Source organism: Leucobacter albus (genome assembly GCF_039528015.1).
GTDB classification, from domain to species: Bacteria; Actinomycetota; Actinomycetes; order Actinomycetales; family Microbacteriaceae; genus Leucobacter; species Leucobacter albus.
In genome coordinates this window covers 1-57011 of the sequence record NZ_BAAAKZ010000016.1, presented here as the reverse complement: position 1 = coordinate 57011, position 57011 = coordinate 1, and the positions used below count along the sequence as shown (strand labels likewise).

Below are 57011 nucleotides of genomic sequence, written 5' to 3'. Positions count from 1 at the left end.
CTCGTGCTCGCGAGCGTGCTCGCTGGCGGTCACGTGCTGCTCGAAGACGTGCCGGGCACGGGTAAGACGGCGCTTGCGCGCGCGCTCGGCCAGGTCATTCAGGGCACGTCGACGCGCATTCAGTTCACGCCCGACCTGCTGCCCGGCGACGTCACCGGTGTGTCGGTGTTCGACCAGCGCGCCGGGGTGTTCGAGTTTCACGCCGGGCCGATCTTCGCGAACGTGGTGCTCGCCGACGAGATCAACCGCGCGAGCCCGAAGACGCAGTCGGCCCTGCTCGAGGTGATGGAAGAGGGGCACGTCACCGTCGACGGGCAGAGCCACGACGTCGGCTCGCCGTTTCTCGTGATCGCCACGCAGAACCCTGTCGAGCAGGCGGGCACCTACCGCCTCCCAGAGGCGCAGCTTGACCGCTTCATGATTAAGACCTCGATTGGGTACCCTGACGATGCTGCGATGGCGCGGATCCTGCTCGGCGAGCGCGGCCGCGCGACCGAACTGCAGCCGGTTGTCACCACCGAGATGATCGCGCAGGCGCAGGGCCTCGTGCACCGCGTGCACGTCAGCCCGCTCGTCGCCGACTACGCGGTGCGCATCGTCGAGGCGACGCGCCGCGCGAGCGACGTGCGGCTCGGCGCGAGTGTGCGCGGCGCGATCGCGCTCGTGCGGCTCGCGAGCGCGTGGGCCGCCGCGAACGGGCGCCACTACGTCATTCCCGACGATATTCGCGATCTCGCGCTCGCAACCCTCGCGCACCGCATCGTGCTCGAACCCGAGGCCGAGTTCGACGGCGTGACCGCCCTCGATGTCGTCGGCCGCGTGCTGCTCGATATTCCCGTGCCGCAGGAGAACGGCGCCGCGTGAGCCACGATACGTCGCGGGCCCCCGACTGGGGAACTGGCACCGCGAGCCGCACCTACGGCACGACGCGATGGGGTGACACCGGCACTGGCCGGGTGCGCACCCAGCGCACGCGTGCCCGCAGGTGGTGGCGGCGCAACCGCAAGCGGTTGCAGCGCACGTGGCGCAGGTGGTTTCAGACCGTCACCCCAACGGGCTGGAGCGTCGTCGCGATCATGGTGATCGCCGCGGTGCTCGGCGCGACCCTCGGCTGGGTGGAGGCGTGGTTTGTGGCGATCGCCGCCGCGGTGCTCGTGGTGATTGCGCTGCCGTTTCTCATCGGCAGCCGCGCCTACCTGATTCGCCTCGAGATCGACCGCAAGCGGGTCGTCGTTGGTGGCGCGGTGCACCTCGGCATCGATGTCGAGAACGCCGGTGTGCGCCCCGCGCTGCCCGCGACGGCCGAGCTGCCCGTTGGTGACGCGCTGCGCGAGATTCCCGTGCCGTTCATCGCGGGTCGCGGCCGCACCGTTATTCCGGTGCCCATCGCGGCGGATCAGCGGGGCGTCGTCGAGGTCGGCCCCATCACGCTCGCTAGGCGCGACCCGCTCAACCTGTTTCACCGCGAGGTGACCTGGCGCGACCGGCACCTCGTGTACGTGCACCCGAAGACCGTGCTGTTGCCGCCGGGCTCGGCGGGCCTCGTGCGCGACCTTGAGGGGGCGTCGTCGCGGCGTCTCACCGACTCCGATCTGTCGTTTCACGCGGTGCGAGACTACGTGCGGGGCGACGCGTTTCGGCACGTGCACTGGAAGTCGACGGCGAAGACCGGCACGCTCATGGTGCGCCAGTACGAGGAGTCGCAGACCGCGCGCGCCGCGGTGATTTTTGACGCGAACCGCGAGGAGTACGCGAGCGATGAGGAGTTCGAGCTGGGAGTGAGCGTCGCCGCGTCGATTGCGCTGCAGGCCGTGCGCGAGGGGCGCGAGCGTTTCATCGCGTCGGCCTGGGCGCCCGGCAAGCTGCGGCCGAGCATCGACGGGCTCGAAGAGCTGCCGTCGAACACCCCGCAGCAACTGCTCGACTCGTGGGCCGAGCTCGAGGCGGCCGAGGAGGCGCGCCCGATCGAGTGGCTGACGCGCGCGCTCGCCGAGTCGCGGCGGCCACTCTCGGTCGTGACGATCGTTACGGGCTCGGTGCCAGACCCGGCGCGGCTGCGGCGCGCGGCGGTGTCGTTTCCGCCTGACGTCGCGGTGGTCGCCGTGCGGTGCGAGCGGCTCGCAGACCCTGCGGCGCAGCTCGTTGACCGCAACTGGCTGCTCACCGTCGGCGAGCTTGGCGACCTGCCGCAACTGCTGCTTCGAGGGGGCCTCGTATGAGCGCGCGAACGCAAGCGCAGACCCAAGCGCGAACGCAAGCGCAGACCCAAGCGCAGTCGCGATCGCGAAGCCGCGAGGCCGCGAACGGCTGGTGGCGCGCGGCGCTCACGTCGGTCGTTGCGCCGGCGCTCACCGTCGCGCCCGTTCCCGTGCTCGCGGCGCTCGCCGCCTGGCCGATCTACGAAACGCCCACGCTGTGGCTCGTGACCGGCATCGCGGCGCTTGTCGCCTTTGCCACGGTGTGGCTCGGCGTGCGGCTGCGCTGGGGGGCGATGACGCTCGTCGCGCTCGCGCTCGGCTTCCTTGTACTGCTGCTGCCGCTCGGGGTGCCGGGCGCGCTCGCCGGTGGCCCGCTCGGCTGGCTGCGCGGCCTCGGCGACGGCATCGCCGCCGTGGCGCTCGGCTGGAAGCAACTGCTCACCCTCGCCCTGCCCGTCGGCACCTACCAGACGGTGCTCGTGCCCGTGCTGACGGTCGTGTTTGTTGCGGTTGCCGCGGCGACCGCGCTCGTGCTGCGCGGCGGCAGGTGGGCGCCCGTTGCCGGGGTCGCTTATGTGCTGCCGGTGCTGTTTGGCACGGTGTTTGGCTCGTCTGCGGTGAGCGCCCCGCTGCGGCTCGGCGGCATCACCGTGGCGGCCCCGCGCGAGCTCGCGCTGTGGCTCGCAGCGGTGGGCGCTGCGGTCGCCTGGGTGGCGTGGTCGTCGGGCCGCGCCAGGCGCCAGGCGCTGAAGCGTGGCCGCGAGGCAGACGCCGCGCTCGACGCCGCCGATGTGGCCGGTGCTGACCCGGCGGGCGCTGACGCGGCCGGGAGCGCGCGGCCAGTCACCGGGCGGCGCGCGGTGCGCCGCAACGCGGCGGTGCGCGGCCTAGTTGCCGCCGTCACGGTCGTCGCGGCGCTCGCCGCGGCCCTCGTTGTCGCCCCGCTGGTGACGCAGGGCGCGCGCACGGTGCCGCGCGACGCGATCGACCCCGAGCTGGTGATTCAGGATCGCGTGAGCCCCCTCGCTGCCTACCGCGCCTGGAAGCGCGACGACACGCTGCAGGCCGAACTGTTTTCGGTGACCGCAGACGGCGGCCGCCTGCCCGAGCGGCTCACCCTCGCCGTGCTGCCAGAGTACGACGGCGTCGACTTCACCGTCGGCCAGGGCGCGGCAGCCGGGCGCTTCGCCCGCTTCCCCAGCGGCGGCGCGATCGCCGACCCCGCCAGGGTGAGCGTCGAGATCTTGGGTGGTTACGCCGATGTGTGGGTGCCGATCTCGGCGCCGCTTGGCGAGCCGCCGAGCTTCACCGGCTCGCGCGCCGGGCAGCTCGAAGACAGCTTCTACCTCAACCGGGCGACCGGCAGCGCGGTGGCCGTGCCAACCGCGCGGGGGCTCGCCGCCGGCGACGGCTACCGCGTCGAGATGAGCGCGGCTTCGCCCGCGACGGTCGACTCGCGGCCGGCGAGCGAGCAGCCCCTCGTCGACACCGAGGCGCTGCCCGAGCTCGCGCGCTGGCTGAAGCTGCAGCAGCTGCCCGAAACCGGCGAGGGGCTCACCACCGCCATCGACAGGCTGCGCGAGCGCGGCTACCTCAGCCACTCGCTCACCGACGGCGCGGGCGAGGGGCTCTGGTTGCGCGATCTCGCCGCAGAGCAGGGGCTGCGCTTCGTCGCGAGCCCGGGCGGCCACTCGTGGTCGCGCGTCGAGCAGCTGTTCGGCCAGCTCACCGAGCAGCAGCTCGCCGCGGGCGAAGACAGCACGCAGGCTATGCTCGTGGCCGGCATCGGCGACGACGAGCAGTTCGCAGCGGCCGCCGCGCTCGTTGCCCGCGCGATGGGCTTCGACTCACGCGTGGTCGTCGGCGTGCGCCTCGGCGGCGAAGACGACGGTGTGCCCGGTATTCCGGCCTGCGCCACGGTCTGCACGGGCGAGCACCTCGCCGCCTGGGTTGAGGTTGCTGGCGCCGACGGGGTGTGGGCGCCGATCGATGTGTCGCCGCAGGTGGCGGTGCCGCCGACGATGCTGCAAAAGGGCGAGCAGCTGCCCGAGTTTCCGACGCAGCCCGAAGACAGAGATGCGAGCGAGAGCGACCCGCCCGTTGGCATGAGCGACCAAGAAAGCGGCAACGACGGCGAGAACGATGCGGCGGGGCTCAGCGCGCTGTGGCCGGTGCTCAGGCTCATCGGGCTCGCGCTGCTCGGCGTGCTGCTGATCGCCATGCTCGCGCTGTTCGTGCCGCTCGTGAAGCGGCTGCGCGGGCGCGCCAGGCGCTCGCAGCAGGTGCCCGAGCTGCGCGCGCTTGCTGCGTGGGACGAGCTGCTCGACACCTACCGCGACGGCGGCACGCGCGTGCCCCGCGGCAGCAGAACCGACACGATGCGCCAGCTCGGCGTCGACGGCGGCGAGTGGATCGCGTGGACAGTCGACCAGGCAGTGTACGCGCGTGAGGGCATCACCGACGAAACGGCCGATACGCTGTGGGAGATCGTAGATGCCCGAACGGCCGAGCAGTGGGATGATCGAAGCGTGTGGCAGCGCCTCATGGCGCGGTTCTCGTTTGCTTCGTTCGGGAGCTTTACGTGGGCGAGTGTGCGCGACGTGCTGCGCCGGGGGCGGCAGAAGGAGACGACGAAATGATGCGAGGCGTTGAACTCGATTTCGCCGTAGTGAGCGATGTCGGGCAGAAGCGGGCCGTGAACGAAGACTCGGCGCTCGCCAGCACCCCCGCGTTTCTTGTCGCCGATGGCATGGGCGGGCACGAGGCCGGCGACCTGGCGAGCCAGGCCGCTATCGGCGCGTTTGCCGAGCGCATCGAGCCGGGCCGGCCGTCGAGCGTGCCCGAGGTGTCGGCTGCGCTTGATGCTGCGCGCGCGGCGGTCGCGCAGGTGGCCGCCGGGCGCGAGAAGGGGGCGGGGTGCACGCTCACCGGTGCCGTGCTCGTGGAGAGCGAGGGTGAGCTCGCCTGGCTCGTGCTCAACGTCGGTGACTCGCGGGTCTACCTGCACCGCGGTGCCGAGCTGCAGCAGCTCACCGTCGACCACTCGCTGCGCGACGAGGTTGGCCCCGCCCACCTGGGTGCGCGGCCGCCGCGCAACATCATCACGCGCGCGCTCGGCTCGGCCGACACCACGGCAGATTCGTGGCTGCTGCCAGTCGAGACCGGCGCGCGGCTGCTCATCTGCTCTGACGGGCTCACCACCGAGCTCGCCGACGAAGAGCTGCGGGCGTCCCTCACCATGGGGGGCAGGGCCGAGGCCGTGGCCGAGGAGCTCGTGCGCCGCGCGAACGAGGCAGGCGGCCGCGACAACGTCACCGTGATTATCGTCGACACCGTCGGCGGCGGGCGCGCGTGGCACCTGCCTGCCGAGCACCCATCGGTCGGCGAAACCGACGGCGATGACACCCTCACCGCGACGGTGCCGCGCAGGCGCACCCCGGGAGAGGTGGCGCGATGAGCGGCGAGCCGAGGGCAGATGCGGGCGCCGCGGAGGGCGACGAGCTCGACGCCACGATCGCTGTGGCTGCGGTCGATGATGCCACGATCGCTGTGGCTGCGGTCGACGACGCCACGATCGCCGTTGCGCAGCCCGGTGCCGCGCACGCGCAGCCAGCTGAGCCGGCGGCGAAGCCCGGAGTGGTGGGCGCCCCTGTCGAGGAGCCGGAGGAGATTCCGCCGGAGCTCGCGAAGCTGCTGTTCAAGAACCCGCTCGACGCGAAGCGCCGGGCACCCGCTGCGCCGTTTGCGAAGGAGCAGTCTTCGCTGCCGCGGGGCGGCGTGCGCAGCGGCATTCCCGTCGTGTATGGCGCGCGCGGCGAGGGCTTCACCGCCACGACCGACGCGCTCGACCTGGAGCGCGTGATCGGCGCGCCGCCCGCGGGGTACGCGGTAGCGGTTGCCGAGCGCGAGTTGCTGCCGTCGGCGGCGCGGCTCAACCGAAAGTTCAGCGTCATCGCCTGGGCGGGGGCCGTCGCAGTGCCCATCGTCGCGGGCGTTGGGCTGTGGTGGGTGCTCACCCAGCTGCTGCGCCCCTAACCAAGAAACGAGGCACAGCGCGAAGCGCTACCCGCGGGGGCCGTAGGGGTGAGCTTCGTCGTCTTCCGGGGCCTCGGCGGCCTCGTCGTCTGCCCCGTTCGCTTCAGCGGCAGCGGCAGCGGCAGCGCCCGCGAGCTCAGCCCGGCGGCGCCTGAGCTGAGCTACAAGCGCGAGCACAATGATGAGCCCGCCAAGTGCGGCGGCCCCGATGATCGCCGGCGCCGGGTTCGACTCGGCGGTCTCGCTGCGTGCGATCTGCGTGTGAGGGCGCGCGACGGCCGAGCCGCTGGTGTCGGCGAAGGGGCTTGCCGGCCCCCGGGTGGTGCGGTCGGGCCGCAGGCTCAGCGCCGCGGCGGGCGAAATGCGGCCCCAGCCGATGAGATCGTCGCGACCGTCGGGGTTCGGGCGGTCGGCGGTTGCCTGCATGCGATACATCCACCCCTCGGGGCCCTCGTTCGGGTACGCCTCGGCGAGTAGCGCCGCGGTGCCAGCCGCGTAGGCGGTCGAGAAGCTCGACGAGGGCGCGTCGCCGGCGTAGACGCAGTCGCCCGCGCCGGTTGCGGTGGTGAGCACGTTCTGGCCGGGCGCGGCAACGTCGATGTGGCTGCCGTGAATCGAGTCGTCGGTGGGGCGCCCAGACAGCGTCACCGCGGTGACGGCGAGGGCACCGGGGTAGGCCGCTGGGTAGCGGGGGCTGTCGGTTGTGACCTCGGTGGTGCTGCGGTTACCGGCGCTCGCGACAACCAGCGAACCCCGCGCGTACGCGTTTTCGGTTGCCGCGCGCAGCGCGGGCGTGTCAAGGTCGTCGCTCATCGCCACGACGATGATCTTGGCGCCGAGGTCGGTGGCATCTCTGATGCCGGCGGCGAGCCGTTCGGCATCGGGGCCGGTGCCCGCACGCTTGGCCTGCTCGTCGGTGCTGCTGAACACCCGAATCGAGACGAGTTGCGCGTCGGGGGCGATGCCGGTCACGCCGGAGCCGCTCTCGGGCCTGGCGGCGATGATGCCGGCCACCGCGGTGCCGTGGCCGAAGGGGTCGCCGAGACCGTCTGGCCTGGCGTCGTCGCTGACGAGGGAGCGGCTCCCCGGGGCGAGCGCCGAGGCGAGCTGGGGGCGGGTGCCGTCGACGCCGGAGTCGACGACCGCGACGAGCACGCCCTTGCCCGTGTACGGCAGGGTGCCGGGTGCCGCGTTGAGGGCCTCGAGCACTGGTGGCGGCCCGGGAATGCGCGCCACCGCACCGGGCGAGCAGGCCTCGGGCGCGGCGGCATCGACTGCTAGCCCGGTGAGCCCGGCGCGCGCGGCAGTCGTTGGCGCTGGCTCAGTCGGTGCGGCGTGCGCGGCGAGCGGGCTGAGCAGGCCGAGCGCGAGCCCCGCGACGAGGGTCGTCACGGCGCCGAAGGCCGCCCCGCGTGCGGGCCGCGGGCGCGCGCCGCTACTCACGGGCTCTCCGGGGTCGCGCCGGCAGCCTCCGGGGTGAGCTCGGGGCCGGCGGGCAGCAGGCGCACCCAGCCGGCGGGCACCGTGGTGACGTGCTTCGCCGAGTAGCCGAGCTGTTTCGCATTCACGCCGACGCCGCCGGGCAGCTGGTAGGCCGTTCCCGTCGAGTCGATGAGCACGAGCGACCCGGTTCGACCGCCGCGCACGAGCGCGCCGACGTTCTCTGGGACGTGCACGGTCGCGCCGCCCGCGGCTGGCGCGGTTGGTGAGACGCTGCGCGATCCACCGGCGAGCGCGGTGCGCTGGTCGTTCGCTGGCCCGGCGAGCGTCGCGCAGGGTGCGCCGGCAACGGGCAGCGGTGTGAGCGTGTCTTCTGGCCAATCGGCGCCGCCGGCGCGCTCCACGGTGGGCAACTGCGCGATCGAGGCGGGGCTCACCTCGACGGGGTTGCCGAGGCCAGAGCCGCCGTCGGCGAGCAGATACAGCCGGTGCGCGAGCGGCGACAGGGGCGCGAGCGCGCCGTCTGCGGTGAGCAGGTAGCGCTCGGTTTCGGGGCTGCCAACGGGGTGGATCACGCTGCCAACGGGCAGCTCCTGCCCCGGGGCGGTCTGCCCGGCTCCCGGCACCGAGAGCGGGGTGAGGTCTGCGCCGGTGTCGAACAGCGCGAGCCAGTCGCCACGCACGGGCTTCGCGGCCGCGCTCTCGAGGCCGATCGCGCGCAGCACCGCTGTTTCTTGCCCCGCCGGCACGGCGTAGCTGATGCCGTCTCCGATGACGAAGGTGTCGCCGTCGCGGGTGACGACGGTGCCCGAGCCAGCTGGCGCGGCGGTGCGATCTTGCCCGCCGAGCCACACCTCGGTGTTTTCGTGTGTGCCGCACGACACCCAGTTGCGACCGTCGAGGTCGTTCGCCGCGGGCAGCGTGTCTGGCCCGCCGAGAATGCCGATCGTGCCGCCGATGGGAATGCCCGACAGCGACGACTGATTGACGCTCACGACGGCGAATTCGTCGGCGGGAATGAGCACGCGCGCGCTCACCGTGTTGATCACCGGGTGCAGCACGCCCTCGACGCTCACATAGCGAGCGCCCGTGTCGCGCGCGACCACGAGCCGGTTGTTCTCCCACCCACCGGGCAGGCCCGGCCTGAGCAGGCCGATGAACACGCCCGCGAGAATCACCATTGCGGTGAGGGCGATGCCGCCGAACACCGCACGCAGCGGCTTCGCCGGCTCGAGCTCTTTGCCGCCGGGGGCGCCGCCGATGAAGGCTGAGAGCAGCCGGTTGCGGCTGAACGCCTGCGCCTCGATGAGGTCTTTCTTCGTTGCCACGGCTACGCGATCCCGGCGGCGATGACGGCGAGTGGCAGCAGTAGCACGAGCAGAATGACCTCGATACCGTCGCCCAGGCGGGTGAGCCGCATGCGCACCCGGTCGCTGAGCAGCGTGAGGCCGGTGATGAGGCCGGTCGCGCTGAGCAACACGATGAGCAGCAGCGGCGCCTCGTCTGGGTGGGTGAGAATCGAGACGAGCCCGCTCACCGCCATGATTGCGGTGCCGCCGATGAGCAGCACGAGCACCGAGGCGCGGCGGGCAGACTGGCGCGATTGGAACATAAGCGTCGCGCCGGCGATGACGGTGAGCACCGTGCCCATCCAGTTGCCGGCGGCCACGACGGGTGTCGCCACGAGCACGGCGAGTGCAAACGCGACGCGAACCGCGACGAGCAGGCGGTGGCCTGCGTTGATGCGCGCCTTCACCCGATCGCCGTCGATGGGGGGCGGCGGCGCAAACATCTCGGTGTCGCTCGTCGGCGAGACGACGCGCACCCGTGTGCTGCTGAGCGTGAGCCACGGCAGCGCGCCGGCGACCGTCGCCGCGATGGCGACCATAATCGCGTAGGGCCCTGCCGGCGCGATGCCGGTCACGCCGACAACGCTCGCGGGGAGCGCGACGATCGCGCCGAACGCGATGGGCAGGGCGAGCATCTCGACGGGGCGCTGCACGGTGAGCATGGCGACGCCGCCCGCGACGATCGCGCCGGCGCCAGCCGCAGCGAGAGGGTAGCCCCAGAGATCAAGCTCGGCTGGGGTGAAGAGGTAGCCGCTGAGCGCGCCGAAGCCCGCGGCGGCGATGCCGAATGCGATGCCCGACTCGTGCTGCCGCAGCCGGCTGAGTGTCGCGGCCATTGCGAGCAGCACCACGGTGCCCGCCGCGGCCATCGCGGCAGGGGCGAAGCTTGTGTGCGGCTGCAGCGCGAGCAGAATCGCGCTGAGCGCGACGAGTGTGAGGCTCACCGCGGTCGCCGTGCGGGCGGCGTCGGCCGGCTGCCACGCCGCGTGGTGCGACGAGGTCGCATCGATGACGGCCTCGACGAGGTCGTCATATTGCTTCGGTGCCGCGATCAGCCCGCCGAGGCCGAGGGTGAGAATCTCGCCCTGGTCGATGCCCTGCGCGAGGGCGCCGCGGCGCGGATCGAGCGCCGAACCGTCGGCGCGGGTGAGCCGGTAGCCGCCGTGCAGCACCGTCGGGTCGAGTACGCCGAGCCCGCGCGCGATTCCGGGCAGCACCTCAACCAGGGGGAGGCGGCCGGGGAGCACGAGGTCGACGCGGCGCTCTGCGTGCACCACCGAGACGCGTACGATCGCGTCGAGTTCTGCGGGCGCTTGGGCGGTCACATCTTCTCCGAAGGGTTGCGAAACGGGCGAACGGTATCGATCCTATGCCCTGCATCACGCCATGCCCTAGTGGTTGTGAGCAGCGAATGTGTGCCCTATTCGCCCAGAATTCTTTGAAAGATGTCTCAAAATCGCTTTGTGCTTCGCCGAACCCTGCCGTAGGTTGGAACGTAGGCGGGCGTGGTCTCCTCGAAAATGCTTCGGGGTAGCGGGTTCGCCCTCTCAGAATATTCACCCACCGCGCGCCCGCAGGGTGCGTCATTCCGAAGGAGGCTGAGTTGGCTCAGACCATCTCCGCAGAAGAAGGAGCCCTACGCCGCGGTCAGCAGGCCGTCGCAGAGGCAAAGTCAGGCATCGACCAGCGCACCAAGCAGGTTCGCAGCGAGATCGAACAGCTCCGTGGTTTCTGGACCGGTTCGGCCGCCCTGTCGTTCACGCAGCTCATGGCTCGCTGGGACGCAGAGACCGTGAAGCTCAACAACGTGCTCATCGAGCTCGAGACCGCGCTTCGCGGCACCGAACAAGATCAGGCTGCCACCGAGCAGGAGCACCAGCAGGCAATTTCGGGCCTCGGGGCCATGATGGGCGGCAACTAGTCTCGGCTTGCCGTGACCGGTTGAAGAAAGGTTTTACACATGCAGTCAATGTCAGTACAGACCGCACAGGTCAGTGCATCAGCAGCCCAGCTCCGCTCGGGCTCGCAGGCCATTCGCGCCGAGATCGAGCGCCTCGAGTCTGAGGTCGGTCGCCTTCGCGCAGCCTGGAGCGGCGACGCTCAGAACTCGTACGATGCTGCGCAGCGCAAGTGGACGCAGTCGCTGAACGAGATGCAGTCGCTCCTTGAGCGCATCTCGGGCAGCACCGAGCAGATCGCTCAGACCTACAACCAGAGCGACGCGCGCAACGCGGGCCGCTTCTCGATGTAGCACCAAGCTATGGGGGTCACGGGGGTTTCCCGTGGCCCCCTTTGCTTCGCCACGGGTCTGCTCACGCCCGTGGACCACACTGAGCCCTGAGTAGTCAGGCAACGATTGGTGTTGCGGCAAGCGTTCCCGGCAGCACAACGACGAGGTCTAGGAGACCCCTGCGATGAGTAGCAAGATCAACTACGACTCCCCAGTCATGGAAAACGCGGCGGCCGGTGTCGCCGAGTGTGCCAAGGCGGCGCGCGAGATAGGCCGATACGCGCAGCAACACTGCTCGCTCGACGGCGCCTTCGGCGTTCTGCTGCAGCCCCTGCAGCCGATTCACAACGCGGCGCGCGACGCCGTTATGGACAACCTCACCGCGCTGAGCGAGGCCCTGTACGCAACGGGCATGAGCGTGCTCGCCGCTCGCGACGACATGGCTGAGGTTGAAGAGGCAGCCAAAGAAGTCTGCAAAGCGCTCGAGGCGGAAATGGATGGGCCAGTTAACACCGGCGGAGGCGGCGGTGACTTCGGCGGTGGCGGTGGCGGTGGCGGTGGCGATTTCGGCGGCGGAGGCCCAGCGCCCGTCGCAGAGCCGCCAGTCTCTGAACCCCCGGTGACGCCGCCGGTTGCTGTTGAGCCCGAGATCGAAGACCCAAAGCTGCCAGAGACGCCCGGTAGTGAAGATACCGATGGCGAAGACACTGATGGTGAAGACACTGATGGTGAAGACACTGATGGTGAAGACACCGACGGTGAAGACACCGACCCGACCAAGCCCGGCGACGAAGACGCCGATGGTGACGACACCGATGGTGAAGACACCGACGGTGAAGACACCGACGGCGAAGACGGCGAAGACGGTACCGAGGGCAACGGTCACCCGGTCGGGTGTCGCTGCGGTGAGTGCGACGCGCACCCCGCCGGTTGCCAGTGCAACGTCTGCCTCGGTGAACAGGTGCAGCAGGGCTGCCCGCCGCACTGCGGCCGCTGCCACGCTGGTACCGCGCACGCCCCCGATTGGGTGGTCGAGTGCGGGCTGCCGCCCGAGGTTGCCTCGAAGATTGGCACCTCTGAAGAGGTGTTCGCCGAGCGCTGGGCGCAGCGCGACCCGATCGTGGTGGTGCGCCCCAGCGAGGCCGGCGGCACCGTGACCATCGGCTTCACGCCAGCGGGCACCGGCACTACGACACAGGCGATGCCCGGAGCGATCGCCTTTAACTTTGATGATCTTGTGACCGCGGCATACGCCCGCGGTGAGAGGAGCGCACTGTGACCGGCAACGCTACCCCCTTTGACCTGAGCTCAGTGCTGGTTGCGCCGGTGGCGCCCAGCCAGGTCGACCAGGCGATTAATCGCATCACGTCGAACGCCATTCCCGGCCTCTCGCAAATTGACGCGGTCATTGGGCTTTTTCTAGAATTTAGCCCTCTCGAAGAGTTTGTATTTAAGCCGTTTGTCGGTGACTGGAACGCGCTCGAGCGCGCCGCCGTTGCCTGGCCGCAGTGCGGCGAAGCCGTGGCGCTAGTGAACCAGCGCGTGATTGGCATCGACGATATTGTCGGCGACGGTTGGCTCGGCGAGGCTGCTGACGAGTTCGCGCGCTGCCAGCGTACCCTCGGTCAGCTGCTCGCAGACCTGCCGCAGCAGTGTGAGCAGGCCGGGGTGATGGATGCTGAGCTCGCCGCGTTTGCGCGTGGCATCGTCGAATTCATCGGCGAGGTGCTCCAGGGCATCATTTCGTACGGCTTGGCCCTGGTTGGAGCGCTCGCCACGCCACCGGTTGGCACCGTCGCTATCGTCGGCCTCGTCGCCTCCGCAGTCGCAACGATCACGGGGTGGATGGCGAGCATCGCCGACCTGTTCAACCAGTTCGTCGGGTTCCAGGAGGCCGTTGCGGCCATTCACTCGGGCATCGTGGGCATGTACGCGTCGGTGCGACAGGCCGCGACGGCGCTCTCGCAGGCGGCGACGATCGTCTCTACCCTCGCCGGGCTCGTCGATTCTGGAGCTGGGATTGCCGGGAAGGTGACGAAGATTGCCGGCGCGGGGAACACGGCACTGGCTGGTGCCGGAAACACCGGCGGATTCACGAGAGGGCGTTGACATGTTGAGCGCAGAAGAGGCAATCGCGCAGCTGCGCGAGGCGACGAAGAAAGTCGCAGCACAGACCAGTGAGCTCCGCGAGGCCCGCGAGGCTCGCGAGCGCGAGCGCGCGGTTGCAGCGAAAGCGGCCGCCGAGGCCAGGCGGCGCGGTGACAGCGGCAAAGACTGGCAGGTGTTGCAGCAGCGCATCGACCTTGGGCAGACAACCGAGTTCGACATCATTCAGGGCTTCGACCTGTCGCCCGAGGCTCGGGCGGTGCGCAAGCAGATGGGCGAAGACATCGGCAAGATTGCCGACGAGCGCGCCAAGGAAGTTGGCGAGGGCGCAGAGCTGCCGCCGAACTTCGCGGCGGCGCAGGCTCAGCTCGCCGAAACCGTCGCGCGGCTGCGCGACCTCACGCCCTGAGCGCGTGCGCATGGCTGCACGCGATTGCTGCCACGCTCGTGCACACCGATCGCTAAGCTGACATCGTGACTTCTGCCCCGGCCCCGCTTCGACGCATTGCCGTGCACGCCGCGGGATCTCGTGTTGATCTCGTGGTGCCAGCCGGCGATGCGCTCGACCACGCGCTCGCGGTCGCGGGCGTGCGGCTCGGGCCGGGCGACCGCGTCTTCGGCCCAGGCGGCACCACGGTCGAGCCCGGCACGCAGGCCGCCGAGCTGCGTGAGGGCGGGCTGTACGCGATCGCGAGTGCGCGGGCCGCCATCGACGAAGATCGCCGGCGGCGCGGCGCGCGCTCGGGCGTGCGGCTGCTGCCCTGGGGGGTGGTCGCAGGGGCGCTCGCCGCCGCGGTGATCGCGGTTGCCTCTGACTCGGCGATGCAGCGCAACGCGACCGCTCTCATTGTCGGTGTTGCCGCGTTCGTGCTGGCGCTCGGCGTCGCTGCCAGCCCCGGAGCGGCACGGGTGGCTGCCGAGGCGAACCGGGCCGAGCCTGGCGAGAACGAGGCGGGCCCGCAGATCTTCCCGGCGCTGCTGCTCGGTGCGATCGCCGGGGTGCTCGCCGCACCGCGCGGCGCCGACGGCATACGCGGCCCGCTGTGGGATGCGATGCTCGCCTGCTCCCTGGGGTTTGCAGGCATCGCGCTCATCGCCGTGCTGCTCTCGGCTCTCGCACGCGCGCGCGTGGTGCGGGCCGGAGCGGCCACCGCCGCCCTCATCGCCACCGTCGCCGCGATTCTCGCCGCGGCGTGCCCGCTCATCGGGTGGGGCGCACGCGAGTTTTTCATCGTCGCAGCTGGGGCGAGTGTGCTCATGATTCGAGCGCTCCCCGCGCTACTCGTGAACGTCGAAGAGGGGTACTCGATCGACTACGGTCGCTACATGGCGCTGCGCTGGACGGTGCGGGGCAGGGTGCCGCGCTACATCGAACGCGTCGACGGCGACGAGGTGCTCGACATGGTTGCTGTGACCGAGTCGCGACTGCGCACGGCGACCGTGATGTTTGCGGTGCTCGCGGTGCCCGGCATTGCGCTCGCAGTTGAGCCGCTGTCGGCGGGCAACCTCGTCGAACGTATCGGCGCGGGCGTCTTCGTGTGCTTCGCGATTACTGCGCTGTTGCTCGTGTCGCGCCGCACGGTCGCCCCGATGCTGAAGCGGCCGCAGCGCGTCGCCGCCCTCGCCGGCGTGCTCGGGGCCGCGGTGATGTTCGCTGTGGCGCCCGGTGTGCCGGTGCAGTGGCTGCTGCCAGCGGCCGGCGTGCTGCTGTTCGCGGGCGTTGCGGTGGGCGCGGGAAGCGTCGCACTGCAGCGCGGCGCCCGCTCGCTGGGCTGGTCGCGCACTGGAGATATTGTGGAAGCGTTTGCGGTAGCGATGGTGTTGCCGGCAGGGCTGCTCGCCGCGGGGGCGATTGACGTGCTTCGAGGAGTGTTGTCGTAATGAGTCATTTTCAGCCGCAGGGCCCGCCGAACCACGCGGGGCCGCCGAGCGTGCCATCGCTGAGGCCGCAGCAGACACAATCGCAAACGCCGTCGCAGACACAGTCGCGCCGCGATCGCCGAGCCGCCTCGCGGCAGCGCACGCAGCGGCCGGTGGTGCGCCCGGGCGCTGCCCCGGCTGGCGCGGCACCACACGTGAACCCTGCCGCCCAGCAACGCGGTGTGTCGACGAGGCTCGCGCAGGCGCTCGCTGGCGCCAGGGCGTGGGCACGCCCGGCGACGACGGGCGCGCGCCTCGGCGCGTTTGCCATCGACCTCGTCGCGGTGTTGCTCGTCGGCGTGGCGGTCTGGTTGGGCTCGCGAAGCCTATGGCTCACGGGCATCGCGGTGCTCGAAGCGGCCGCCGTGCTCGCGTTTGTCGAGGCTCGCACCGGAGCGACGCTGGGAAATCTTGCGTTGCGGATCCGCACCGTTCGCGACGACGCACCCTATTCGCCGGGCGTCGCCCGTGGCGCCGTGCGCTCCCTCGTGCTCGGCGCGGGCACCCTCGTCGCGGTGATCGGCGGCTTCATCGTGGTCGCGACGAGCGCAGCAGACCCGATGCGCATGGGGCGCAGTTGGGCAGACCGTGCCGGGCGCACGCTCGTGGTGCGGGTGCCGACGCGGGCTGAGCGCGAGGCGTGGGCGCAGGGCGCAGAGGCCTGGGCCGCGAACGCGCTCGTCGCCCCCGAAAGCACGCCAGCCCAGGCGCCGCCCCAGCAGGCGCCGGTGAGCCCGCAGCCCGCGCCAGTGGCCGTGCCCGCGGCAGCGCCCGAAAGCCAGCTGCCGAGCGGCGTTGTCTCGGTAGATGCGCCGATCGCCGCGCCGCCGCCCGTGCAACAGGTTGTTGTAGGGGAGCAGCTGCTGCTCACGCTCGACACGGGCCAGCGCGTGCAGCTGCCCATTCCGCTCGCCCTCAACCTCGGCCGCAAGCCAGACCCGACCGAGGCATCAGACCAGCTCTGGGTCGTCGAAGACCCAGATAGCTCAGTGTCGAAGACCCACCTGCGCATCGAGTGCCGCGGCGAAAGCGTGTGGCTCACCGACCTCGGCTCGACGAACGGCTCGGCAATGCTCGACGAGACGGGCACCGCGTCGCCGCTCGCACCTGGTGTGCGTGTGCGACTCGAAGACGGCTCGCGCGTGAAGGTCGGCGACCGCAGCTTCACCGTCGCCACGGTTGTCGGAGAAATGCCGAGATAGGTGGCCGACACTCAGCTGGTCACAAATTGACTGGGCGCGGCCTGTGCAGTTGCGATTAGAGTGAAAGTGTCCACTCCGCACCGTTCGAAGGAGCGCACACTGAACGCGTCAGCAGCTGAGAAGATCGTCATCGATGACACCGTGTGCGATAGCCAGCAGCAGGGGCTCGCTGCGCAGGCGAGCACGCTGTCAGGGGCCGTTGGCCCCGCGTCAGCGAGCCTGGGGTCGGCTGCGTTCGGGGTGATGAATAGCCTTCTCGTCGGCCCAATGAACAGCCTTGCAAGCCGAACTGGTGAGCTCGCCAGCACGGCATCGGCGTTCGCCTCCCGAATGTCAGAGGGCGTGGGGGCTGCGAAGGCCACGTTCGCGGAGGTCGAGGAGGCCGCCGTTGCGGCGTTTGACGGCACGGAGGTCGGCGGGTGAGCGTCGCCGTGGGCGGGCTCACAGGCGCGGTAAGAGGCGGGGCGTGGGCGAACGGTCTCATGGCCCCGATGCCAACCGGTGTTCCGAACATTGCGCCCGATATTGTCGGCTGGGCGCTGAGCTACGTGCAGCCGCTCGAGGCCTGGTTCCACGAGCTCCTCGGTGACCCCGGCCAGGTGGAGGGCGTCGCCGCCTCGTGGGAACAGGTCGAGAGCACGCTCGTCGGCGTCGCTGACGAGCTCAGCACCCTTGAGCAAGAGCTTGGCTCGCTCGTGGGCCGCACTGTGCGAACTTTGGAGCTCCGCTACGAAGACTTAAAGCCCGTGGCGCGTGATGCCGCCGACTGGTCGGGGGCGGTTGCCGCTGCTGCGCGGCTTGCCTCACGCGTCGTCGCCGGGGTGCGCCAGTTCATCTTCGACTTCCTTGACCGGCTCGCCCGCTTGATCGGGGCGCTCTTCGGCTTCACGCTCAACCCGTTCGAGAAGGTCGAACAGCTGTACAAACTCGCCTCGGCCGCAGCCGAACTCATCATGGCGGGCCGAGAGCTCATTGCAAACATGCTCGGCGCATTCGCAGACCTCGCAGGCTTGTTGCAGAAGCTCGGCCCGGTCATCGATGAAGCGCTGACCCGGCTGCGCGAGACGCTGGCACTCATGCTGCCGGTTGCCGGCGGGTTGGTTCTCGGTCTGCCGGGCGTAATTCTGGGTGGGGCGAAACGGGACGCGCTCACCGCGAGTGGCGACGTGAAGCGATATGACGATGAGGCGCTGCGGAACAAGCTGGACAAGGTTGCGGACAACGTCAGTGACTCTACAGGAAGAACGTTTCCTCGGAATAGCCTCGATTCGTTGGCTGACCTGGTGCAGGCGAATTCGCTCACTGACAGGCTCGGGGAGGCGGGCTCGACCGCGATCGACGTGAAGCTCGTGCGCGGGCCCGATGGCAGCGAGCACTGGGTCGTGTCACTACCCTCCACGCAACAGTGGTTCGATATCTTCGGCGGTGGGGCGATGAACGACCTCAACACGAATGCTGCACTAATGCTTGAGAAGAACCCCGAGATGGCATCTCAATACGAGCGGGCGGTGATGCGCGCAATGCGAGAAGCCGGGATGTCTGCGGGAGACCCTGTCGTGTTCACGGGGTTCAGCCAGGGCGGCATCATGGCCGCCAAGCTCGCAGAAAACACGAACCTGCCGTACACCACCATCGGGGTGGTAACGAACGGGTCGCCGATTGACACCTTCAACATTCCCCCGCACATTCCTGTGATCGCATTCCAGCACAAAGGTGATGTTGTGCCTAGCCTCGACTTCAACAGCGATGGCGCGACCCTCCCGAACGTGCGGCGTGTTGAGCTACCAGCTCCTTCGGGGGAGGGCGAGAACGGCAAAGCGCACAATAACAACAACTATGCGGCGTCCATCGACCTGCACGCGGCAGGCGTTTCTGCTGAGTACAGCTGGATGGGCGGTGAAATCATTGACCACCAGGTCTTCGAGAGCGTACAGCGATAGCCGGCGGCGCCGACTTGCCGCGGCAGCCGCGGCAATAGCGCTCGCCTTGGCGCTATCCGGTTGCGCAGCGTTGCTGCCCGACACGCACGAGAAGGTAATCCCCGAAACGATCGCTGAGGCCGAGGTCGGCGCTTCGGAAGTGAGCGTCGGAACCGGCTGGGAGGGGTTCTCTAAGAGAATTCGGGTGCATCTCAGCTTTGAGACCGATGAGATCACGCAGGATCAGGTCACTCGGTCGCTCGCCACAGTGAGCGAGGGGTTGGGCCGTAACTCGCAATCAAAACTGGTCGTTGCTTTTTTGGGTCGAAGTGCTGAGCCTGCCGGTGGTGTTGAGGAAACCCTCCAGGAGCTGAACCGTCAGCTTGGCAGGAGTGGTGACGGTGTCGTGGACGGTGAAGACGCGATCCTCATTTTCTCCTCCGGCAAAGAGCTGCAGGAGTTTGTCAGCGACCTGCGCGATGCGGGGCTGCTGTGATGCGCAGGGTCGTTGGGGCGGCCGCGGCAGTGGTCTTGGTGGCTGTGCTCGCGGGTTGCGCAGCGTTGCTGCCTGACACGCACGAGAAGGCGATCCCGGAAAAGATTGCTGAGGCGGAGATCGGCGCTTCAGACGTGCGTGTGGGCACCTCCTGGGAAGGGTTTGACAAGACAATTAGCGTTTACCTCAGTTTTCAGACCGATGAGATTACATCGGACCAGGTGATCGATTCGCTTGCTGCCGTGAGCGCTGGCCTGGGAATGAACTCTGGCGCAGGTTTGTCCATCGCCTTCTTCGCCGATGGCGCGGAACCGGTGTGTGGCGTTGAAGAAACCCTGCAGTCCTTGAACCGACAGCTCGGCAGAAGTGGCACTGATGCAGTAAACGGGGAAGACGCGATGATTTTCCTTTCTTCTGGCAAAGAGCTGCAGGAGTTTGTTAGTGAACTGCGCGATGCGGGGCTGGTGTGATGCGCAGGGTCGTTGGGGTGGTCGCGGCAGTGGTCTTGGTGGCTTTGCTCGCGGGTTGCGCAGCGCTACTACCCGACACCCATGAGAAAGCGGTCCCCGAGAGGGTTGCTGCGGCCGATATCGGCGCTTCGAGAGTGCAAGCGGGCACCTACTGGGAAGGTTTCTCCAAGGGTCTCAGTGTTGATCTCTACTTCGAGACCAGCGGCATCACGCCCGATCAGGTCACCCGCTCGCTCGTCGCAGTGAGCGAAGGCTTGGGGTTAAACTCTGGCGCGAAGTTGACGGTAGCGTTCTTCAGCGAAGGCCCAGATCAGTTGGGCGGTGTGGCGGAGACCCTGCAGTCGCTGAACCGACAACTTGGCAGGAGTGGCGAAGACGCGGTGGATGACGACAACGCGATCATCATTTTCTCCTCCGGCAAAGAGCTGCAGGAGTTTGTTAGCGACCTGCGCGATGCGGGGCTGCTATGAGGCCTAAGGTAGCGGCGGTCGTCGCCCTCGTGTTGGTTGCCCTGCTCGCAGGGTGTGCTTCACTGCTGCCAGACACGTTTACACGGGAGGTGCCCCAGAAGCTCTCCGACGCCGACATCGGTGTTGTCGGCGTCGATGCCTCGACGAGCTGGGAGGGCTTTTCGAAAGTCATTACTGTCAGAGTGCAGTTTGGGCCCAATCCGATCACAGACGAGCAGTTCCGTGGCACGCTGGTGGCGGTCAGTGAAGGGCTCGGGGTGAATGCCGGCGCGAAGTTGATGCTGTCGTTTCGAGGCCAAGAGTTTGAGCCGGCAGAGGGCGTTGTAGAAGCAACGCAGACACTCAACCGCGAGCTGGGGCTGAGTGGGGGCGAAGCGCTCGACGGCAGTCTTTCGCTCCTGCTGTTCTCATCGGGTAAAGACCTGCAGGCCCTCGTCACCGAAATGCAGAACGCGGGGCTGCTATGAGGCCAAGAGTTGCGGCGATTGTTGCCGCGGCGTTCGTGCCCTGCGCGCAGGGTGTACTTCACTGCTACCAACCGGTCGCGACCTGGCTGCGCTTCAGTGGGTCACGGCGCTGTGATGCGCTCCGCGAATGGGCAGAATCGAAAGAGAGGCAACATGTCACCAGAGAATGACGCTCAAGAGGCTGCCGCGGCTGCACTTGCCAAGGTCGACGCGCAGGTAGCCGAGGCTGAGGCCAGGCGCGCTGGCATCGACCAGCTCGCTGGCGAGATCGCAACACTGACAGCGACGGCGCGCTCGCCGCAGGGCGAGGTGAGCGTGGAAGCGCAAAGCGGCGGCAGGGTGCTGCGGGTGGCTGTGACTGAGCGGGGTGCGCAGCTCTCGGCAACACGCCTCTCTCAGTTGCTCACCGACACCGTGGCCGATGCGCAACGCAAGGCGGCTCTCGCTGCCGTCGACCGAAGCGCGCAGGTGCTCGGCACCGACTCACCGTTCGTCGGCCAGTTACGGGCTGAAGCCTCCGAGGCGTTTCCGGGCGCGAGCACTGGCTCGGGCGATATTGGGTACCGGTAGGGAGCCCAGATGAGCACGCTAGAAGTCACTCCGTCAACACTCCGCACCGCCGCCAAGGTGCTCGGTGATGCAGCGTCGGGAATCAACGACGAGCTCGAGCAGCTCAGCGATGCCGCTGACGCGCTTCGGCTCGCATGGGAGGGTGACGCGCAGACCGCGTTCGATCGCTCCCAGACCCATCTGCGTGCACGCATGGAAGAGCACGGGGCGCAGCTTACCGCGATCGCTGCGCAACTCGCGAAGCTCGCAGACAACTATGGCACCGCAGACCGGAACGCTGCTCGCGGGCTTGGCGGGCAGTAGCGCGGGTCGCATAGAATCGCGGTGGGGGCGATACCAATCACACCTGGAGGTACGCGTGGCCGTCTGCGATGACAACGGCGTTGACGAACCCACTCGGCGAACGGCTGGCTTGCAGCGCACGCCTGCGCGGGCTCGGCACGCCGCGGGCTCGCGCAATGGGCGCCCCGGCACGGCGGGTGGCGTGCGGCGGAGCGTGCAAATGCCGGATGGCGTGTATTGGCTTGAAGGGAGGGTGTCTGATGGCGCGTAGCGTGGTGTCGATGGTTGCTGGTGGTGTGCTGCTGGGTGCTGCGGTGCTGGGTGGTGTGGTGTCTGGTGGGTCGCCAGCGCAGGCGGCTTCGTTGACCGAGGAGGAGCGCGTCGCTGGGCTGTGGTACGCGGATCGGTTGGGGTTTGATGAGCTCCAGGCGCAGGGCGCGACTGGTGCCGGCGTCAAGATCGCGGTGATTGATGTCGCGATTAACCCTGATATCCCTGAGCTTGCTGGCGCGAACATCACCGTGAAGGGCGGGTATTGTGCGTACCCCGAGACTGGAAAGACTGTTCCGGCGGTGAGTGATGACCCGGAGCGGGCTTCGCACGGAACTGATGTGGTGGCCATGCTGGTGGGCAATGGTGTTGCCGGGGATGGTGGGCCGGGTACTCGGGGGATTGCGCCGGAGGCTGAGGTGTGGTTTTACGCCACGGGAATGCCTGGCGAAGAAGCGACTGATGAGACTGCGGGGTGTGAGAAGTATGACGCTTCGCGCGGGGTGTTTTATGAGGATACGGACGCGGAGTACCTTTCGGACGACTACTTCTTGGGATCTGCTGGTGCGTACGCTGCGTGGAACGCTGTCCGTGATGGGGCGGACATTGTTGTCTACTCCAACGTTGGTGATGACATCAGCGGATGGGCCACTGCTTTGACAGAGGGCCTTCGCTCGGGGGTGCCGTTTGTAGTCGGAACGCATAACCCAGATGGGGATATTGAGAGTCAGCTTCTGCGGCGCTTTCCGTTCGTGCTGAACGGCGTTGTCAGTGTCTCTGGTGTTGATTTCGAAGGCAACCTCCTGAACGGAGGTGGAATAACAGCGGGGATCGATGGGGAAGCCGAAGGCTCGAATAATCTGGGATTCTTATCGGCAGGTTCCTCTGTACTGACCCCTTCGTCAACAGATGGTTGGGAACCAAAAAACAGCTTTGGAACGTCACTTGCGACGCCATTGGTTGCAGGGACCTTAGCCTTAGGGTTGCAAAAATTTCCTGAAGCGACAGCTAACCAGGTTCTTCATGCGATGATTCGTACGACGGGTGCCGATGGATTGCATGAACCAAGGTGGAGCGGTAAACAACTCGGCTATGGAATTGCAATGCCTCTGTCGTTGATTGAAATTGATCCGACGAGTTTCCCCGACGAGAACCCGTTTTTTGTGATGAGTCCAGACGACCCCAGGTGCCTGGACCCGGGCGACACGTCAGCAGCAGCTCCGACCTCGATGGAGAAGTGTGCGTGGGCAGCGTATCCGACCTCTGATGTCGTGTGGCCCAGCGGGCCAGAGGTGCCAGGCGGAACGACAGAGGTCGGGCAAGCGAAGGCCCCTGGATGGGTGCCAATTGCAATTGTCGGTGGTGCAGTTCTTATCGCAGGGCTGATCGCAACGGCGATTGTCGTGCCGATCGCGGTGTCGCGCTCGCGCAAGCGCGCGGCGGGAGTTGTCTCTCGAGGGAGGGTGTCTGATGGTGCGTAGCGTGGTGTCGATGGTTGCTGGTGGAGTGCTGCTGGGTGGCTTCGTGTTTGGTAGCGCGGTGGCTGCAGAAGCTGCACCGTTGGCGCCCGATGAGCGTTCGAGTGCTCTGTGGTACGCGGATGGTCTGAGGTTTGATGAGCTGCAGGCGCAGGGCGCGACGGGCGAGGGTGTCAAGATTGCGGTCATTGACGCGGCGTTGAACCCTGATGTGGCGGAGCTTGCCGGGGCGAATATTACGGTGAAGGGTAGCTATTGTGCGTTCCCGGATACTGGCACCCCGGTGCCTGCGGTGAGTGATGATGTGGCGCGTGCCGGGCACGGGACGAGTGTTGTTGCGATGCTTGTTGGGAATGGTACGTCGGCTGATGGGGGCCCGGGTACGCGGGGCATTGTGCCTGATGCTGAGGTGTGGTTCTACTCGACGGGGTTGCCCAACGAATCTGCCGGTGATGATGGTGGGGTGAAGTGCGAAAACTACGATGGTGCGCGTGGCGAGTTCTACGACACCGATCTGCACCTTGATTCGCCTGATTATTTCCCGGGGAGAGCGGATAGTTATGCCGCGTGGAATGCAGTGAGAGACGGCGCGGATATCGTGGTTTACTCCCGTGTCGATGGCGATGTTCCTGGGTGGAATGCCGCGCTTCAGACAGCTTTGCGGGCCGGAGTTCCGATCGTTGCTGGTACTCCGAACCCGGATGGCGACATTATCGCTCAGACCATGCTGAATGTTCCCTTCGCATTAAACGGGGCTGTGGCGGTGTCTGGGCTGGATAATGAGGGAAACATTCTCAGTGGTGGCGGTGATCGTCTCGACCCGATGTTCGGCGAGGCACTGGGGGCTCGCAACCTGGGGTTCCTTTCTGCTGGCACGAAGTTGTTGGTGCCGTCTTCGGCCGACGCGTGGGGCCCAAGTCTCGGGTATGGTACGTCGCTTGCGACTCCACTGGTTGCTGGTGTGATTGCGTTGGGGCTCGAGGAGTTCCCTGAGGCGACCGCGAATCAGGTGTTGCAGGCGATGGTGCGAACCACCGGCACCTCAGGGGAGCATGAGCCGCGTTGGGGTGGCGACAAAGAAGGGTACGGGCTGGCAAATCCAAAGGCTCTCCTCGAAGCGGATCCAACCCAGCACCCTGATGAGAACCCGCTGTTCGCGGCGTCTTCGGATGATCCAAGGTGCTCTGTGCCTGGTGAGCCCCCGGCTGCGAGCATGGACGAGTGCTTTTGGGCCTTCACCCCGACGTTCGAAGACGTTTGGCCTAGCGGAACAAGCGAGGAGATTGGGCCGCGAGAGCCGAGCTCAGAAGCCTCAGCTGCTTGGCCGGCATGGGCGACAGTAGCGATCGTGCTGCTTGTCGTTGGGGTAGCCGGCACAGCAATTATCGTGCCGATCGCGGTGTCGCGATCACGGAGGCAGCGCGGTTGACCTCAAATGGTTGGCACCAATGGCTTGCTCGTGGGTGTTCTGTCGAACGTCATTCAATTCGGTGGTCGACGAGTAGCGTGTGAAACCCGAGCTCTATCTCGGCCAGCTAGATAGTGACAGATCGAAAACTTCGCCCCCAATAGACGCGGAGGTCGATTAGACTCAAACCGGACCGAGACCACATCACACCTGGAGGAACACCCATGGCTGGCGGCGACGAGATCCTAGTTGACGAAGAAGCGCGGGGCATTATGCTTGCGCTTGGTAAACACGACCCTGAGGGTCCAGGTGCGTCAGACGTTGCTCAGGTCACCGGGCCAACCTCTTCTGTGGGTACTCTTGAGTATCGTCGAACAATGCAGAGGGTGGGCGATGTGAGCCGAACTTGGTTTGTCGACTACCTGGAAATCATTCGACGGGACTGCGCAAACGGCGTGAAAGCTCTTGACGACTTCACAGCACAAGACGCGGAAATCATGTCGCTTCTTCGCAAGTATGAGGAAGAAGCCACGTCAGCAGCATCACAGAGCTCTAGCCCGCGAACAGCTCTGCCCGGCGGAGAGTCTCCACCCAATACGGGGTCGGTCACCCATGAAACCCCAAGTGGGTCTGACGTTGCGTCTTGGGGTAAGCCTGTTGGGGGTTAGATCGGCGACCGCAGCTGTAGGCCTTGCGGTGTCGGCGGTCCTGCTTGGCGGTGTGGGACCCGTAAACGCGGTCGCGCTGCCTGAGAATGAGCGTTCGAGTGCTCTGTGGTACGCGGATGGTCTGAGGTTTGATGAGCTGCAGGCGCAGGGCGCGACGGGCGAGGGTGTCAAGATTGCGGTCATTGACGCGGCGTTGAACCCTGATGTGGCGGAGCTTGCCGGGGCGAATATTACGGTGAAGGGTAGCTATTGTGCGTTCCCGGATACTGGCACCCCGGTGCCTGCGGTGAGTGATGATGTGGCGCGTGCCGGGCACGGGACGAGTGTTGTTGCGATGCTTGTTGGGAATGGTACGTCGGCTGATGGGGGCCCGGGTACGCGGGGCATTGTGCCTGATGCTGAGGTGTGGTTCTATTCGACCGGGTTGCCCAACGAATCTGCCGGTGATGATGGTGGGGTGAAGTGCGAAAACTACGATGGTGCGCGTGGCGAGTTCTACGACACTGATTTGCCCTCCGACTCGCCTGACTATTTCCTAGGGAGAGCGGATAGTTATGCCGCGTGGAACGCGGTGAGAGACGGTGCGGATATCGTGGTTTACTCCCGTGTCGACGGCGATTCCATCGGGTGGACTTCCGCGCTTCAGACAGCTTTGCGGGCCGGGGTTCCGATCGTGGCAGGTACGCCGAACCCGGATGGGGACATCACCGCTCAGACGAGGCTGAACTATCCGTACAAATTAAACGGGGTCGTCGCGGTGTCTGGGCTGGATAATGAGGGAAACATTCTCAGTGGTGGCGGTGACCGTCTCGACCCGATGTTCGGGGAAGCGCAGGGGTCTTCGAACCTGGGGTTCCTTTCTGCTGGCTCGGAGTTGTTGGTGCCGTCTTCGGCTGAAGCGTGGGGCCCAAGTCTTGGGTATGGTACGTCGCTTGCGACTCCACTGGTTGCTGGTGTCATTGCGTTGGGGCTCGAGGAGTTCCCTGAGGCGACCGCGAATCAGGTGTTGCAGGCGATGATGCGCACCACCGGCCCCAACGGTTTGCACGAACCAGAGTGGGTCGACCGCAAAAAAGGGTATGGTCTGGCGAATCCGATGTCGCTGTTGAACGTCGACCCAGCCACATACCCAGACGAGAACCCACTGTTCGTAGAATCGGCGGATGACCCGAGATGTATACAGGCCGAGGAACCCGCCCCTACGAGCATGGATCTGTGTCGATGGTCCATTGGTCCGACGTTCGAAGAGGTTTGGCCTAGCGGAACAAGCGAGGAGATTGGGCCGAAGGAGCCGAGCCCAGAAGCCACAGCTGAATGGCCGGCATGGGCGACAGTGGCGATCGTGCTGCTTGTCGTTGGAGTAGCCGGCACAGCCATTATCGTGCCGATCGCAGTGTCGCGTTCGCGTCGAGGTAAGACACAACAGGCCCAGCAACGGGTATGAAATTCGGAGGCTGACAATGGGTGAATACGAAGAGAAACTGCGGGATCTTGCCGAGGGAGGCCCATGGGCAGCTCCTGGTATCGGAACGCTGATCAAAGCGATCGGCAAACAGCAGGCTGAAGTGCAGCGCAGCATCGCATCGCTACCGCAGCACTGGAAGGGCCAATCAGGGGATACTTTGCTGGCTCGGTTGAAGGCTCACGCCAACAACCTTGGATACCTCCAAGAGGGTCTCTATGTGACCCAACAGCGGATTACGGGTAGTGGGCAGTACTCGTGCTCTGCGGGGAGCGATAACCAGGAACGTGTGCGCCTGGCGAGGGAGGCGCTAGAATCGTTGCCCTCATCGATCATTCCCCAGGGAGTTCTCGATGCCGTCAACCAGGGGGCGAAGACTGTTGAAGTGGCCGGTGTTGGGCTCGTTAAAGTGGGGGCCCAGACCGTTGGCTGGCTCACGGACCGATTGCTCTCCGGTCGTGAGGCCGCCGCCAAGGAGGCATTCGGCCATATCAATTCCCAGATCTTGGCTTGGAGCGGAGAGTTGCCTCCCAAGAATATTCGCTTCGACCCGATCCCTGAGTTCGGCAAAGCACCAACCCCTGTCCCCCCACTGGTCTATGACACCGGTAGCACACCGAGCGGCAACTTCGGCGGGCCCGGCGGCGGTAGCGGCGTCGGCAGCTTCCCCGGTGGCGGTGGCGGTGCTGGCTACCCGAGCTACCCCGGCGGCCCCGGCGGTGGCGGCACTGGGTGGACCCCGCCAGGGGGCACCACGAACCCTGGCGGCACGGGCAACCCCGGCGGAGATGGCTCTGGCGGCGGTAACGGCGGCGGCACTGACGGCAACGACGGCAGTGGCACACGGCCGGTGTACCCGGGTGGCGACGGCACGACGCCGACGCGGCCGGGTGGCCCGTCGGTCGACAGCGGGCTCGAGGGCGGCCGGCCGGGCTTTGGCGTCGGCGCTGGTCTCGGCGCCGCGGGCCTGGGCGCTGTCGGGCTTGCTGCTGGCGCGAAGATCGCCGGCGGAGCCAGTGGCGCGGGCTTTGGAGCGGGCGGCTTCGGTGTTGGTGTTGGCGGTGCTGGCGCCGCCGGTGCTGGCACGGCTGGCATGGCCGGCACCACGGGCACGGGCGCTGCGGGCGCCGGGGCCGGCAACTCCGGCTCGGGCGCCGCGAAGGGCGCTGGCGCTGGCCGGCCCGGCATGATGATGGGCGGCCAGGGCGGTGGTGCGGCAGACAAGAAGGGCGGCACGAACCGTCTCGGCTACGTCGCCCCGAAATTCGAAGATGAGTATGAGGAGAACATGCCCCACCCCGCATCGCGCGCGGGTAAGCGTGGAGAATAACTGAATGAGTAGCCGCCTCGCGCCGCCACGCGTCCCTTCAGGGACCCTGTCGGTTCAGCCCCCGCCCGAGCTCGAAGCTGCAGACGGGGGCGGCGGCATCCTCACTTCGATGCTGCCCATGCTCGGAAGCGTCGGCGCCATCATCATGGTGTCGGTCTCAAACTCCGGCCCAACCGGGTGGCTCACGGGCGGCATGTTTCTCATCTCGGCCCTCGGCTTCGTGTTCGTCAACGGGTGGCGGCAACGCTCCCAGCGCCAGGCGCAGCTGATGAGCTCGCGGCGCGAGTACCTCGCCTACCTCGCAGAGCTGCGCACGACGGTGCGCAACGGCGCGCGGGCGCAGCGACGCGAGCGCAACTGGCGCTACCCCGACCCGGGCACGCTGAGCTACCTCGTCGAAGACAGCACGCGGGTGTGGGAGCGCGACCCGTCGAGCGAAGACCACCTCACCGCCAGGCTCGGCGTGAACGACCAGCCGCTCGTGTTCACGCTTGAGGCCCCCGAGATTCCGCCGGCCGCGCAGCTCGACCCCGTCGCCGCGACCGCGGCCCACCGCTTCATCGCTACCCACGCGATGCAGGCCGGGCTGCCCACCTACCTGCGCATTCCGGGCTACGAGGCCCTCGAAATCGTCGGTGAAGACCTCGACCGGGTGCGCGGGCTCGCACGCGGCATCATCACCCACCTGGCAACGATGCAGAGCCCCGAAGACCTGCTCATCGTCATCGCTGCAGGCCCCAACGAGCTGCCCCACTGGGAGTGGGCGAAGTGGCTGCCGCACGTGCAGTCGCCGAGGCTGCGCGACAGCCTCGGCCCCGCCCGCATGATCGGGGCAGACACCACCACGCTGCTGAGCATGCTCCCCACCGAGGTGCGCGAGCGGCCCCGCTTCGTGCGCGACGCCCCCGTCGAGGGCCAGCAGGTGCTCGTCGTCGTCGACGGCGCGCGAGTCGCGAGCGGCGACGCCGTGTTCGGCGGCGGGCTGCAGGGCGTGACCGTGCTCGAGCTGCCGCAGGAGTGGGACGAGTCAGACAACCCCAACCGCGGCAGGCTCGCACTCTACGACGGCGGCGCCGACCTGCTCGAGGGCTCGCGCAGGCTCTTCCACTTCACCCCAGACAACATGAGCGTCATCGAGGCAGAGGCGGTTGCCAGGCGCCTCGCGCCGCTGCACAGCGTTGAGGGCGGCGGCCAGGTCGCCAAGACCGGCAGCAACCGGCAGCAAGAGCTCATCGACCTGCTGCGCATGCCCGACGTGCGCGACCTCGACTTCGCCCAAACGTGGCGCTACCTGCCAGAGCGCGACCGGCTGCGCGTGCCCATCGGCCAAGACACGTCGGGGGCGCCGCTGATTCTCGACCTGAAGGAGTCTGCGTCGCAGGGCATGGGCCCCCACGGCCTCATCATCGGCGCGACGGGCTCGGGTAAATCTGAGGTGCTGCGCACGCTCGTGCTGTCGCTCGCGCTCACGCACTCGCCCGAGCAGCTGAACTTCGTGCTCATCGACTTCAAGGGCGGCGCGACGTTTGCTGGAATGGCCGACATGCCGCACGTCTCTGCGATCATCACGAACCTCGGCGACGAGATTAGCCTCGTCGACCGCATGGAAGACGCCCTGCTCGGTGAGATGACGCGCCGCCAAGAGCTGCTGCGCGCCGCCGGCAACTTCGTGAACGTCGGCGAGTACGAGAAGGCGCGCAAGAACGGCCGCGACGATCTGCCGCCGCTGCCTGCCCTGCTCATCGTCGCCGACGAGTTCTCAGAGCTGCTCAGCGCGAAGCCCGAGTTCATCGAGACGTTTGTGGCGATTGGCCGGCTTGGCCGCTCGCTGCACGTGCACCTGCTCATGGCCTCGCAGCGCCTCGAGGAGTCGAAGCTCAAGGGCCTCGACACCCACCTCTCGTACCGTGTCGGCCTGCGCACCTTCTCTGCTGCCGAATCGCGCAGCGTCATCGGTGTGCCAGACGCCTACCACCTGCCGCAGGAGCCGGGCGGCGGCCTGCTGAAGGTTGGCAGTGACGAGCACCTCACGCAGTTCCGTGCCGCGTACGTGTCGGGCCCACCACCGGCACGGCGCGCCAAGGTCGAGGCGATCGATGGTGGCGGATCCGCGACGGCACACATCGTGCCCTTCACCGCGGCAGCCCACGGCCTCGTCGACCCGGCCGCGGAGGCCGCGTCTGCGAACGCCGAGGCGGAGCAGCGGGCGGCCGAGCGCGCCGCCGCCGAGCCCGAAGAGACCCGCAGCACCTTCGACCTCGCCGTCAGCCGCATGGCCGGCCACGGCCCGGCGGCCCACCAGGTGTGGCTGCCGCCCCTCGAAGACCCTGCAAGCCTCGACCAGCTGCTCGGCGAGCTGTCGGTCAGCTACGAGCTCGGCCTGCACGCGCCCCGGTGGCGCGAGCACCGCAGGCTTACCGTGCCGCTCGGCATCGTCGACGTGCCACTGCAGCAGCGCCGCGACACCCTCGCGCTCGACCTGTCGGGCGCGCAGGGCAACCTCGCCATCGTCGGCGCGCCGCTGTCGGGCAAGAGCACCGCGGCCCGGTCGCTGCTCGCCGCCCTCGCGCTCACGCACACGCCGCACGAGGTGCAGGCCTTCGTTATCGACTTCGGCGGCAGCTTCGCGGGTCTCACCGGGCTGCCCCACCTCGCGGGCCTCGCGACCCGCAGCGAGCCCGAGGTCATTCGCCGTACCGTGGCCGAGGTGACCTCGCTGCTCAACGCCCGCGAGGGCTTCTTCCGCGCCCACGGCATCGACTCGATCGACACCTACCGGTCGCGGCGCGCGCAGGGGCTCGTCGACGACGGCTACGGCGACATCTTCCTCATCGTCGACGGCTACGGCACGCTGCGCAACGACTACGAGACGCTCGACCTCGCGCTGCAAGAGATCGCGGCGCGCGGCCTCGGCCTCGGCGTGCACCTCGTCGTCACCGCGAACCGGTGGCTCGAGATTCGCCCGGCGCTGAAAGACCTGCTCGGCGGCAAGGTCGAGCTCAGGCTCGGCGACTCCGCAGACTCCGAGATCTCGCGCAAGGCGGCGGGCAACGTCACCGCGCTGCCGGGCCGCGGCCTCGACCAGAGCGGGCTGCAGATGCTCATCGCGGTGCCGCGCATCGACGGCGTCGGCTCGAGCGAGGCGCTCGCAGAGGGTGTCGAAGATCTCGTCGCGAAGATCTCGAGCGCCTGGCAGCGCGAGCCGGGCCCGAAGCTGCGGCTGCTCCCCTCGGTGCTGCCGCTCGAAGAGCTGCGCGAGCACCCGGCCGCCGCGCCCGGCGAGCTGCTGCTCGGCCTCGACGAGGCGGCGCTCGCGCCCGTCGGCATCGACCCGGCGACAGAGTCGCACCTCTTCCTCTACGGCGACTCTGGCTCGGGCAAGTCTTCGATGCTGCGCGGGCTGGCCCACGAAATCGCGCGCCACTACGCCGAAGGTGACGCGCGCATCTTCATGATCGACTACCGCAGGGCGCACCTCGGCGAGATTCCCGAGGCGTACCTGGGGGCCTATCTCACGAGCGCCGAGCAAGCGACAGCGGCGATCGCCGAGCTCGTCGAGTTCTTCCGCGGCCGCCTGCCCGGCCCCGAGGTCACCACCGAGCAGCTGCGCAACCGCAGCTGGTGGTCGGGTGCCGAGGGCTTCGTGATGATCGATGACTACGATCTTGTCGCCACCCAGCAGGGCAACCCGGCTGCCCCGCTCGCCCAGCTGCTCGCGCAGGCCAGCGACGTCGGGCTGCACGTGTTCGTCACCCGCCGCAGCGGAGGCGCCTCGCGTGCCGCGTACGACCCGATTCTGCAGGGCATGACCGACCTCGGCGTGACCGGCATTCTGCTGAGCGGCAGCCCAGACGAGGGCCAGCTCATCGGCAAGGTGAAGGCGGTGCCGAGTATTCCCGGTCGCGCGCAGATCGTGTCGCGTGCGCGCGGCCACCAGGTCGCGCAGCTCGCCTACGTGCCGTCAGCACACGAGGGCGAGTAGCGTCGGCGATCCGCCTCCCGTGGCCTTGCCGCGCACCCGCAGGGGCACTGTGTGCTCCCGCGGGTGCGCGAGGTCTTGGCGGCAGCGGATCGCAGCTAGTCGGTGATGTTTGTTGATGCCGAGCGCCAGAACACTCTGGCAACATCTTCGGCGCTCACCTTGAACTCCCCTCCGCCGTCAGCGGAGTTGCCTGGCCCCCAGGGGTTTCGCACCCACATGCTGCCGTCGGCCTCGATCTTCGTCGCGACGTACGAGTGCTGCGTGACGAGCTCGACCTGGCGGGTGCTCCCGTCGGGTGCTTCTACGGTGAGGGGGTGCTCACCGCTTCGCGGCGATGACACGGTAACCTGCCCGCCCGCGTTGAGCACATCGCGCAGCGAATCGACCTGGCGCTGGCTGAACCCTGAGTAGTCGTCGTTCGCCTGTTGGGTGACCTCGCGGCCCGTGATCTTCTCCATCGCCTCCCACGACTGCCCGCCCTCGAGATAGCTGTAGCCGTACTTCGACTGCAGGGCAGACTCGTAGAGGGCAGCAATCGACGGCTTGTCGCCGCTGAAGATGAACCACTCCCAATCTTTTTGTCTGGCACCTTTGCCGTACACGTGGTCGACGAAAACCTCTTCACCCTTCCCGTTCTCGTAGAGGGTGACCCAGTAGCCCTGCTTGTCAGGGTCCCAGCGCACGTTGTCGCGAATGAAGTCGTCGCCGGCGTCGGTATTCAGCAGCGAGACGATCGAGCTGAGGGCAAAGCAGTCACCGATTTGGCCCTGAGCTACATCGTCTGAGGTGAATGAGTCGTCGTCGAGCACGTTGTCTGACACCCGCTGATCTGGGTCGTCAGGGTCACGATCTTCGGTAAACCAACCGAACGGATCCCACCACGGGTGCGCGCCGTCGTTGCCATCGTCATCAGAGAGGGCGCGCAACTCACCCGCAGCCGAGGCCGCGGCATGCTGGAGTTTGCCGAGCGCCCCGAGGCCGGCCAGCTGTGCCCCAGCGGCCGATATTCCGGCAGACACGTCGAGTGGGTTGCGCTTGAGCGCGGCGACCGAACGGTCGAGGTCAGCCTGGGCGCGCTCATAGTTAGCCTGCAGCTCGCGTTGCACGGCCGCGTACCGGCCGAGCGTTCCCGAGGCCGATTCGAGCGCGTCGCTCAGCCGGGCGGCGCCCGGAAGCGTCTTTCGGCTCGCAGAAAGGTAAGCATCGGCCGCGCGACCACGCCAGACATCAGGCTGGGCGCGGTTCGCGAGTGAGCGTGCGTGCTCGGCCGCTGCGGCCGCTTTTCGGAGTGAATCGCTCGCGCTTGAGACCGCGGCCGGGTCGCCGAACCCGCTCACCAGAGACGCCACCGTAGCTGCACGCTGGCGCCCCCACCGTCGACGTCTTCGCCCGGTGCAGTGTTCGTGCCGCTCTCGCTGATGCCGACAACTTCGACGACGCAGAACGCGCCGATGCGCGCTCTGTCACCGACCGCAAGCCTGCCAGCGTCGGTGCCGAGCAGGCGTACCGAAGCGTCATCTGCGACGACCACACCAACCCGAGCCCCACACAGCTGCGTCTCGCTGCCTGCGACAACGGTGCGACCGACGCCGATCACCCCAAACACGAGCAGTGTCGCAAGTATCGCGACGCCGGCGACGATGGCGATGATGCTGACAGCTGTCACCCGAGTTCTCCTTTCGCTCCTCACGCGGCGGGGCTCCTGCCGTCGGTGATTGTGACGGCGGCGGCGGTCTCAGCGCCGTCGGGGCTCACAAAAATCTCGAGCACCTCGAGTAGGCCGCCGTCGGGCAGCGGCGAGGAGTCTCCCGGCCCAAGCTCAACCGTGTGCCTGGTCGATGCGCTCGAGATGCCGAAGCGAGCCGCGATACCGCCGCCCTGCGCCGTTGGGCGAAGCGTCGAACTGATGAAGCCGATTGAGTACCCGGGCCCAGACCGCTGCGTGCCCTGACGCATGAGCGTTCGATCGTTGCTCACCTCAGCCCTCCCGCGAGCTGCTCGACGATTGCAGTGATCCGCTCCTCGACCTTTGCGGCGTCGGCAGCCGATTCGCGCACGCCGGTCTCGAGCGAACGCCAGCGCTCTGTAAGCCGGCGCGCATCGGCGCGCATCGCGGCTTCAAACGCGGCGACCGCGGCCCCAAGCACCGGGGGGCCGTACACGGCACTTGGTGGCAGGCTCGGCACAGCATCGCCCATCTCGTGCGCTGCTTCGCGGAGCCTCGTTTGGAGCGAAGTCATATCGTCAGTGTCGACAGCTATCTGCATGGTGGCCCCTGAGTCTGATCGAAGGCACTCGCGAGCGAGTGCGCTCTCCGATTTTCGCACACTGAGCAATCACAAGTGGGAGAAATAGTGTACCTATGCGTGAAGGGGTGGCGCTGTTGAACGGTGGTGCGACACCGCAAGGCAGCCGGCGCGACCCTGAAAGCAGCTCGCCCGCGCGCCGTCAGTGCGCGACTGGGAGTAACTTCGGTGCTCGGCCTGCGCTGTGAAGTAGTGCGCAGGCGAACAGACGCGGTACCTTTGAAACAGCAACTCAGCGCTGCCCGAAATGAGGAAGACACGATGAACGATATGGGATACGGCGGATTCGGCGGCCCACTGCTCGCCATTATCGGCATCTGGTCGTTCGTCGGGCTCGGGGTGTACGTCTGGTACCTCTGGGCGCTCGCGCGGCTGTTCCCGTACCTCGGCTTGCCCGCGGCCCACGGCTGGATTCCGGTGTGGAACCAGTGGCGCCTCATCGAGCGCGGCGGCCTGCCGGGGTGGACGGCGATCATCGGCATCGTTCCGGGCCTGAACATCGTGACAGTGGTGATGTCGATCATCGCGATTCATCGCATCAACCAGGAGCACGAAGAGGGCGCTGGCATGACGGTGCTTGGCGCGCTGCTGCCGCCGCTGTGGGCGACGCTGCTCGGCTCGCGACTGCAAGACCGCGGCTACGGCGCAGACCCTCACCAGCAGGGTGGGGCCCGCGCTGGCAGGCAGGGGCTCGTCGAGTACGGCCCCGACGGCCAGGTCTACCCGCTGCTGCCGGGCAGCCAGCAGCCCGCCTCGCAGTCGGCCTCGCCACAGTCGGCGATGCCGCCGCTGCCCCCGTCGTTCGGGGGTGCGCCGGGCCAGCCGGTGGCGCCCGCCGCCCCGCCGCTGCCGCCCGCTGCGCACCCCACGGCAACGCCGATGAGCCCCGGTGGGTACCCGGCCCCGGGCGCTGTGGTGCCGGGTGCTCCTCTCACCAGCGGTTCCGTGCCTGGTGCGCCCGCAGCTGGTGCGCCCGCACCTGGTGGGTTGGTGCCAGGCGCTCCTGCACCAGGCGCTCCTGCAACAGGTGGTTTAGTGCCTGGTGCCCCTGCGCCAGGTGGTTTGGTGCCTAGTGCTCCAGCACCCGGTGCTGTGATTCCCGGTGCTTCGCCGAGCAACCCGTGGGGGCTTGGCAACACGACCGAGGGCAACTTCCAGCGGCTCGCCAACGAGCAGCCGCCGTCGCGCGACGCCGGGTTCGGCACCGCCGCAGACGCGCGCCCGTTCTCGTGGCCGCAGCCGGCCCCGATTCCGCCCGAGGCGCCACTGCTGCCCTCGCCGCCCGCGGCGACACCTGCAGCCCCGCCCGCAGCCGTTCCGGCAGCCGCCCCGATCGATGACGCGTGGGCGCCGTCGGCGCAGGCAGTCGAGGCCGCGATTGGCGCCGAACGCGACGTGGCCGCGCAGGCAGCTGCCGCTGAGGAGCCCGCAGCGCAGATCATGCCCGAGAACGTCGCCGAGACCCGCGTGACGGCCTCGGAGGTTGCCCCCGTGCTGCCACCGCTCACCCCGTCGCCGGTGGTGCCGCCAGCAGTCGCGCCGCCCGTCGCGCCGCCTGCCGCGACGCCGTCGTTCGCTGATGCCGTGCTCACGCCCGAGCCGGTTGCGGTGCCAGAGCCTGTCTCGGCGCCTGAGCCTATCGCGGCGCCCGCGCCTGTCGCAGCCCCTGCGCCCGTCTCGGTACCCGAGCCCGTCGCGCCGGCTGTCGCCACGCCTGAGCCCGTCGTGTTGCCAGAGCCGACCGTCGCACCCGAGCCCGCCTCGCCGCGCGTCACCGACTCGCTCGGGGCCGTTGCCGCCCCGCCGGCGGCTCCTGCGGCCCCGACTCCGCTTGCCGACGAGCTCGACCAGACGGTTGTCGTCTCGCGTCGTGCGCGCTGGGTGCTCGAGCTACCCGACGGCCAGCAGCTCGAACTCGGAGCCGACGACATCGTCGTCGGGCGCAAGCCGGCGGCCATTGCCGGCTCTGAAACGCTGCTCATCCCAGACACGACGCGCACGCTGTCGAAGTCGCACGCGCGGCTGCGGCTCGGCGCAGACGGCTGGACGATCGAAGACCTGAACTCGACGAACGGCGTGTTCACCATCGACGCCGCGGGCGTGCAGCGCGAGCTCTCGCCGGGCGTCGCGGTGCCAGCTACGGCCGAGCTCGTCATTGGCACGCTTGAGGTGCGGCTGCTCACGATCGACTAGGCGCATCGCGTCGAATCACGAGACCGTGTTGGAATCGTGACCTGTTTTGTTTGCGCTCTTCCTCTAAATCAGTAACATTGCACTGACGGGTAGCTGCCGGCGCCGCGATCGAGTACCAATGACGGTCTCGCGGCGCACAACGCATTCCCCGCTCAATATTCAATGAAGAATGATTGGAAGGAATCGTCAATGATTTCACGTGCTCACTCCCGCGCAAGGCGCTTCGCAGCCCTCGGCGCGATCGCGGCAACAGCGGCACTCGTGCTCTCGGGCTGCTCCGGCGGGCTCGCAGGCGACGGCGGCGGCGCGTCGAGCGACGGCCCGATCAAGCTCGGCATGCTCGCCCCCTTCTCGGGCTCCGAGGCCGCGTTCGGCGACTACATGAAGTACGGCGCGCAGCTCGCCATCGACGAGATCAACGCCGACGGCGGCGTCGACGGGCGCGACCTCGAACTCGTCACCGAAGACGACGGCTGCGACGCGACGGCCGCCGTCGCCGCCGCGAACAAGCTCGTCAGCGCCGGCGTGCACGGCTCCGTCGGCGGGTACTGCTCGGGAGCGACGCTCCCCACCCTCCCCGTCTTCAAAGAAGCTGGCATCTCGATGGTCATCCCGGCCGCCAACTCGACCGCGCTTGTCGGCCAAGGCGCCTTCCTCATCAACGGCACGGGCATTCAGCAGGGCGCGGCAGCCGTCGCGTACGCCGAGAAGCTGGGCGCCCAGACGGTGGTGCTCATCGACGACAACACCGACTACTCGGTCGACCTCGCGAACTCGTTCGAGGAGCAGGCGGGCGAACTGAACCTCGCAAAGCGCGAGTCGGTGAACCCCGACGAAAAAGACTTCGCGGCGAACATCAACAGCGTGCTGAGCGCAAACCCCGACTTCATCTACTGGACGGGTTACTACCAGGCCGGCGGCCTGCTCATCGACCAGCTGCGCGCCGCGGGCTACGACGGGGTTGTGCTCGTCGGTGACGGCTCGGTCGACGCCCAGCTCGCCGCGATTGCGGGCCCCGCGATCGACAACGTGTTCGGCACCTTCACCCGCACCCCCGACATGCTCGAGGGCGGCGACGCATGGGTCGCAGCCTACAAGGAGCTCGCGGGCGCAGACCCCGGCCCCTACTCGATGCAGACCTACGAGGCCGTGAAAGCGATCGCGGCCGCGATCGACGATGCCGACAGCACCGACGCCGAGAAGGTCGACGCGGCGCTGCTCGGGCTGAAGGCCTTCCCGCTGCTGTCGGGCGACCTCACGTTCGCCAAAGACGGCTCGCGCGAGGGCGGCGGCTTCGTGATTGTCTCGCCCACGGGCGACAACGGCGCATTCATTCTCTCTGACGATCTCGCCTAGGGGCCCGCAGGGGGTCGGCCGGGCAACCTGCTCTGCCGACCCCCGGCACCCCTTTCCCTAACCGTCACAGAGAGGTTTACCTGTGCTCCAACTCATCTGGAATGGGCTCTTCGTTGGCTCGTTCTACGCCCTCGTCGCCCTCGGCTACAGCATGGTCTACGGCATCATCAAGCTGCTGAACTTCGCCCACGGCGACCTGTATATGCTCGGTTCGTTTCTCGCGTTCGTCGTGCTCGGGGGGTTCACCGGGCTCTTCGGCCTCGGCTCGATCCCCGTACTGCTGCTCGTCTTGCTCATCACCATGCTGCTCACGGGCGGCATCGGTGTCGCGATCGAGCGCATCGCTTACCGCCCGCTCCGCACCAGCCCGCGCCTCGCGGCGCTCATCACCGCGGTCGGCGTCTCCTTCACCCTCGAATACGCCGTCAGGCAGATCTTCGGCGCGAGCCCGCTCGTGTTCCCGATTCGGCTGCAGGGCGACCCCGTCACGATTCTCGGGGCCCGCATCACGATGCCCCAGATCGTGCTCATGGTCGTCGCAGCCCTGCTGATGTTCGGCCTGCAGCGCTACGTCATGCACTCCCGCGAGGGCCGCGCGATGCGCGCGATTGCCCTCGACCAGAAGGCGTCGCTGCTCATGGGCGTGAACGTCAACCGCGTGATCTCGCGCACCTTCTTCATCGGCTCGGCGCTCGCGGGCGCCGCCGGCGTTATGGCGGCCGCCTACTACGGCACCATCGACTTCTTGATGGGCTTCGTCATCGGGCTGAAAGCCTTCACCGCGGCCGTGATCGGCGGCATCGGCAACCTCTACGGCGCGATGCTCGGCGGCATCGTGCTCGGGCTGCTCGAGTCGTTCGGCACCTCGTGGTTTGGCGGCCAGTGGCGCGACGTGTTCGCCTTCGGCTTCCTCATTCTGTTCCTCGTGTTCCGCCCCACCGGCTTGCTCGGTGAGCGCGTCGTAGAGAGGGTGTGATCGACATGGCACGCGTCACCATTCCGCGCCTCCAGGCGCCCAAACCGTTCATTCAGCGCCCGGCCCCCGTCTCGGGGCTGCTCGCGCCCGACCGCTTCATGAAGATCGTCGGCGCCGTGCTGTTCATCGCGGCCGCGGTGCTGCCGTTCGTCACGGCGACACCGTACATCATCTCGATTCTCACCTCGGCGATGATCTACATCGTGCTCGCGATGGGGCTCAACGTCGTTGTCGGCTACGCCGGCCTGCTCGACCTCGGCTACATCGCCTTCATGGCGGTCGGGGCCTACACGAGCGGCATTCTCACCACCCAGTTCGGGTTGTCGATGCTCGAGACGATCCCGTTCGTCATCATCGCCTGCATTATTGCGGGCGTCGTGATCGGCGGGCCGACGCTCAGGCTGCGCTCCGACTACCTCGCGATCGTGACGCTCGGCTTCGGCGAGATCATTCGCATCACCGCCAACAACCTGAAGATCACGGGCGGCCCATCTGGCATTCACGGAATTCCGACGTGGTCGTTCTTCGGCTGGTCGTTCGCCGACGGCCTCGACATCGGCGGCGTGCACTTCAGCGCGAAGATCTTGTTCTACTACTTCGTGCTGTTCGTCGGCATCGGAGTCGCCGTGATCGCCGTCTCTCGGCTCGGCAAGGGCAAGCTCGGCCGCGCGTGGAAGTCGGTGCGCGACGACGAAGACGTCAGCGAGGCGATGGGCATCAATGGCTACGTCACCAAGCTCGCCGCCTACATCATCGGCGCCGTCTGGGGCGGGTTCGCCGGCACGCTCATGGCGAGCCACCTGTCGGCGATCTCACCGAACAGCTTCGAGTTCTTGTACTCTGCACTCGTGCTGATGGCCGTGGTGCTCGGCGGTATGGGATCCACCCCCGGCGTGATTATCGGCGCGCTGTTCGTGTCGCTCGCCCCCGAGTTTCTCCGCGAGTTCTCCGAGTGGCGCTTCCTGCTGTTCGGCGTGCTGCTCGTTGTCGCGATGATCTTCAGGCCGAAGGGCATCTGGCCGGCGAACGCCGTGCTGCCATTCTTGAAGAAGCGCGAGATACCCGAAATTCCGCCGACCGCCGCGGTTGGAGTCGTCGGCGTCGACGCCAGCTACGAGGGCGAGACCGTTGGCCCTGCCACCCCGACCGGTGGCGCAAACGATGAGGAGGGCGCGCGATGAGCGACACCCAGACCCCGGCCGCACCGGCCGCACCGGCCGGCAGCACCGCCACGGGTGAGGCCGGGCGAGTGCTCCTCGAGGTGACAGACCTCGCGGTCTCGTTCGGCGGCATCAAGGCCGTCGCTGGGCTCTCGTTTACCGTGCGCGAGGGCGAGATCATCTCAGTGATCGGCCCGAACGGTGCCGGCAAGACGAGCGCGTTCAACTGCATCTCGGGCTTCTACCGGCCGAACGAGGGCTCCGTCGTGTTCGACGGCGAATCGGTGACGCGGCGCAAGCCATCGCACATCACGAAGCGCGGCATGGCGCGCACGTTCCAAAACGTGCGGCTGTTCTCAGACATGAGCGTGCTCGAGAACGTGAAGACCGGCATGCACTCCCACCTCAGGCAAAACGCCTTCGACGCGATGCTGCACTCGCCGCGCTACAAGCGCAGCGAGGCGCAGTGCACCGAAGACGCGCGCGGCTGGCTCGACTTCGTCGGCTTCCGCGCCGACGACGAGCTGCTCGTCACCCAGCTCCCGTACGGCGAGCAGCGACGCGTCGAGATCGCGCGAGCGCTCGCGACGCAGCCCAAGCTGCTGCTGCTCGACGAGCCGGGCGCGGGCCTGAACCACAACGAGAAGATCGAACTCATGGGGCTGATTCGCAAGATTCGCGACCTTGGCGTCTCGATCGTGCTCATCGAGCACGACATGGGCCTCGTGATGGAGATCTCGGAGCGCATCGTCGTGCTGAACTACGGCAAAGAGATCGCGGAGGGCACCCCAGAAGAGATCAAAACCAACCCGGTCGTCATCGCCGCCTACCTCGGGGAGGAAGAGGAATGAGCAATCTCGTAATCGAAAACGTCGACCTCTACTACAACCGCGTGCACGCGCTGCGCGGGCTCAACCTCGAGGTGAACGAGGGCGAAATCGTGTCGCTGCTCGGCAACAACGGCGCAGGGAAGACCTCGACGCTGTCGATGCTCTCGGGGCTCGAACGGCCCAAGAGTGGGCGGGTGACGTGGGGGTCGCACGACCTCACGAAACTGCAGCCGTGGGACATGGTCGGGGCCGGGTTGCTGCACATACCCGAGGGGCGGCGCATCTTTTCGACGATGACGGTGCACGAGAACCTGCTCGTCGGCGGGTACCTCGTGAAAGACCAGAAGCTCATCGCCGAGCGCGCCGACCACGCCTACGAGCTCATGCCGCGCCTCGCCGAGCGGCGCGACCAGCAGGGCGGCACGCTCTCGGGCGGGGAGCAGCAGATGCTCGCCCTCGGGCGCGCGCTCGTCGGCGGGCCGAAGCTGCTGCTGCTCGACGAGCCGTCGATGGGGCTCGCCCCGCTCATCGTGAAGCAGGTGATGGACATCATTCGCGCGGTGAACCAGGAGGGCACGACCGTGCTGCTCGTCGAGCAAAACGCGAAGGCGGCGCTGAAGATCGCCGACCGGGCGTACGTGCTCGAATCGGGCCGCGTGACGCTGCAGGGGCCGGCCGCGGAGCTCGCGGAAGACCCGCGCGTCATTGAGGCGTACCTGGGGGCGTAGTTGGGGTGGGTTGGGGCGGGGTGGGGCGCTCTGGCGCGGTGGCGCGCCGCCCCGCCGGCGGCCCCGAAGCCCTGCGCTACAGCAGCCCCAGCTCCATCGCCCGGGTGACCGCGCGCGTGCGATCGCTCACCGCGAGCTTTTCAAAGACGTGGATGAGGTGGGTCTTCACCGTGGCCTCGCCGATGAAGAGCCGCGCCGCGATCGCTGGGTTGCTCAGGCCCTCGGCCACGAGCGCCAACACATCGCGTTCGCGCGGTGTGAGGCTCGGCTTGGCCGCCGCGTCGGAGCGCGCTCGTCCGACAAGCTGGGCGGCGATCGACGGGGCGAGCACGGTCTGCCCCGAGGCGACGGCCTGCACGCCAGCGATGATCTCGGCGGCGGGGGCCGCCTTGAGTAGATACCCGTTGGCGCCCGCCTCGATCGCGCCGAGAATGTGGTCGTCCTCTTCATACGTCGTGAGCACGAGCACGCGGCTCGGCAGGTTCGACGCGACGATCGCTGCGGTCGCCCCGACGCCGTCGAGCCCGGGCATGCGCAGATCCATGAGCACCACGTCGGGGCTCAGCTCACGCGCGAGCGCCACTGCCGCATCGCCGTGCTCCGCTTCGCCGACGACCGAGATATCGGGGGCGCCGCCGAGCAGCGCGACGATGCCGGCACGCACCACGGGGTGATCATCGACGACGAGTACGCGAATCATAGGGTTGGCCTCCCTGGGAGCGGGGGAGCGGCGTGATGGGGCAGGCTGACACGGAGCCGCGATCCACCACCGGGCGCAGCCCCGAAATCTACTCGGCCGCCGGCGATTGTCACGCGCTCGCGAATTCCCGCGAGGCCGAACCCGCCGCGAGCGGCGCTCGGCCGTGGGGGAGCGGTTGCCGCCGCACGTGAAGGATCCGCGACACTTGCGGATCCTTCGGCGCTCGCGGATCCCGAACCGCTCGCGGACGCTGCAGCGCTCGCGGATCCCGAACCGCTCGCGGCACCTCCCTGGCGCGGCGACCCCGCGGGGCGAGGCGCGACCGGCCCCACACCGTCGTCGACCACGGTGAGCACCGCCGAGGCGCCGTCGTCGGCGAGGGTCACGCGCGCGCTCGTGGCCCGCGCGTGCTTGCGCACGTTTGCGAGCCCCTCCTGCGCGCACCGCAGCAGCACGACCTGGGTGTCGCGGGGCAGCTGCAGCTCGGCGGCCTCGACCGTGATCTTCAGCCCGGTCTCGGCAGCCGCGGCGGCCGAGATGCGGCGAATCGACTCCGTCAACCCGCGGTCGCCGATCGGGTGGGTCTGCGAGACCAGCGCCCGCGCCTCATCGAGCGCCTGCCTGGCGGCGCGCTCGAGTAGCGAAAGCGTTGGTGTTGGTGTTGGCTTCTGCTGCTCTGGCGGGGCGGCGCCCGGGTTGTCGCCCGCACGGCCAGCCGCCTCTTGACTCGCGCGCTCGGCGAGCATCACGAGCCCCGACAGGCTCTGCGTGAGCGTATCGTGCAACTCCCGCGACAGCCGTGCGCGCTCGGCCGCCGCGCCAGCCTGGGCGCTCAGCTCCGCGACCTCAGACTGCGAGGCGCGAAGCTCCGCGAGCAGCTCAGTCGCCTCCTCGCCCTGCCTCGCGATGGTGGTGAACCAGCTGCCGAGGGCCACCGAAAACGCGAACGAGAACGACTGGGTGACGACAGCGAGCACCGGGGTGTCGTCAGAGAATTGCGCGTTGCCGACCCACAGCCCGACACCGAGCACCACGGCCATCACGGCGCTCAGCGCAATAGACCTGCGATAACTGGGGCTCAGATTCCACAGCATCGGGTACAGAATGATCTGCAGCGTGGCGAGGCTCGGAACGTTCGCCGCACCGATGGCAGCGAGCACCGATATCACCGCGAGAAACCAGAGCGCGGCGGTGGGGCGCGACTCTGCAGTGTCGGCCACCCGAAGCAGCTGCCTGCCAGCGACCAGGTACGCGACGCCGATCGCCGCGAGCGCAGCGTAAGCGACCAGCGGCTTTGGGGCGGGCGCCGACGTGAACGCCGCCAGCACGCCAACCCCGGTGAGGGTAAACGCGAGGGCGACGTCCCACGCACGCATCGATTTCATGGGATAAGCCTGACACGAGTGGCGGCAATGCGCTCGCGCGCACTGGGTGAACGGGGACTGGTCTGCGCTGGGGCGTGCGGGCTCATTCAGCTGCGCCGCGACCACCTGAATGTGAGCGCGCTGAGCGCTACCCCTGCGATGAGCCACCCGACGAGCACGGCGCAGACGAGCCCGAGGCCCCACTCCCCGGCGGGCTCAGCTGTCGCGAACACCTCTGGGAGAAATGCCGCGCGCATGCCCTGCGCCATCCACCGCAGCGGAAACACGGAAGCGATATTCTGCAGCCACTCCGGGAGCATCGAGAACTGCAGGTAAACGCCTGAGATGAACTGCAAGATCAGCACGGGCGGCAGCACCACCGCCGTCGCGCTCTTGCCGGTTCTGGGCACCGCGGAGAGTGCGACGCCGAGCAGCGCTGCGACCGCGGTGCCGAGCAGAAACACCCAGGCAAAGGTGAGCCAGCGGCCGGGCTCTGACGGGAGCTCGACCCCAAACGCGAACCGGGCAACGAGCAAAATGAGCGCAGCTTGAACCGTGCCGGTGACGAGCACCTGGCCGAACTTACCGATGAAGTAGCTCACCGGGCTGAGCGGCGAGGCGCCCAGCCGGGCGAGCGTGCCCTCGCTCTTCTCGACTGCGATATCGATGCCGAGGCCCTGCGTGCCACTGAGCAGCATGCCGGCGGCAAGCATGCCCGTCATGTAGTAGGTGGCGATGCTGACGCCGCCCGAGCCGTCGGCAGCCGTGCCGATGTTGCCCTGCGAGCTGAACGCCGCGCTGAAAATCACGAGCATCATGACCGGGAAGAGGAACGTGAAGAACACGGTATCGCCGGCCCTGAAATAGCCGCGAATCTCGAAGGCGGCGCGGCGGGCGCCCGTGCGCAGTATGCCGGGTAGGGGGTGGGGTGGTTTTCTTGCTGGGCCTGCTTGGGTGGGTTGGGGTGGTTGGGCTGGTTGGGCTGCTTGGTCTGCTTTGTCTGCTTTGGAGGTCGTCGGTGTATTCATGCGGCGGGCTCCTCTGCGCGGGTCGCGGTGGGGTGGGCTGCGGTGTTGGTGGTGGTGGTGTTGGTGGTGGTGGTGGTGGTGTTGGTGTTGGTGTTGGTGTTGGTGGTGTTGGTGCCAGCGGCGGCCGCGTCGGTGTCGGTGTCGGCGTCGGCGTCGGTGTCGGCGTCGGCGTCGGCGCCTTCGGCGATGAGGTCGAGGTAGATGTCTTCAAGGGTCGGGCGAACGACGGTGAGCTCCGCGGGTTCGCCGCCAGTCTCGGCGAGCAGCTCGGCAACGAATGCGCTGGGTGCGTGGGTGCGTGCGCGCCGCCGCACGCCACCTTCGTCGCGCCAACTCACAACGGGGGTTCGCGCCTCGGGCCCGCCGAGCCCGTCGATGGTATCGACCGCGACGAGCTCACCGCCCGCGATCACACCCGCGCGGTGCGCGAGTCTGGCCGCCTCTTCGAGGTAGTGGGTGGTGAGCAGAATCGTCGTGCCCTCCGCCTGGAGCGACTCGATGAGCCCCCAAAACTGGTGCCGCGCCGCGGGGTCAAACCCGGTCGTCGGCTCGTCGAGAAAGAGCACCTCGGGCGACCCGATGATGCCGAGGGCGACATCGACGCGACGCTGCTGCCCGCCCGAGAGCTTGCCAACGCGGGAGCCGGCATGAGAGCCCAGGCCGACCGCCGCGATCACCTCTTCGGGGGAACGCGGGTTCGGGTAGAGCGCCGCGAAATGGCCGACGAGCTCGGCGACCGTGTAGGGCCCGGGCTCACCTGTCTTCTGGCGCACGACTCCGACGCGCGACTTCCAGGCGCGGGTGGCCCTGAGCGGGTCGGTGCCGAGCACGCTGGTGTGCCCGGCGCTCGGGCGCACCGTGCCAGTGAGCATGCCAACCGTCGTAGATTTTCCAGCCCCGTTGGGCCCCAGCAGCGCAAAGGTTTCACCGGCAGGGATGGCGAGCGACACGTCGCTGACGACCGGGCGGGTACCGTAGCGTTTCGTGATTCCCGCGAGCGTGATCGCGGGCCCATCGGGGCCTGGAGAAATGGTCATGACCCCAGTATTTCGGGCCACCCACTGCCGCCGGCACCACCGGAAGGCCGACACCGCCATCCACCGGTTGGTTGATGCGTGAGTGCTTGGCGCAATGGGCGTTTGTATTCGCCTGAGCTCTGGCTGAGATCACGTGGCGCGAATTTCTTGCCAGACCTACTGGGGGTGTAGTTGCGCCGGAGTGTGAGATGCGCGCCGATGCATGCCAAGTAAAGGCCGTGGGTACTGTGACAGGGGTGTCGCAGTACCCACGGGCGTTATGGTGACTAATCCATAGAATTGCTGCAGCAAAGATCGTTCTTCTGTCGATCGAAGGAGGCCGTGGCCGTGACGAGACCAACAACGCGCGAAGAGCTCTTGGGCGCCGCGGGCGCCCGCTACGCAGCCCTGACCGAGCTCATCGCTGGCATGACTCCGCACGAGCGCGCATCACCACTGCGATTCGGCCCTTCGTTCTCAAAGCCCGAAGCCCACTGGCAGCGCGACAAGAACCTGCGCGACGTGTTGGTGCATCTCACGTCTTGGCATGGCCTGCTGCTCGACTGGGTTTCGGCTAATGAACGCGGTGAAGCCGTTCCCTTTCTCCCAGCACCCTATTCGTGGCGCAACTATGCGGGCATGAACGTGGCATTCCGTGACTCGCATGTCGACACGACGCTTGTTGAAGCCCTGACAGCGCTCGACAGCAGTCACGCACGGGTGCTCGACCTCATCGCTAGGTACAACGACACCGAGCTGTTCGAGAAACAACACTTTTCGTGGACGGGCACCACATCGCTCGGTGCGTACTGTGTCTCAGCAACCTCGAGTCACTACGACTGGGCCTGCAAGAAGCTGCGCCTTGCCATGCGCGCTGCGCGTTCGAACCAGTGACAATGGGCCGCCGAATCCCCATGAACGCCTCCAATTGATCGGTATCAAGCCAAGAAAGCCCGGGAAACTCCGCAACGGTGCCGGAACACAGGGTTGGCAACCGCGTTCAAAGCGTGAGTGCTGCCGCGTCTGGGACGGATCGCTACGCTGTCAGCTCTCTCCAATGCCGCTGTCGCAGTTCACCCACCCGGCATCGTTAAATTTGGTGGTGTCGAGCTCACCATCGACATAGACCGAGCATCTGAGGTCTCCACCATTGGCGGTTCCCTGGGGCATCGAAACACTGAACTGCAAAGAACTTGGCGCTGACTCAAACTCCGCGGCGAAATTCTTGCTTGCATGCTCTTCCACCGAGATTTGCTGGCCTTCAGCGGTGATGTAGCGGTAAATGACTTTGAAATCGGTCGACGACTGTACGCGAAGCTCGACCTGATGCATTACAGGTATCTTCGCGAACCACCCGCTCCCAGTCATCGCCATGACGGCAACGATGATGCCGAGTGCTGCGACAACCACAGTCGCAACAACGAGCGCGACTTTGGGCCGTCGACGTGGCTCAACAGCTTCGGTCAACTCGAGTCCTCTCGTGGGTGCCAGGGTAGGGCGAGCCTATCGCGTAGGTCTGTGCCACTCGCGAAGAGTTCGGGGCGCGGCACGGCTCTCGTTGAGGGCCTTCCTAGCTGCGCGGCCCGGTGGTCCGGGCTCGCGGCTCGTGAACGGGCGGGTGGTGGATCTCCGGGGATCCACCACCCGCCTGTTTGCGTGACTGCGCGTCTGACGAAAAGTATGCGAACGCTGACATTTTGCTTCACCGGACGTACACTGGGGCCATGGTTACCGTGGCCGATATTCACACGATTGACCGCCTCGCAGCGGTTGTGAAGCGAGCACGTGTTGAAACTGGGTTGACACAAGCTGACCTCGCGAAGCTTGCAGGGGTGAGCCGGCAGTTCGTTATCGAGGTGGAAGCGGGCCACCCCCGAGCTGAAATCGCGAAGGTCTTTCAAGTGCTCGGCGCCCTCGGAAGGACTGCCCAGGTCAGCCAGCCAGACGTGGCAGGCACACCGCGGCCGGTGCGGCGCGATAGAAAGTTCTTTGTCAGTCTTGCCCTGCACCGCGCGGTTCTCGGGCGGCTCCGTGCCGACCCTAACGAAGTCGTGCGCCGCGGCATTGCAGGGCTCGAAGCCAGGCGAGCTCACGCTCGTGGCTCTGCTGTGGCGATGCTCGATGACTGGCATCGAGTGCTTTTGGGGCCAGACTTTCGCGCGCTAGAAGCGCTGCTGACTGCAGACGACGAGTACTCCGTCGAAATGCGCAATCTCACGCCGTTTATCGATGTGCTCTCTGACACCGAACGCCAGGCAGCGCTTGACCAGGTGTTTGACGAACGGCGGTGGGAGCAATGAACCGAGAACAGCTACTTCACGCGATTCGTGCTGCTGCACACCTGGTCCAACTGGACAGCGTCATCGTGATTGGGAGCCAAAGTATTCTGGGCACTTGGGACGAGAATGAGCTTCCTGATGTGGTCGTGATGAGTCACGAGGTTGACATCCTGCCGCTTTCGGGGCAAGACACCGCCCTTCTTGCAGATAGGCTCGCTGAGCTCGGTGAGATGAGTAGATTTGACCAAACTTTTGGGTATCACATCGACGGGGTAGACGAGACAACGGCGGTACTACCCGACGGCTGGCAGAATCGACTTGTTCCGGTCGGCTCATACAGTGTCGCTATGGGGAAAGAAGTTACAGGGCTCTGCTTAGAACCGCATGATTTGTGCGTCGCAAAGATCATTGCCTTCCGGGAGAAGGACAGGGGATTTGTTTCCGCGCTTGTCACAGCGCAGCTCCTTGATCTCGAGGTGCTGCTGGAACGGCTCACGCAGACGATGCCGCCAGATGGCCGCAACCTGGACTATGCATATGCTTGGGTTCTGGATGCGATAACGGGGCGCGACTCGGGGCCGGGTAGGCCGAAAGGCTGAAACCTACCGTAGTTCATTGAGCTGAGGCAGGGCGCTCGCATTCGCAACAGGATAGCTAGCCATAGCCCCCGGCCGGCGCCTTGCGGGCCTCGCCGCGTTGGGATTCTCGCGCGTCACCATGTTTTCGCCCCGTCACCATGCAAATGTCAGGTATTTGGATGGTGACGGGGCGAAAAGTGTCTGAGGGAGCGAATGGGGCGGTTTTGGGCGGTGGCCTTGGTGCGGGGCTTGGGTGAGGGGCTTCCATGCCTCGGGTGGTGGCGGCGCCCAACTGGGCGGAGCGGGATATTGCGCGCAGGAGGGGTCGGGGCAGGGCCTCGATGAGTAGGCCGGCGCGGGTGGGAACGGGGGCCGGCGCGATGCTCACAGTACGATCTTGGTGTCGGAGAAGAAGTGGCCCAAGGCCACGAGAATCATGCACACTGCGACGCTGCACCCCGCGACGATTGCGTAGCCGTGCGACAACGGCGCACGCTAGCGTTCGCCGCTCCGTAAGACGCCAGCGAGCTTCATCGCTGGTTGGCTTAGCTCTGTGGCCGCAGCGATTCGGGCTTTCGGTCAGCTTGGGCCGCCTAAAGCGCCGCGCCCTCCCCAAGCTCCCCAAGCTCCCCAAGATCCCGCAGGGCGCTCAGCGGCAGCGGCTGGGCGATTGGGCGCTTCGCAGACTGCGCGAGCGACGCCTCGGCGGCGGTAGCGTCGGGGGTTGCCGCGGCACCGATGCCCCCGGCGCCGGCCGACAGGCACGACACCGCGAAGCCGCAGACGCGCCCCTGGCACCAGCCCATGCCGGCCCTGGTGAGGCCCTTCTCGGTGCGCAGGTCTTCGGCCGCGAGCTCCTCGTGGGCGTGCCCGAGCTCACCGGCGGTGACCTCTTCGCAGCGGCACACGGTGGTGTCGGGGGTGAGCCGCTCTGCCCAACCCGTGGGCACGGGGTGCGCGAGGTGCATCGCCTCGGCGAAGCCGCGGTTGCGCGCGAGGGCGCGGCGCTCAGCGGGCGTCACCGTGGCAGCATCGCCCAGCACCGCGCTGGCCGCGCACCGCCCGGCGATCTCACCCTCGAGCACCGACAGCGGAGCGCCGCCGACGCCGGTGATCTCGCCCGCGAGGTAGAGGCCGTCGACCGACGAGCGGCCGGTTTCGTCGACCACGCCGATGAGTGACCCGTCGACGTCGACGCGCGTGGCGACGCCGAGCTGCAGTGGGAGTTCGAGCTGCGGTGTGAACCCCCAGCCGAGGCCGACGCCGTCGATGCCGGTGATCTCGCGCTCGCTGCCGGCGACGATCTCGCCGTTCGCGCGAACGCGAGCGGTGCGCACGCCGGTGACGTGGTCGGTGCCGAGAATCTCGGTGATAACGGTGCGGACCCTATAGCTAATACGATGCCTCAAGAACGTGGCGACGTAGCCCGCGCCCTCCACGGCCTTTGCTGGCACACCCGCGGCGCGGTGGGCGCGTGGCAACCAGCCCGCGAGCGAAGCAGACTCGAGCACCGCCGCGACAGAGCCGCCGGCCTGCGTGATGTTTGCGGCGACGGGCAGCAGGAAGGGCCCTGTGCCGGCGATCACGAAGCGGGAGCCGGGCAGCATGCCGTTCTGCTTCACGAATGCCTGAATGCCGCCCGCGGCCATCACCCCGGGCAGCTGCCAGCCGGGAACGGGGAGCTGCCGGTCGTAGCCGCCGGTGGCGAGCACGAGCGCTGCGGTGCGGATCGCGCGAGGCTCACTCGCACCGCCACCGTAGGCTGGCGCGAGCTCGAGCGCGAATCGCGCCGCCGCCACTGCCCCCGCGGCAGGAGCACCGGTAGCGCGGGGCTCGCTAGTGCCGTCGGTCGCGCCGGCCGAGCCAACCGTGTCGTTCGCGCCGGGCAGCGCGCGGGCCATCCACACGCTCGTTGCGGGGAAATAGGTGATGCGGCCGGCGGCAACCCCGGCGTCGAAGCGCGCGCGGAGCGCCAGGTATTCGCCCCAGCCGTGGTGGTACTCGCCGCGCTCCGGCGCACCCGCTGTCTCGGAACGGTGCCGCCAGTACTGCCCGCCCGGCTGCTCAGCCGAGTCGATGACGGCGACGCTCGCCCCGCGGTCTGCCGCCGCTGCGGCTGCCGCGAGGCCAGCGGGTCCGGCGCCGACCACAGCGACGTCAACATGTGGGGCGCGCTTGGCGGCGCGCACGGATTGAGTTGCGGCCCCAGTTGCTGGTTCGGGGGCGGCCTGAGGCGCGCTCATGCGTCGGTTCCCGTCTGCTCAGCACCTGCACTAGGGCCAGCGCCTGCACTGGGGCTAGCGCCTGCATTAGGGTCAGCGCCCGCACTCGGTTCGGCGGCTGTTCTAACTTCGGCGGCTGCGCCGGCTTCGGGGGCTGCGCCAGCGTGGGCGGCGACCGCGTGCGGCGCCTCGCCCGGGCCCTGGGCAGCTCGCACGTCCATGCCCTCGGTGAGGGGGATCATGCAAGACCGCTGACCCGACTCGCCGTCGATCTCGACGATGCAGTCAAAGCACACGCCGATGCCGCAAAAGAGACCGCGGGTGGCGCCGGTACGTGTCTCGCGCCACCCGCGCTTGCCGGTGGCGATGAGGGCAGCCGCGACGCTCGCGCCCGGTGCGCAGCTGATGCGCTCGCCCTCAAAGGTCGCGCGGATCTCGCCCGCAGAGCTGGCGCCAGTGGGGCGGCTATTTCGTTGTGCATTCACGCGTGCACCTCCGAGGCGTTGTGGGCTGCGAAGCCCGGCTCATCGAACCGCTCCGGTCGAAATGCCGTGAGCGGCATATCTGGTTCGAGCCCGGCGAGCGCCTGGCCGAGCAACTTGCCGGTGCCGACGGAGAGGCCGATGCCGGCGCCCTCGTGCCCGGCCGCATGCCAGAGCCCCGGTGCCCGGGGGTCGTGCCCGATGACGGGCAGGTGGTCTGGGCAGAACGGCCGAAAGCCGTGGTAGTGCCTGAGAATGCGGGTGCGCTCAAGAAACGGAAAAAGCTCGATGGCGTTCGCCGCGATCTGGCGCAGCGCGTCTGTCGACACGGTGCTGTCGAAGCCGATGCGCTCGCGGCTCGAGCCGATGAGAATGGTGCCGGCGGGCGTGCCCTCGACGACGGGCGAAGACTGCAGCGCGGCGTCGCCGCTGCCGACGTTGTCTATGTACTCGGCGGCATATACCTTGTGGTGCACCATCGGGGGCAGCGGTTCGGTGACGAGCACGAAGCCGCGGCGCGGGTTCACGGGCACGTTCACGCCGGCGAGGGCGGCGACCTCGGGTGCCCAGGTGCCGGCCGTGTTCACTATATGCGCGGCGGAGAATTCTCCCTGCGGGGTGCGCACACCGGTGACGCGGTCGCCGTCGCGCAGCAGCGCGGTGACGGGGGCGTTGGTCACGAGGGTGGCCCCGCGCTCGCGCGCGAGCCTGAGCAGGTGCGAGGCGGCGAGTATGGGCTGCACCTGGCTGTCTTCGGGGTAGAAGGCCGCGCCGAGTGCCCGGTCGGTGACGTGCGGTTCGAGGTCGCGCAGCGCGGCGGTGTCGAGCGCCTCGGCGACGATGCCGAAGGAGCGCTGCGAGGTCGTGACCCGGTCGAGCGACGCGAGACTTGTTTCACGTGAAGCAACGATGATGCCGCCCTTGGCCTCGAACTCCCAGAGGTGGCCAAACTCGGCGAGCTCGCCCTTCCACACGTCGAGCGAATAGCGCATGAGCTCAAGCTCGGGCCCGAGCTCCTTGTCAGACACCAGAATGTTGCCCTCGCACCGCGACGTCGTGCCGCTTGCCGGCAGGCCGCGCTCGACGACAGTGGCGGTGAGGCCCTGCAGGGTGGCAAAGTATGCGGTGGCGGCGCCGATGATTCCGGCGCCAATGATCACAACGTCAGCGCGTGCGCTCACGAACCAACTCCGTCCGGGGTGTGATGCTCCTCCGATCCGGTCGCCCACACGCGCCTCGCGTGACCGATGTGGTCGCGCAGGAGCTGCTCCGCGCCGGCGCCGTCGCCGTCGCGAAGCAAGCCGATGAGCTTGTGGTGCTCGCGGGCGCTGTCGCCGAGGCGGCCGTTGCTCGCGAGCTCTTTGATGCCGTACAACCGGGTGCGCGTGCGCAGCGAGGTCGCGAGTTCGGTGAGCTGGGGGTTGTCGATGTGGTCGAGAATGAAGCGGTGAAATTCGCGGTCGAAGCCGAGGTAGCCCTGCAGATCTTCGGCGTCTGCGGCCGCGAGGCAGGCGTCGGCGAGGCGTTCGAGCTCGTCGAAGCCCTCGGGCGTGATCTGCCCGATTGCCGCGGGCATCGACGGCGGCTCGATGAGTAGCCGAATCGCGGCGAGGTCGTCGAGCTCTTTGTCGGTCATCGCGGTGATGCGAAAGCCCTTGTTCTTGATCGTCTCGACGAGGCCCTCGCGCGCGAGATCCATCATCGCCTCGCGCACCGGCGTCGCCGACACCCCGAGCGCCTGCCCGAGCGTTGGCGCCGACACGAGCGAGCCCTCGGCGATTTCGCCGGTGATGATGGCGGTGCGCAGCTGCTCGAGCACGGATTCGCGCAGGTTCAGCGGCCGCTTGAGCGGGGTCAGGCGGCGCGATGGCGATGGCTGTGATGACATAACGGGCTCCTACGGTGGCTATGGGCGCGTACGCGCTGAGTACACGGCGCTCGCACACACAAGATCTTCCCACGACATGCCCACGCCGGTATAGAACGCCGGCCGCCCGAGCGTGCGGGTGAAGTTGCCGCGCACGAGGTCTTGCAGGTTCGCGGGCGGCGAGCTCTCCCAGGCCGCGTCGTCGTAGGCAGAAGCCAGGTTGCCGTTTTCGCGCCTCCCCGAGCCGCGCCCCTCGACGGCGACGTCGGCGCGGCGCACGAGCTCGTCGTCGACCTCGCGGGCGTCGAGGCCATGGGTGCCGGTCGCCGCGACGATGGCGTTCGCGCCGACGAGCCGGCCGTCGAGCACGGGCGTGGTCGAGGTCGTCGTGAGAATGATGATGTCGGCCGCGGCAACGGCCTCATCGACCGAGCCGGCACCGTCGCCAGAGCCGGCCCCATCGACCGAGCCAGGCCAGGCATCGGTATTAGCCCCATCGCCAACCGCGGTCACGGGCACGTGGGCGGTCGCGGGGTCTGCGCCGAGGGCCTCGATCATCGCGGCAACTCGCTCGGGTCGGCGGCCAACGACGCCGAACGAGGCATCGGGAAAGTCGACGAGCGCCGCGCGCACGTGCTCGATGGCCTGGGTGCCAGCCCCGAACACCAGCACGCGTGGGTTGCTACCGAGCCTCGCGCCCTCGGGTGCGAGCCTGGCGAGGTGGCGAATGGCGGTGAGCGTCACCGCCGGGGTGCGAATAGCGGTGAGGCACGACCCCTCAAGCACCGCGATGGGGGCGAGGGTGTCTGAGGAGTAGAGCAGGTACAGGCCCTGAATCTTTTCGAGCCCGCGCTCTGGGTTTTGTGGCGCGATGGTGAGCGCCTTCACGCCGCTGAACGTCGCGCTCTGCGCCGGCATGAGCAGAAACTCCCCGTTCGGGGCGTCGGCGAACAGCCGCGGCCCGTCGTCTTCTGGGCTGAGCCCGTCGCGCAGCGCCGTCTCGAGGGCGTCGATCGCAACGTCGAAGCCGAGCAGCTCGCGCACCTCGGCGGCTGAGAAGAACTCGATACCTGGCATCGCTGTCACAGCAGAAACCCCCTCGGGAACGGGTCTGATGGGTCGAGCATGTACTGGGCGGTGCCGGTCACCCAGGCGCGGCCCGTGATCGTGGGAATGACGGCCGGGCGGCCGGCGACGGTCGTCTCTTCGACGAGGCGGCCGGTGAACTCGGAGCCGATGTATGACTGGTTGATGAAGTCGCGGTTGAGCGGCAGCTCGCCGCGCGCGTGCAGCTGCGCCATGCGGGCGCTTGTGCCGGTGCCGCACGGGGAGCGGTCGAACCAGCCGGGGTAGATCGCCATCGCGTGGCGCGAGCGTTCGGCGGTCGACCCAGGGGCCTGCAGATACACGTGGTGGCAGTCGCGAATGTCGGGCCGCTCGGGGTGCACGGGTGCGTCGGCGTCGTTGATCGCATCCATGATGGCGAGGCCGGCCTTGAGCAGCTCGTCTTTGTTTGAGCGGTCTTCGCGAAACTCAATGCCGAGCGACTCGAGCTCGACGATGGCGTAGAAATTGCCGCCGAAGGCGAGGTCGTAGGTGACGGTGCCGAGGCCGGGCACGTCGACGGTAGCGCCGAGCCGCTCGGAATACGAGGGCACGTTCGTGATTGTCACGCTGTCGGCGTGGCCGTCTGAGACGGCGACCTCGGCGATGACGAGGCCTGCCGGGGTGTCGAGGCGAATCGTGGTGACGGGCTCGGTGACCTCGACCATGCCGGTCTCGACGAGCACCGTCGCGACGCCGATGGTGCCGTGCCCGCACATCGGCAGGCAACCAGAGACCTCGATGTAGAGCACGCCCCAGTCGCAGTCGGGCCGCGTCGCCGGCTGCAGAATCGCGCCGCTCATGGCGGCGTGGCCGCGCGGCTCGAACATCAGCAGCTCGCGCAGCTCGTCGTTGTGCTCCATGAACCAGGTGCGGCGCTCGGCCATCGTGGCGCCGGGAATCGTGCCGACGCCGCCGGTGATAACGCGCGTTGGCATGCCCTCGGTGTGCGAATCGACGGCGTGGTAGACGTGGGACGTGCGCATCGGCGGCCTCTCTGCTGAACTGGGTTAACGCTGAACTGGGTGGGTGCTGAGCGGGGTGTGGCGGATCCACGGCTGCGGATCCGCCCCCAGTGTGGATCGCGCGGAACTCTTTCCGCCCGATCCGCCCCGCTCGTACTGCGAACTCTACTTGCCGTAGCCCTTCGCGGCGGCGGCACGGGTGTCGGCGATGATCTGGTCGGCGACCTCCTTGGGCAGCGGCAGGCGCGGCGGGCGCGAGGGGCCGCCGTAGAGACCCAGCTCATCCATCGAGAGCTTGATCGACTCGACGAACTCGGTCTTCGTGTCCCAGCGCAGCAGCGAGTGCAGGTCGCGGTAGATCACCTTCGCGCGCTCGAGGTCGGCGACGTTGCCCGAGGTTGAGAGCCTGTAGAGCTCGACGGTGGCCTGCGGAATGGCGTTCGGGTAGCCTGCAACCCAGCCGACGGCGCCCGCGATGCCGACCTCGAGCACCGAGTCGTCGGTGCCGATGAGAATGTCGATCGTGGGGGCGAGCTCCTGAATCGCGTAGATGCGGCGGGGGTCGCCCGTGAACTCCTTCACGCCGACCATGTGGCCCGCCTCGTGAATCTCGGCGATGAGGTCGGGTACGAGATCGACCTTCGTGTCGATGGGGTTGTTGTAGCCGACGATGGGCAGGCCGGCCTTGGCGACCGTTGCGTAGTGGTGCTTGACCTGCTCGCGGTTTGCGCGGTAGGTGTTCGGCGGGAGCAGCATGACGCAGTCGGCCCCGGCCTCGGCGGCCTGCTCGGCCCACCGCAGCGACTCCATCGCGCCGTACGCGCCGACGCCCGCCATCACCGAGAAGCCCTCGGGGGCCGCGTCGACTGCGACCTCGACGACCTTCGCGCGCTCCTCGGGGGTGAGGTTCTGGTACTCGCCGAGCGAGCCGTTGGGGGCGATGCCGTCGCAGCCGTTCGCAGCGAGAAACTGGACGTGCTCTGCGAACCTGTCGTAGTCGACGGAGAGATCGTCTTTGAACTGCAGTGCCGACGCGACGATAACGCCGTGCCAGGGCTTCTTCTCAGCCATTGAGAGATTCCTTTCGGGAGGGTGGGGAGTATCTGGGCCACTCGTGATGTGTGACATTGCACAGAGTACCCCGGGAGGGTGGCGCAGCGCAAGGCGGGGCTATGGCCGCTGTGCTGTCGCTGTGGTGGTGCTGTGCTGCGGGCGGGCTGCCGCCGCGCTGCCGCCTGGGTGACAGCGGGCTGCCGCCTGGGTGCCGGCCCGCGCTGTCGTCGCGCTGGCGTCGCGCTGGCGCTGGGCCGCCGACCCGTTGCCGCTGGGCCGCCTACCGCACGTCCGGAGCGGCGCCCAGGTCGGGCGAGCTCCACCCACTCCAGCGCAAATAGCGCAGGTGGTCGTGCATCAGCGCCTCGACGGCCGGGGCGTCGCCCGCGAGCAGCGCGTCGAGAATATCCCGGTGCTCCTGCGCCGTCGCGACGAGCTCACCGCGCACGGCGAGCTCGTAAATGCCGTACTGCCGCGTCTGGTCGCGCAGCGTGCCGACGATGTCGGTGAGCCGGGGGTTGTCGAGCAGCCGAAGCAGCCCGAGGTGAAACTCGTGATCGGCAGCGAAGAACGCGATGAGGTCGCCGGCCTCGGCCGCGACGAAGAACTTCTCGACGATCGCCGCGAAGTCGTCGGCCCGCGCCCGCACCCGCGGCGAGCCAGCGAGCCGCGCCATTGAGGGCACCTCGAGCATCGTGCGCAGGTCTGCGATGTTCTCGCGATCGGCGTCGCTGAGCGCGACGACCCTGAAGCCCTGCTTGCGCACGGGCTCCATGATGCCCTCGTTCACGAGGGTGAGCATCGCCTCGCGCACGGGGCCGTGCGACACCCCGAACTGGGTCGCGATCGCGGTCGCCGAGTAGATGAGGCCCGGCTTCAGCTCGCCCGCGATGAGGAGCGTGCGGAGCTCCGCGAGCGCCTGCTCGCGGAGCGTCATGGAGTGGACCCGCCGTTGTTCGATCACCGGGATCCTCCCCTCGCAGCTACGTGTTTGGAGAAACTCTATCTCGCGCGCCCCGGCTGCCGCGCTGCCGCGCTGCCGCGCTGCCGCG

General features: G+C 67.8%; 54 protein-coding genes (1 of these 54 running past the window's edge). 34 read left to right on the top strand and 20 right to left on the bottom strand.

All coding sequences use genetic code 11. The features are described from left to right. The 5 genes in view from ABD115_RS15000 to ABD115_RS14980 are tightly spaced (each overlapping or abutting the next) and all read left to right on the top strand, a layout consistent with a single transcriptional unit that may run on beyond the window. Positions 1-864, top strand: the 3' portion of a protein-coding gene (locus ABD115_RS15000) for an AAA family ATPase (protein ID WP_343962328.1). 138 nt of this gene lie to the left of the window's left edge; only the last 864 of its 1002 coding nucleotides appear in the window; its start codon lies off the left edge, out of view; it ends in the stop codon at positions 862-864. After that, on the top strand, positions 861-2219 hold the full coding sequence (locus ABD115_RS14995; protein ID WP_343962327.1) for a DUF58 domain-containing protein: 1359 nt from the start codon (positions 861-863) through the stop codon (positions 2217-2219). Before ABD115_RS15000 ends, ABD115_RS14995 begins: the two co-directional genes overlap by 4 nt. Beyond that, complete coding sequence (locus ABD115_RS14990; RefSeq protein WP_343962325.1) at positions 2216-4837, top strand: transglutaminase domain-containing protein; 2622 nt, start codon at positions 2216-2218, stop codon at positions 4835-4837. Before ABD115_RS14995 ends, ABD115_RS14990 begins: the two co-directional genes overlap by 4 nt. Further along, positions 4834-5655: a PP2C family protein-serine/threonine phosphatase gene (locus ABD115_RS14985; protein WP_343962323.1), complete on the top strand. Its 822-nt coding sequence runs from the start codon at positions 4834-4836 to the stop codon at positions 5653-5655. Before ABD115_RS14990 ends, ABD115_RS14985 begins: the two co-directional genes overlap by 4 nt. Continuing rightward, entirely contained in the window at positions 5652-6233 is a 582-nt protein-coding gene (locus ABD115_RS14980; protein WP_343962321.1) for a hypothetical protein, read from the top strand. The genes ABD115_RS14985 and ABD115_RS14980 overlap by 4 nt, the downstream gene beginning before the upstream one ends. A 27-nt stretch (positions 6234-6260) precedes the next feature. On the opposite strand, the gene ABD115_RS14975 is transcribed toward ABD115_RS14980, so the two are convergent. From ABD115_RS14975 to eccD, 3 genes are read right to left on the bottom strand one after another with little or no spacing between them, the layout of a single operon-like run. Next, positions 6261-7676 carry a S8 family serine peptidase gene (locus tag ABD115_RS14975; RefSeq protein WP_343962318.1) on the bottom strand — a complete coding sequence of 472 codons (1416 nt, stop codon included), beginning with the start codon at positions 7674-7676 and terminating at the stop codon, positions 6261-6263. Further along, positions 7673-9001: a type VII secretion protein EccB gene (eccB, locus tag ABD115_RS14970; RefSeq protein WP_343962315.1), complete on the bottom strand. Its 1329-nt coding sequence runs from the start codon at positions 8999-9001 to the stop codon at positions 7673-7675. The genes ABD115_RS14975 and eccB overlap by 4 nt, the downstream gene beginning before the upstream one ends. Positions 9002-9003: 2 nt before the next feature. Continuing rightward, positions 9004-10347: a type VII secretion integral membrane protein EccD gene (eccD, locus tag ABD115_RS14965; RefSeq protein WP_343962313.1), complete on the bottom strand. Its 1344-nt coding sequence runs from the start codon at positions 10345-10347 to the stop codon at positions 9004-9006. Between the two features lie 278 nt (positions 10348-10625). On the opposite strand from eccD, the gene ABD115_RS14960 reads away from it, so the two are divergent. From ABD115_RS14960 to eccCa, 20 genes are all read left to right on the top strand, one after another. Further along, positions 10626-10943, top strand: a complete 318-nt coding sequence (locus tag ABD115_RS14960) for a WXG100 family type VII secretion target (protein WP_343962311.1) — start codon at positions 10626-10628, stop codon at positions 10941-10943. Between the two features lie 48 nt (positions 10944-10991). Continuing rightward, the gene (locus tag ABD115_RS14955; RefSeq protein ID WP_343962309.1) at positions 10992-11273 is read left to right on the top strand and encodes a WXG100 family type VII secretion target; all 282 of its coding nucleotides are present in this window, start codon (positions 10992-10994) and stop codon (positions 11271-11273) included. 163 nt (positions 11274-11436) lie between these two features. Further along, positions 11437-12531: a hypothetical protein gene (locus ABD115_RS14950; protein WP_343962307.1), complete on the top strand. Its 1095-nt coding sequence runs from the start codon at positions 11437-11439 to the stop codon at positions 12529-12531. Continuing rightward, positions 12528-13361: a hypothetical protein gene (locus tag ABD115_RS14945; protein ID WP_343962305.1), complete on the top strand. Its 834-nt coding sequence runs from the start codon at positions 12528-12530 to the stop codon at positions 13359-13361. Before ABD115_RS14950 ends, ABD115_RS14945 begins: the two co-directional genes overlap by 4 nt. Position 13362: 1 nt before the next feature. Continuing rightward, positions 13363-13767 carry a hypothetical protein gene (locus ABD115_RS14940; RefSeq protein ID WP_343962303.1) on the top strand — a complete coding sequence of 135 codons (405 nt, stop codon included), beginning with the start codon at positions 13363-13365 and terminating at the stop codon, positions 13765-13767. 65 nt (positions 13768-13832) lie between these two features. After that, complete coding sequence (locus ABD115_RS14935) at positions 13833-15239, top strand: hypothetical protein (protein WP_343962301.1); 1407 nt, start codon at positions 13833-13835, stop codon at positions 15237-15239. Beyond that, positions 15239-16480 (top strand): RDD family protein, encoded by a 1242-nt coding sequence (locus ABD115_RS14930; protein WP_343962299.1) that lies wholly within the window; start codon positions 15239-15241, stop codon positions 16478-16480. The genes ABD115_RS14935 and ABD115_RS14930 overlap by 1 nt, the downstream gene beginning before the upstream one ends. Before the next feature lie 66 nt (positions 16481-16546). After that, positions 16547-16903, top strand: a complete 357-nt coding sequence (locus ABD115_RS14925; RefSeq protein WP_343962297.1) for a hypothetical protein — start codon at positions 16547-16549, stop codon at positions 16901-16903. Further along, positions 16900-18420, top strand: a complete 1521-nt coding sequence (locus ABD115_RS14920; RefSeq protein ID WP_343962295.1) for a hypothetical protein — start codon at positions 16900-16902, stop codon at positions 18418-18420. Before ABD115_RS14925 ends, ABD115_RS14920 begins: the two co-directional genes overlap by 4 nt. A 70-nt stretch (positions 18421-18490) precedes the next feature. Beyond that, positions 18491-18895 carry a hypothetical protein gene (locus tag ABD115_RS14915; RefSeq protein ID WP_343962294.1) on the top strand — a complete coding sequence of 135 codons (405 nt, stop codon included), beginning with the start codon at positions 18491-18493 and terminating at the stop codon, positions 18893-18895. After that, positions 18895-19365 carry a hypothetical protein gene (locus ABD115_RS14910; protein WP_343962291.1) on the top strand — a complete coding sequence of 157 codons (471 nt, stop codon included), beginning with the start codon at positions 18895-18897 and terminating at the stop codon, positions 19363-19365. The genes ABD115_RS14915 and ABD115_RS14910 overlap by 1 nt, the downstream gene beginning before the upstream one ends. A 17-nt stretch (positions 19366-19382) precedes the next feature. After that, on the top strand, positions 19383-19835 hold the full coding sequence (locus ABD115_RS14905) for a hypothetical protein (protein WP_343962289.1): 453 nt from the start codon (positions 19383-19385) through the stop codon (positions 19833-19835). Beyond that, positions 19832-20302 (top strand): hypothetical protein, encoded by a 471-nt coding sequence (locus tag ABD115_RS14900; RefSeq protein ID WP_343962286.1) that lies wholly within the window; start codon positions 19832-19834, stop codon positions 20300-20302. The genes ABD115_RS14905 and ABD115_RS14900 overlap by 4 nt, the downstream gene beginning before the upstream one ends. Positions 20303-20455: 153 nt before the next feature. After that, positions 20456-20872, top strand: a complete 417-nt coding sequence (locus ABD115_RS14895) for a YbaB/EbfC family nucleoid-associated protein (RefSeq protein ID WP_343962283.1) — start codon at positions 20456-20458, stop codon at positions 20870-20872. Positions 20873-20881: 9 nt separating this feature from the next. Next, the gene (locus ABD115_RS14890) at positions 20882-21175 is read left to right on the top strand and encodes a WXG100 family type VII secretion target (RefSeq protein WP_343962280.1); all 294 of its coding nucleotides are present in this window, start codon (positions 20882-20884) and stop codon (positions 21173-21175) included. A 239-nt stretch (positions 21176-21414) separates the two neighbouring features. Continuing rightward, complete coding sequence (locus tag ABD115_RS14885; protein WP_343962278.1) at positions 21415-22905, top strand: S8 family serine peptidase; 1491 nt, start codon at positions 21415-21417, stop codon at positions 22903-22905. Then, positions 22895-24331, top strand: coding sequence for a S8 family serine peptidase (locus ABD115_RS14880; protein WP_343962276.1), 1437 nt, complete (start codon positions 22895-22897; stop codon positions 24329-24331). The genes ABD115_RS14885 and ABD115_RS14880 overlap by 11 nt, the downstream gene beginning before the upstream one ends. Before the next feature lie 591 nt (positions 24332-24922). After that, positions 24923-26422 (top strand): S8 family peptidase, encoded by a 1500-nt coding sequence (locus ABD115_RS14875; protein ID WP_343962273.1) that lies wholly within the window; start codon positions 24923-24925, stop codon positions 26420-26422. A gap of 337 nt (positions 26423-26759) precedes the next feature. After that, positions 26760-27770 (top strand): hypothetical protein, encoded by a 1011-nt coding sequence (locus ABD115_RS14870; RefSeq protein ID WP_343962271.1) that lies wholly within the window; start codon positions 26760-26762, stop codon positions 27768-27770. A 4-nt stretch (positions 27771-27774) separates the two neighbouring features. Next, positions 27775-31752 carry a type VII secretion protein EccCa gene (eccCa, locus tag ABD115_RS14865; RefSeq protein ID WP_343962269.1) on the top strand — a complete coding sequence of 1326 codons (3978 nt, stop codon included), beginning with the start codon at positions 27775-27777 and terminating at the stop codon, positions 31750-31752. 95 nt (positions 31753-31847) lie between these two features. On the opposite strand, the gene ABD115_RS14860 is transcribed toward eccCa, so the two are convergent. Genes ABD115_RS14860 through ABD115_RS14845 form a run of 4 tightly spaced genes read right to left on the bottom strand, consistent with a single transcriptional unit; the run spans position 31848 to position 33992 of the window. Beyond that, positions 31848-33089 (bottom strand): C2 family cysteine protease, encoded by a 1242-nt coding sequence (locus ABD115_RS14860; protein WP_343962267.1) that lies wholly within the window; start codon positions 33087-33089, stop codon positions 31848-31850. Next, positions 33086-33418 (bottom strand): hypothetical protein, encoded by a 333-nt coding sequence (locus ABD115_RS14855; protein WP_343962265.1) that lies wholly within the window; start codon positions 33416-33418, stop codon positions 33086-33088. Before ABD115_RS14855 ends, ABD115_RS14860 begins: the two co-directional genes overlap by 4 nt. Positions 33419-33438: 20 nt before the next feature. Continuing rightward, a complete protein-coding gene (locus ABD115_RS14850) occupies positions 33439-33729 on the bottom strand; it encodes a hypothetical protein (RefSeq protein ID WP_343962263.1) in 291 nt (96 codons plus the stop codon). Then, positions 33726-33992 (bottom strand): hypothetical protein, encoded by a 267-nt coding sequence (locus ABD115_RS14845; RefSeq protein WP_343962262.1) that lies wholly within the window; start codon positions 33990-33992, stop codon positions 33726-33728. The genes ABD115_RS14850 and ABD115_RS14845 overlap by 4 nt, the downstream gene beginning before the upstream one ends. A 327-nt stretch (positions 33993-34319) precedes the next feature. Between ABD115_RS14845 and ABD115_RS14840 the strand changes: the two genes are divergently transcribed. The 6 genes from ABD115_RS14840 (at position 34320) to ABD115_RS14815 (ending at position 41301) form a co-directional block, all read left to right on the top strand. Then, on the top strand, positions 34320-36251 hold the full coding sequence (locus ABD115_RS14840) for a DUF5684 domain-containing protein (RefSeq protein WP_343962260.1): 1932 nt from the start codon (positions 34320-34322) through the stop codon (positions 36249-36251). Positions 36252-36440: 189 nt separating this feature from the next. Continuing rightward, positions 36441-37607, top strand: a complete 1167-nt coding sequence (locus tag ABD115_RS14835) for a branched-chain amino acid ABC transporter substrate-binding protein (RefSeq protein ID WP_343962258.1) — start codon at positions 36441-36443, stop codon at positions 37605-37607. Between the two features lie 82 nt (positions 37608-37689). After that, positions 37690-38583 (top strand): branched-chain amino acid ABC transporter permease, encoded by an 894-nt coding sequence (locus ABD115_RS14830; RefSeq protein WP_343962256.1) that lies wholly within the window; start codon positions 37690-37692, stop codon positions 38581-38583. A 5-nt stretch (positions 38584-38588) separates the two neighbouring features. Continuing rightward, on the top strand, positions 38589-39764 hold the full coding sequence (locus ABD115_RS14825; RefSeq protein WP_343962254.1) for a branched-chain amino acid ABC transporter permease: 1176 nt from the start codon (positions 38589-38591) through the stop codon (positions 39762-39764). Then, positions 39761-40594 (top strand): ABC transporter ATP-binding protein, encoded by an 834-nt coding sequence (locus ABD115_RS14820; protein ID WP_343962252.1) that lies wholly within the window; start codon positions 39761-39763, stop codon positions 40592-40594. Before ABD115_RS14825 ends, ABD115_RS14820 begins: the two co-directional genes overlap by 4 nt. Continuing rightward, positions 40591-41301, top strand: a complete 711-nt coding sequence (locus ABD115_RS14815; protein ID WP_343962250.1) for an ABC transporter ATP-binding protein — start codon at positions 40591-40593, stop codon at positions 41299-41301. Before ABD115_RS14820 ends, ABD115_RS14815 begins: the two co-directional genes overlap by 4 nt. 76 nt (positions 41302-41377) lie before the next feature. Here the strand turns inward: ABD115_RS14815 and ABD115_RS14810 are convergent, their stop codons facing one another. The 4 genes from ABD115_RS14810 to ABD115_RS14795 all read right to left on the bottom strand — a co-directional run bounded on the left by ABD115_RS14810 (position 41378) and on the right by ABD115_RS14795 (position 45430). Then, positions 41378-42001: a response regulator gene (locus ABD115_RS14810; RefSeq protein ID WP_343962248.1), complete on the bottom strand. Its 624-nt coding sequence runs from the start codon at positions 41999-42001 to the stop codon at positions 41378-41380. Beyond that, a complete protein-coding gene (locus ABD115_RS14805) occupies positions 41998-43386 on the bottom strand; it encodes a sensor histidine kinase (RefSeq protein WP_343962246.1) in 1389 nt (462 codons plus the stop codon). Before ABD115_RS14805 ends, ABD115_RS14810 begins: the two co-directional genes overlap by 4 nt. A gap of 86 nt (positions 43387-43472) precedes the next feature. Then, the gene (locus tag ABD115_RS14800) at positions 43473-44393 is read right to left on the bottom strand and encodes an ABC transporter permease (protein ID WP_343962244.1); all 921 of its coding nucleotides are present in this window, start codon (positions 44391-44393) and stop codon (positions 43473-43475) included. After that, positions 44390-45430 (bottom strand): ABC transporter ATP-binding protein, encoded by a 1041-nt coding sequence (locus ABD115_RS14795; protein WP_343962242.1) that lies wholly within the window; start codon positions 45428-45430, stop codon positions 44390-44392. The genes ABD115_RS14800 and ABD115_RS14795 overlap by 4 nt, the downstream gene beginning before the upstream one ends. A gap of 327 nt (positions 45431-45757) precedes the next feature. On the opposite strand from ABD115_RS14795, the gene ABD115_RS14790 reads away from it, so the two are divergent. Continuing rightward, positions 45758-46303 (top strand): ClbS/DfsB family four-helix bundle protein, encoded by a 546-nt coding sequence (locus tag ABD115_RS14790; protein WP_343962240.1) that lies wholly within the window; start codon positions 45758-45760, stop codon positions 46301-46303. Between the two features lie 150 nt (positions 46304-46453). Here ABD115_RS14790 and ABD115_RS14785 read toward each other — a convergent pair whose 3' ends face one another. Next, positions 46454-46876, bottom strand: coding sequence for a hypothetical protein (locus ABD115_RS14785; RefSeq protein ID WP_343962238.1), 423 nt, complete (start codon positions 46874-46876; stop codon positions 46454-46456). 257 nt (positions 46877-47133) lie between these two features. On the opposite strand from ABD115_RS14785, the gene ABD115_RS14780 reads away from it, so the two are divergent. Together ABD115_RS14780 and ABD115_RS14775 are read left to right on the top strand one after the other, a co-directional pair. Continuing rightward, positions 47134-47709, top strand: coding sequence for a helix-turn-helix domain-containing protein (locus ABD115_RS14780; protein WP_343962236.1), 576 nt, complete (start codon positions 47134-47136; stop codon positions 47707-47709). Continuing rightward, positions 47706-48287, top strand: coding sequence for a DUF6036 family nucleotidyltransferase (locus ABD115_RS14775; RefSeq protein ID WP_343962234.1), 582 nt, complete (start codon positions 47706-47708; stop codon positions 48285-48287). Before ABD115_RS14780 ends, ABD115_RS14775 begins: the two co-directional genes overlap by 4 nt. Positions 48288-48859: 572 nt before the next feature. On the opposite strand, the gene ABD115_RS14770 is transcribed toward ABD115_RS14775, so the two are convergent. The 8 genes from ABD115_RS14770 to ABD115_RS14735 form a co-directional block, all read right to left on the bottom strand. Next, positions 48860-50509 (bottom strand): FAD-dependent oxidoreductase, encoded by a 1650-nt coding sequence (locus ABD115_RS14770; protein ID WP_343962233.1) that lies wholly within the window; start codon positions 50507-50509, stop codon positions 48860-48862. Next, entirely contained in the window at positions 50506-50973 is a 468-nt protein-coding gene (locus tag ABD115_RS14765; protein WP_343962232.1) for a (2Fe-2S)-binding protein, read from the bottom strand. The genes ABD115_RS14770 and ABD115_RS14765 overlap by 4 nt, the downstream gene beginning before the upstream one ends. Further along, on the bottom strand, positions 50970-52151 hold the full coding sequence (locus ABD115_RS14760) for an NAD(P)/FAD-dependent oxidoreductase (RefSeq protein WP_343962230.1): 1182 nt from the start codon (positions 52149-52151) through the stop codon (positions 50970-50972). The genes ABD115_RS14765 and ABD115_RS14760 overlap by 4 nt, the downstream gene beginning before the upstream one ends. Then, complete coding sequence (locus ABD115_RS14755; RefSeq protein WP_343962229.1) at positions 52148-52858, bottom strand: GntR family transcriptional regulator; 711 nt, start codon at positions 52856-52858, stop codon at positions 52148-52150. The genes ABD115_RS14760 and ABD115_RS14755 overlap by 4 nt, the downstream gene beginning before the upstream one ends. Before the next feature lie 18 nt (positions 52859-52876). Then, a complete protein-coding gene (locus ABD115_RS14750; RefSeq protein WP_343962345.1) occupies positions 52877-53914 on the bottom strand; it encodes an ornithine cyclodeaminase family protein in 1038 nt (345 codons plus the stop codon). 5 nt (positions 53915-53919) lie between these two features. Further along, positions 53920-54927: a proline racemase family protein gene (locus tag ABD115_RS14745; RefSeq protein WP_343962228.1), complete on the bottom strand. Its 1008-nt coding sequence runs from the start codon at positions 54925-54927 to the stop codon at positions 53920-53922. 144 nt (positions 54928-55071) lie between these two features. Next, positions 55072-55977 carry a dihydrodipicolinate synthase family protein gene (locus ABD115_RS14740; RefSeq protein ID WP_343962225.1) on the bottom strand — a complete coding sequence of 302 codons (906 nt, stop codon included), beginning with the start codon at positions 55975-55977 and terminating at the stop codon, positions 55072-55074. Between the two features lie 262 nt (positions 55978-56239). Further along, positions 56240-57011 (bottom strand): GntR family transcriptional regulator (locus tag ABD115_RS14735; RefSeq protein WP_343962222.1); only part of this gene is annotated, 772 nt, incomplete at its 5' end.

Excerpts from the sequence above, each read along its gene's own strand:
- ABD115_RS14990 (WP_343962325.1), top strand. The coding sequence starts at position 2,216 with ATGAGCGCGCGAACGCAAGCGCAGACCCAAGCGCGAACGCAAGCGCAG.
- ABD115_RS14985 (WP_343962323.1), top strand. The coding sequence starts at position 4,834 with ATGATGCGAGGCGTTGAACTCGATTTCGCCGTAGTGAGCGATGTCGGG.
- ABD115_RS14980 (WP_343962321.1), top strand. The coding sequence starts at position 5,652 with ATGAGCGGCGAGCCGAGGGCAGATGCGGGCGCCGCGGAGGGCGACGAG.
- ABD115_RS14955 (WP_343962309.1), top strand. The coding sequence starts at position 10,992 with ATGTCAGTACAGACCGCACAGGTCAGTGCATCAGCAGCCCAGCTCCGC.
- ABD115_RS14950 (WP_343962307.1), top strand. The coding sequence starts at position 11,437 with ATGAGTAGCAAGATCAACTACGACTCCCCAGTCATGGAAAACGCGGCG.
- ABD115_RS14940 (WP_343962303.1), top strand. The coding sequence starts at position 13,363 with ATGTTGAGCGCAGAAGAGGCAATCGCGCAGCTGCGCGAGGCGACGAAG.
- ABD115_RS14930 (WP_343962299.1), top strand. The coding sequence starts at position 15,239 with ATGAGTCATTTTCAGCCGCAGGGCCCGCCGAACCACGCGGGGCCGCCG.
- ABD115_RS14910 (WP_343962291.1), top strand. The coding sequence starts at position 18,895 with ATGCGCAGGGTCGTTGGGGCGGCCGCGGCAGTGGTCTTGGTGGCTGTG.
- ABD115_RS14900 (WP_343962286.1), top strand. The coding sequence starts at position 19,832 with ATGAGGCCTAAGGTAGCGGCGGTCGTCGCCCTCGTGTTGGTTGCCCTG.
- ABD115_RS14895 (WP_343962283.1), top strand. The coding sequence starts at position 20,456 with ATGTCACCAGAGAATGACGCTCAAGAGGCTGCCGCGGCTGCACTTGCC.
- ABD115_RS14890 (WP_343962280.1), top strand. The coding sequence starts at position 20,882 with ATGAGCACGCTAGAAGTCACTCCGTCAACACTCCGCACCGCCGCCAAG.
- ABD115_RS14885 (WP_343962278.1), top strand. The coding sequence starts at position 21,415 with ATGGCGCGTAGCGTGGTGTCGATGGTTGCTGGTGGTGTGCTGCTGGGT.
- ABD115_RS14880 (WP_343962276.1), top strand. The coding sequence starts at position 22,895 with ATGGTGCGTAGCGTGGTGTCGATGGTTGCTGGTGGAGTGCTGCTGGGT.
- ABD115_RS14875 (WP_343962273.1), top strand. The coding sequence starts at position 24,923 with ATGAAACCCCAAGTGGGTCTGACGTTGCGTCTTGGGGTAAGCCTGTTG.
- eccCa (WP_343962269.1), top strand. The coding sequence starts at position 27,775 with ATGAGTAGCCGCCTCGCGCCGCCACGCGTCCCTTCAGGGACCCTGTCG.
- ABD115_RS14845 (WP_343962262.1), bottom strand. The coding sequence starts at position 33,992 with ATGACTTCGCTCCAAACGAGGCTCCGCGAAGCAGCGCACGAGATGGGC.
- ABD115_RS14840 (WP_343962260.1), top strand. The coding sequence starts at position 34,320 with ATGAACGATATGGGATACGGCGGATTCGGCGGCCCACTGCTCGCCATT.
- ABD115_RS14835 (WP_343962258.1), top strand. The coding sequence starts at position 36,441 with ATGATTTCACGTGCTCACTCCCGCGCAAGGCGCTTCGCAGCCCTCGGC.
- ABD115_RS14825 (WP_343962254.1), top strand. The coding sequence starts at position 38,589 with ATGGCACGCGTCACCATTCCGCGCCTCCAGGCGCCCAAACCGTTCATT.
- ABD115_RS14820 (WP_343962252.1), top strand. The coding sequence starts at position 39,761 with ATGAGCGACACCCAGACCCCGGCCGCACCGGCCGCACCGGCCGGCAGC.
- ABD115_RS14815 (WP_343962250.1), top strand. The coding sequence starts at position 40,591 with ATGAGCAATCTCGTAATCGAAAACGTCGACCTCTACTACAACCGCGTG.
- ABD115_RS14810 (WP_343962248.1), bottom strand. The coding sequence starts at position 42,001 with ATGATTCGCGTACTCGTCGTCGATGATCACCCCGTGGTGCGTGCCGGC.
- ABD115_RS14805 (WP_343962246.1), bottom strand. The coding sequence starts at position 43,386 with ATGAAATCGATGCGTGCGTGGGACGTCGCCCTCGCGTTTACCCTCACC.
- ABD115_RS14800 (WP_343962244.1), bottom strand. The coding sequence starts at position 44,393 with ATGAATACACCGACGACCTCCAAAGCAGACAAAGCAGACCAAGCAGCC.
- ABD115_RS14795 (WP_343962242.1), bottom strand. The coding sequence starts at position 45,430 with ATGACCATTTCTCCAGGCCCCGATGGGCCCGCGATCACGCTCGCGGGA.
- ABD115_RS14780 (WP_343962236.1), top strand. The coding sequence starts at position 47,134 with ATGGTTACCGTGGCCGATATTCACACGATTGACCGCCTCGCAGCGGTT.
- ABD115_RS14775 (WP_343962234.1), top strand. The coding sequence starts at position 47,706 with ATGAACCGAGAACAGCTACTTCACGCGATTCGTGCTGCTGCACACCTG.
- ABD115_RS14770 (WP_343962233.1), bottom strand. The coding sequence starts at position 50,509 with ATGAGCGCGCCTCAGGCCGCCCCCGAACCAGCAACTGGGGCCGCAACT.
- ABD115_RS14755 (WP_343962229.1), bottom strand. The coding sequence starts at position 52,858 with ATGTCATCACAGCCATCGCCATCGCGCCGCCTGACCCCGCTCAAGCGG.
- ABD115_RS14750 (WP_343962345.1), bottom strand. The coding sequence starts at position 53,914 with ATGCCAGGTATCGAGTTCTTCTCAGCCGCCGAGGTGCGCGAGCTGCTC.
- ABD115_RS14745 (WP_343962228.1), bottom strand. The coding sequence starts at position 54,927 with ATGCGCACGTCCCACGTCTACCACGCCGTCGATTCGCACACCGAGGGC.
- ABD115_RS14740 (WP_343962225.1), bottom strand. The coding sequence starts at position 55,977 with ATGGCTGAGAAGAAGCCCTGGCACGGCGTTATCGTCGCGTCGGCACTG.